Raw genomic sequence first — 55,747 nt, forward strand, 5'->3', positions numbered from 1 at the left:
CGATGCCGCGCGTGTCCATGCTCACCGCCACCGGAGCGAGCGGTACGCCGGCCCCGTCGACAGGCACGACGGCCTCGCCGAGCACGCTGAAGCCGATCGCCTGCACCGCGTCGCCGAGTTGCTCTGCCTCCGCCGCCGCTGCGCGCACCACGCTCTCGGCGGCGACGATGATCTCCTCGGCATCGAGCTCGACGCGCCCGCGACCGTCGCGCCGCAGCATCAGCGGTGCCGACGCCCCACCGAGCGTCCGTCCGTCTGCGGCGAAGGCGACGGCCCGCACGCCACTGGTTCCGAGATCGAGGCCGATGACGCTCATTTGATCGCTCCCGACAGGCCGTTCACCAGGTACTTCTGGATGAAGACGAACAGCAGCACGACCGGGATGGAGATCAGCACCAGGATCGCGAACAGTGCCCCCGGCTGTGACAAGTACATGCCGCGGTAGGCGAGCGGCACGAGGGTGAGCGGCTTGAGCTCGTTGTCGCCGAGCGTGACGAGCGGCAGCAGGAAGTCGTTCCAGCTCATCATCGTCTGCCACACCGCGACCACGGCGAGGGCGGGCTTGCCGAGCGGCAGGTAGATGCGCCAGAAGATCTGCCAGCTGTTCGCCCCGTCGAGTCGTGCGGCCTCGTAGGTCTCGAGCGGGATCGCGAGGTAGGAGGTGCGGATGATGATGACCGCGAACGGCAGGCCGAGTGCGCTGTACACCAGGACGAGCCCGAGGAGGTTGTTGTACAGCTGCATCGACTGCAGGATGCGGAACGTCGCGACCACGATGCTCGACATCGGCAGGATCAGCGCGAGGATCAGCACCCCGAAGATCAGGGCCTTCAGCGGAACCCGCAGCCGGGCCAGGGCGAAGGCGGTCATCGATCCGAGCAGACAGACCAGCAGCACCGAAGGCACCGTGATGAGGAGGCTGTTGAGCAGGTGCAACAGGATCGGGTTCTGGTCCCAGATCGTGAGGTAGTTCTTGACGCTGAATTCCGCGGGGAACAGCCCGAAGAACTGCGTGCCGGGGTTGTTCGGCGGCATCATCGAGAGCCCGACGACCATGATGATCGGTACGAGCCAGAGCACGGCGAGCGGCACGAGCACGAAGTGCAGCCAGCCGACGCGGCGTCCGGGAGCACCGTGGCGGTGACGGCCGACGGTGTCCTTCGGGACGATCAGGGTGCGGGTCTCGCTCGTCGCGGTCATTTCTCGTCTCCTGTGATGAATCCGGCGCCGAACACCCGCACCATCGAGAGCGAGCTCACGACGGCGACGACGAGCAGCACGACGCTGATGGCCGAGGCGTACCCGACGTTCTGCAGCTGGAACGCCTCCAGGAACGCGAAGGTGGGCAGCATCTCCGACGCGTGGTTGGGTCCGCCCTGCGTGAGCACGTAGACGAGCTCGAAGGTCTTGAGCGAACCGATGATCCCGAGGAGCACGAGCGACAGTGTGGTGGTCTTCAGCAGGGGGAACGTGATCCGCACCATGGTCTGGAAACCGTTGGCGCCGTCGATGCGCGCCGCCTCCACGAGGCTGGGATCGATCAGCTGCAGCCCCGCGAGGTAGAACAGCATCGAGAACCCGGTCCACATCCAGACGTTCACGAAGATCACCGCGAAGATCGCCGTCTGCGGATCTGCCAGGTAGTTGCCGCCGAGGAAGGTGAGCCCTGTGGCCTTGCCGATGGCGGTGAGCACGCCGTTGAAAGGGTCGAGGATGCGCTGCCACACGATCCCGACCACGACCGGCGAGAGGATCGCGGGGATGAAGAAGATCGCCCGGTAGATCGTGCTGCCGCGGAGCCCCTGGTTGAGGGCGACGGCGAGGAGGAAGCCGATCACGCCCTGGGGCACGATCGTCAGCACGATCCAGAACGCCGAGTTGCGCAGCGTGATGAGGAACGTCGGATCCTGGAACAGCTCCAGGTAGTTGCCGATGCCGACTGCCGTGCCGACGTTGACACCGTCCCAGTCGAGCGTGCTCGCCTGCACGTTGTACACGATCGGGTACACGACGAATACGGCGAACAGGATGAGGGTCGGTGCCAGGAAGGCGAGGCCGACCAGCCGCTCTCTCGTCAGGATCTTCATGCGCGCTCCTCTCGGCGCAGGGTCCGGGGAAGAGGTCCCGGACCCTGCACGAACTCCACTGCTGCCACAGGTTCCCGAGCTACAGGGTGTCCTGGACGGCCTGGACGGATTCCGCTGCCTCCTGCGGAGTGGCGTCACCGGTCGCGATGGCGGCGAGCGCGTCGGCCACGGCCTGGTCGAGCTTGGGCGACTCGAAGTAGCGCGAGTACTTCACCTGCGGGAGCCACTCGTCGACGAACAGGTTCCAGATCTGCTCCTGCTTCTCGCTCGTGAACTTCTCCGGAGCGAGACCGGTGACGGCGGGGATATCGTTCATGGTGTTGACGAGCTTCTGCGCGGCGGAGCCGGCGATGAAGTCGGTGAGCACCTTGCAGGCGAGGTCGGGGTTGGCCGTGTTCTTCGAGATGCCCAGGCTCACGTCGATGCCGCCGACGAACTGCGGCTCGGCGGCACCGCCGGGGATGGTCGGGAACAGGAACGGCTCGTACCCGGACATGCCCTCCGACAGCGGCGGGATGTCGGACTTGGTCGGGTCGGACTGCTGGATCCACCAGGCACCGAGGGGGATCATGGCGGCGTTGCCCGCCTCGAACTGGTTCACCGCCGACGGGTAGGCGTCGAGGCCGATCGCACCGTCCTGGGCGATGCCGTCGGAGAACAGCTTGCCCCAGTACTCGAACGCCTTCACGATGGCCGGGTCTGTCCATTGCACGGAACCGGCCTCTGCCTCATAGACGGTTCCGGGCGAGACGTTATTGGCGATCTGCAGGAAGACGACGTTGCGCAGCCAGGAGTCCTTCGCGGGCAGGAGGAACGGGGCGGCGTCGCCACCGCTCAGGTCCTTCGTGGTCTGCACGAGCTCGTCCCAGGTCTTCGGCACACTCAGACCGGCGTCGTCGAAGATCTCGGAGTTGGCCCAGAGGTTGACCGTCTGGGTGAGGATGGGGAGCGAGTAGAAGTTGTCGTCGCCCTCGGGGTTGCCCATTCGGGCCTGTTCGATGCCGATCGGGTAGAACTTGCTCTGCCAGTCGTCACCCCAGGTCTCGGCGGCGCAGTCCTGCAGAGGCATCAGGTTCTCGCGGTACTGCTGGGTGAGCGCTCCGGGCTGCAGGCCGAGCACGTCGGGCATCGTATTCGAGCTGGCACGGCTCTGCAGGTCGACGAGGTACTCCGGGTAGTTGAAGATCGTCGCGTCGATCTTCGATCCGTCGTTCTCCGCTTGGAAGGCCTCGATCATCTGACGGGTCGTCTGCTCGATCGGGCTCCACGAGCGGAACGTGATGGTGTCGCTGGAGGCGTTTCCCGACGCGTCCGGCGCTGCGCCGCCGGCGCAGGCGGTGACTCCGAGGGCGGTGATGACCGTGGCCACTCCCGCCAGGCTCCTCTTGAGCTTCATCTGCAATCCCCTTACTTCGCTGTAAAAGTCCTCGGCGAGATGCCGAATGCGCTCAGTTTAGGTTTATTTGCGTATTTGACGCCAGGAATACGGGGAACCTCAGTGAAAGTCTTTTCTTTTTTGTGTTTTCGCATACCTTTGTCGTCGAAAACGAAAGCGGAGGTGCGCGTGGAGGCCGCAACGACGCGGAATGCGGGTTTCCCTTCCGCAACACACCCCGCACAGACGACGGATGCCGCGACCCCTCGGGCCGCGGCATCCGTCGTGATGCGGAGGTTCTTCAGCTCAGCCAGGCCGGTGCGCGTCCCCGCAGGAACGCACCGTCCAGGGAGAAACGCCCGGCGCCTGTGAGCGCGAGGGCGAGAGCTGCCGCACCGAGGACGGCGACGAACTCGTAGCCGCCCTCGCCGACCCAGAGGCCCGCGGGAAGGTGCACGGCGATGAGCGCGACGATCATGTCGATGGCCAGCAGGATACCGACAGGACGGGTGAAGAGGCCGAGGATCAACAGGATGCCGCCGATGAGCTCGACGAAGGCGACGACAGGGCCGGCGATCTCCGGGAGCGGAATCCCCATGCCTGCGAAGCTGCCGATCGTTCCGGGGAGCGTGAACTCGAAGATCTTCTGCGCGCCGTGTGCGGCGAAGATCGCGCCGACGACCACGCGGAGGACCAGGAGTCCCAGCGAGGGTGCGGCGGAGGGGGCTGTGGTGTTCGTCATGAGGAGTTCTTCCTTCGTGGCAGGACACCCGCGCGCCAGGCGCGGAGCAGGGTCGTTCCCTGGTTCCACGCTAGGAAGACGACATTTCCATCTCCTGTGACCGTGTCACCTGTGACGTGTCACCGGTGCGCGGCCACCACCTCGGCGACGGCGGTGCGCTCGGCGGCACTCGGCTCGGCGATCGCCATGCGGCAGTGCGTGTCGACCACGTCGAGCACGCGGTACGCCTCCTTCATGCGGGCCATGTCGCCACCGATGAGCGCGACCACATCGTCGACCGCGGCCTGCGCAGCGACGATGGCCGCCGCGTCCCCGGACCGCGCGGCGTCGGCGAGGGCGCGGAACGGCTTCGGCGTGACGGACGATACCCCGGACACGACGCCCTGCGCCCCCACCTCGACGGCCGCGATCAGGTCGCGGTCGGCGCCGGTGTAGAGGTCGAAGTCGGCGGGCACGACGGCACGGTAGGCGGCGATGTCGTCGAGGGAGAGTTCGCTGATCTTGGCGCCCACGACGTTGGGCAGTCGTGCGAGACGCGCGAGGAGCTCCGGCGACACCGGGTTGCCGCTGCGGGCCGGGTAGATGTACACGTACAGCCGCCCGTCCCCGACGGCCTCCGACACCGCGCGGTAGTACTCGAAGATCGCGTCGTCCGTGGCCTGCAGGTAGTACGGCGTCAGCGCGGCGAACTCGGTCGCGCCCAGTCGGCGGGCGATACGGGTCAGCCGCACGGCCTCGAAGGTGCTGGGGCGACCGACGTGCACGACCACGCGCATGCGCTCCTGCAGCTCGGCCAACGCCGCTTCCACGATGGCCGCGAACTCGTCGGCGTCCACGGCGGGGAACTCGCCCGTCGTGCCGAGCACGAAAGCTCCCTCGTTCCCCGAGTCGGCGACGAACCGGAAGATCGCACGCGAGCCCTCGATGTCGAGGGTGCCGTCGCGGTGGAACGCGGTGGGCACGGCGGTCAGGATGTCATAGCGGGTCACTTCTCGGTCTCCTCGGAGTTCTTGCGGGTCTTGCGGGCACGACGCCCTGAGGTGTCGATGTTGCGGACGGTGGAGGTGAGCAGATCGGGCTGGGCTGCGAGCTCGTCGTGTGCCTTCTCGATCTGCTGGATGCTGTCGTCGTGCAGGATCGAGTCCGCGAGCGAGGCGCGCTCGGCACGGGGCCTCCGGGCGGCGCGGATGGCCGGCATCACGATCGAGAGCACGGCCAGGGCGAGCAGCACGAGCGCGATGGGGCTGACCACCTCGAAGAACGGACGCGTGGGGAGGATCGCCAGCGTGCGGGCGAGGTTCTCCTCGGCGAGCGGTCCGAGCAGGAGGCCGAGCACGACCGGACCGGCCGGCACCTGCATGCGCTTGAGCAGCACGCCGATCACACCGAAGACGAGCATCGTCACGACCGTCGACAGACTGTTCGAGGTGGCGTAGGTGCCGATGATGCAGAAGATCAGGATGCCGCTCCACAGATACGGCTGTGGCACGTCGAGCAGCTTCACCATGCCCTTCATGCGCACCAGGCTGAGCGCGAGAGAGAGGATCGTCGCGATCAGCATGATGCCCACGATCGAGACGACCAGGTCGGGGCGGTTCGTGAAGAGCGTCGGACCGGGGGTGATGCCCCAGATGATCATCGAGCCGATCATCACGGCCATCACCGAGTCACCGGGGATGCCGAGGGCCATGGTCGTCGTGAGGGAGCCGCCGAGGGTGGCGCTGGAGGCGGTGTCGGAGGCGGCGACACCCTCGATCGATCCCTTGCCGAACATCTCGGGGTGCTTCGACGCCTTGCGTGCCCGCTCCCATCCGATGAGTCCGGCGATGTCCCCACCGGCCGCGGGGATGAGCCCGACACCGAGTCCGACGGCGCCGCCGACCGCGGTCGCGCGCCCGCTCTGCTTCAGTTCGGCGCGGTTCGGCCACCAGCGGCCGAGACTCGAGATCGGGCGCACGGCCGACTTCCGATGCGTGAGCAGCTGGTCGAACAGCTCGGCGATGCCGAAGAGTCCGATGATCACGGCGATGAAGTTGACGCCCTCGACGAGTTCGAGCACCCCGAAGGTGAAGCGCTGGTCGGCGGTGGCCGCGTACGTGCCGACGCTGCCGAGCATGAGGCCGAAGAGTCCGGCGAGAATGCCCTTGAGCATCGACTTCGACGAGATGCCGATCATGATCGCGATGCCGAAGACCACGAGCGCGAACAGCTCGGGCGACTTGAAGTAGTCGCGGGCGAAGCTGGCGATCGGCACGGCGGCGACCGCGAAGAGCACGAGTGAGGCGAGGATGCCGACCGCCGAGACGATCGCCGAGACGGTGAGCGCGAGCCCCGCCCTTCCCTGCTTCGCCATCGGATACCCGTCGAGGGTGGTGGCGATGGACGCGGGCGTGCCCGGGGTGTTGATCAGGATGGACGGCACCCGGTCGCCGAAGTTCGCCGCGACGTAGATCGTCAGCAGCACGGCGAGACCCTGCACGGGCTCGAGGGTCATCGTGAAGCCGGCGGCGAGGGCGACGGCCATGGTCGCGGTGATGCCGGGGAACGCTCCGACCATGAACCCGAGCACGAGGCCGACGAGCATGTAGAGCAGGATCGAGATGTCGAGGAGCGAGTTCAGCCCCTCCATGAGCGCGTTCACAGGGGGATCCTCAGGAGCATCCCGAACACGACGTAGACGAACGCCGTGACGGAGGCGGAGTAGATGACGAGGCTCAGCCAGCGGCGGTGGCCGTAGAGGAGCATGAGGGCGGCCATCAGCAGAGCGGCGGCGATCGGGAAGACCTCGATGCGGTAGCCGAACAGGATGACCGAACCCAGCGACCACAGCGCGATGAAGGTGCCGGTGATCGCGAGGGTGGCGATCACGCGCAGGTAGCCTCCTGGCTGGATGCGCTCGAGGTCTTCACGGGTGGGGGCCGGACGGGTGATCGCGACCGCGAGCAGCGCGATGGCGATGACGACGCCGGTGACCCCGATGACGAGGGGCCAGAAGCGGGCGTCGATCTGCCCGGGGGCGGCCTCGCGGCGCAGCGGGATCTGCGTTGCGAGGAAGAGGTAGCCGGCGGTGAACCCGAGGGCGACGACCGCGAACACGATCTCGAGGGGACGCGAGGCGGAGGCGCCCTGGTACCCGTCGTCCGTGGCGGCGACGGAGACGTGCGTTGCAGACCCGTCCGATGCGGAGGTCGACATGGTGCTCCTTTCCTGATCCGAGAAGTGAGGGTGGGTGCTGCGGAGCCGGTGATGAGCCCGGCCCCGCAGCATCGGCGACCCGGTCTTCTCAGCCCAGGAGGTCCTTGAAGAGGTCGAACTGCTCGTCGACGAAGGTGGTCCACTCGGCGGAGTCGCGGTACACGACCAGGTTTCCGGCATCGGCCTGGAACTTCTGGTAGCTGTCGGACTCGACGGCTTCCTTCACGGCGGCTTCGAGCGTGGTCTTGACGTCGTCAGGGAGACCCTTGGGTGCGTAGATGCCGCCCCAGCCACCGAAGATCACGTCTTCGCCGATGGCCTCTTCGACCGTCTCGACGTCTTCCGCGTCGGGGTGGCGCACGTCGTTCATGACAGCCAGGATGCGCACGGCCTCACCCTGCGCCAGGGCTTCGCCGAGGCCGGAGACGGCGGCGACGGTCTCACCCGATGCCGCTGCTGCGACGGCTGTCGCTCCTCCGTCGTACGGCACCGGGGTGAAGTCGGCGTCCGTCGCGTCGCCGAGCCCGATGGTGGCGGCCTCCCAGATGGAGCCGGCGCCGGAGTTGGCGACCGTCACGGCACCCGCCTTCGCCTGAGAGACGAGGTCTTCCAGCGTCTCGATACCGCTGTTCGCGCCGACCGTGACCACGCCGGGGGCGAGCATGATCTGGCCGAGCAGGTCGAAGTCGTCCGGCAGCACGTTCGCACTCTGCGTGGTGTTGAGCATCGCGATCTCGACCGGCGCGAATCCGATGACATACCCGTCGGGATCCTGCGCGCCCACGTACTCCATGGCCAGCGCTCCGGCGGCACCGGGCATGTTTTCCGGGATGACGCTGACGCCGAGGATCTTCTCCAGCTCGGTGGCCAGCGCGCGCGACGAGAGGTCGGACCCTCCGCCGGGGTTGGCCTGGATGATGAGTCGGATGTCGTTCTCGGGGAACGCCGATCCGGCTTCCTCGCCCTCCTCGACCTTGGTGCAGGCCGAGACGATGAGAGCGGTGGCTGCGAGGGCGGCGATCGCGGCGGCCGCCCGGGTGATGCGCTTGCGGGGCATCTTTGCTCCTCTACGTGGGTCGACCCTGTTGTCGACTCCCCGACCGTAGCAGTGTTGACTGTTAACAGTCAACACTGGCAGATGCGCGAATGGCGTCCCGCCGGCGATGCGTTCCTTCTAGGATGGCCGAAGGCGACCGTAGGAGGGGCGGAGCACATGTTCGACGAGCGACGGCGACAGGCAGCGCTCGAGGAACTGGGGATCCTTGACACACCACCGGACGAGCGCGTGGACCGGGTGGCACGGCTGGCGAAGGAGATGTTCGGCGTGCCGATGGTCAGCGTCTCGCTGATCGACCGTGATCGGCAATGGCGCAAGGCGCAGATCGGGCTGGGCGGGAACGAAGCCCCCCGGCAGGACTCCTTCTGCGACTACACGGTGTCGCAGGACGCGACCGTGGTGGTCGAAGATGCCCTCATCACCGATGTCTTCGCCGACAACCCGTTCGTCACCGGGGACCCGCACCTGCGTTTCTATGCCGGCCACCCGCTGCACGCGCCCGGCGGCGAGCCCGTCGGCACCCTGTGCGTGCTCGACACCGAGCCCCACACCTTCACCGAAGCGCAGCGCGACCTGCTGCGCGACCTGGCGTTCTGGGTGCAGACCGAGCTCGCCCAGGACCAGGACATCGACCACGCGGCTGTTCTCCAGCGCGCGCTGCGACCACGCTCGAACCCCGAGCTCGATGGTTACACGATCGCTGCGGGTGCCGCCCCGCGCGGCATGCTCGCGGGCGACTACTACGACTTCTCGACGCACGGAGGGGCGCTGCGCATCACGGTGGCCGACGCGATGGGCAAGGGCACCGGCCCCGCACTCGTCGCCGCGACCGTGCGAGCGTCGTTGCGGACGGCGCCCGAGCGCTCGCTCGCCGTCTCCGTGGCCGACGTCGATCGTCTGCTCGAAGAGGACCTCGCCGACACGGCGATGTTCGTCACCGCCATGGTCGCCGAGCTGCGACCCGAGAGCGGGGATCTGGACGTGATCGACGCCGGGCACAACCTCGCCTTCGTGATCCGGGCCGACGGTTCCTGGACGCACCTGCGCTCCAAGAACCTCCCGCTCGGGATGGGCATGGGCGTCGTCGATGCCCGCGTCCCGATGACCACGAGGCTCGAACCCGGCGACACGTTCATCTGCTGCAGCGACGGACTGCTGGATGTGCTCGACGCCGACGATCCCTTCGCCCATGTGCAGCGCGTGCTCCGAGCGCTCGGCCCGGAGGGTGCGGTGCGCGAGGCGCTGCGACTCGCCGCCGACGATCGTGCGACGGACGACATCACCGTCGTGGTGGTGCGGAGGGACGCATGACCGCCCGGTTCGCGGCGATCCGCATCCTCGCCCTGCTCTCCGTGCTGCTGGGTGTCAACTACGTGGCATGGCGCTGGCTCGAATCGGTCAACTGGTCGGCGTGGTGGATCGCCGTGCCCCTCGTGATCGCCGAGACCTACAGCCTGATCGACACGTTCCTGTTCTGCCTCACGATGTGGCGCGCACGCGAGCGGCCGGCCCCCGTCTCGCCGCCGCAGGGGACAGTCGACGTGTTCATCACGACGTACGACGAACCGGTGGCTCTGGTGATGACCACCGCCCGCGCGGCGAAGAACATCGCCTACCCCCACTCGACCTGGATCCTCGACGACGGCTCGCGCCCCGAGTTGGAGGCCGAAGCCCGAGCGGCGGGGGTCGGCTACCTCACGCGCTCGGAGGAGTGGACGGGAAAGCCGCGGCATGCCAAGGCCGGCAACCTGAACAGCGCACTGTTCCAGACCGACGGCGAGTTCCTCCTCATCCTCGACGCCGATCAGGTTCCCGATCCACTGATCCTCCATCGCACGCTCGGATACCTCGCGGACGACGAGGAGGTCGCCCTCGTGCAGACGCCGCAGTGGTTCGTGAACGTCGATGACGCCGATCCGCTGGGCAGCCAGGCGCCGCTGTTCTACGGTCCGATCCAGCAGGGCAAGGACGGATGGAACGCCGCCTTCTTCTGCGGCTCGAACGCCGTGCTGCGACGCGAAGCCCTGATGCGACTCGGGATCGTGGGGTATGTGCGCGACGTCACCGACTCGGCCTCCCGGGCACTCAAGGCCGCCGAGACCCTGATCGCGCGGGAGGCGCAGACCGCAGCGGATTCCGCCCTGGCGACGGAGCTGTCGGCGCTGCGCATCGCGATCAGCCGCGGACGGAAGGAACTCGCGGCCGGAGAATCGGTCGCCGATGTCGCCGCGCGGGTGCGCGAGTCGGTCGACCATGCCTCACGCATCCTCATCGCGCACGATATGGACGGCATCAGGGCTGACCTGGCGGAGATCGGCGCCCTTCCGCTGCAGCAGGACGCCGAGCTGGGCGCGGTGATCGTCGACGAGGCCGGCCTCGATGCCCTCGCCGCCTCCGACCTCTCCCCGGTCACCGCCGTCGCCGCTGTGCGGGGTCTGCTGGACGCGTTGCGGTTGGACCGTGGCGACGAGGCACAGCCCATCCTCCCCCTCGCGACGATCTCGGTTACCGAGGACATGGCCACGGCCATGCAGCTGCACGCCCTCGGCTGGAAGAGCGTGTACCACCACGAGATCCTGGCGCACGGTCTCGCTCCCGAAGACCTGCGCACGATGCTGACGCAGCGACTGCGCTGGGCGCAGGGCACTCTGCAGGTGATGCTGCGGGACAACCCGCTCGTCAAACGGGGCCTCTCGGCCGGACAGCGGCTGATGTACTTCTCCACGATGTGGACGTACCTGTCGGGATTCGCCGCGATCGTCTATCTCGTGGCCCCGGTCGTCTACCTGGTGTGGGGTGTGCTTCCGGTCACCGCCTGGTCGTTGGATTTCTTCGCCCGCTTCCTGCCGTACTTCCTCGTGAATCAGGCGCTGTTCCTCGTGGTCGCGAAGGGCGTGCGCACCTGGAGGGGGCAGCAGTACTCGCTCGCACTGTTCCCGGTATGGATCCGTGCCTGCTGGACGGCATTCGCCAACGTCGCACTCGGCCGCCCGCTTTCCTTCGCCGTCACGCGGAAGGACGGCCGCGACCCCCGCGGCATCCCCTGGGGGCAGATCTGGCCCCAGCTCACCGCGATGGCGATGCTCGCGATCGCCCTCATCATCGGCATCACCCGCGTGATCATCGGAACCGCCGACGGCACCGGCACGATCGTGAACACGGCTTGGGTGCTGTACGACCTGGTCGTGCTCAGCGTCATCATCCAGGCCGCCCGCTACCGCGGACCGGCCGCCCGCGCCCTCGAGAAGGAGTCGAATGAACGTCAGCACTGAGAACAGGGACGGCTATGCCGTGATCGCGATCACGGGGCGGCTGACCGCTTCGGGCGCGCCGCTGCTGCGAAACGCGGTGAGCGACCTCGTCACCGCAGGACAGCCCCGCATCGCGATCGATCTGCGTGGCACGGAATTCGTCGATTCCTCCGGACTCGGCGCCCTCGTCGGAGGCCTCAAGAGCGCCCGGGTCGCGGGCGGAGACCTGCGGATCGCCGCCGTGCCCGACGCGGTGAAGACGGTCCTGCACCTCACCAACCTCGATCGCGTGCTTCGCGACTACCCCACGCCGGAATCGGCGTTCGATGGCAGCTGAACCGCCGGGCTTCCACATCGACGGGCGGGCAGAACTCGCCCTCGTCGACCGCGTCCTGGATGAGCTCGACCGGCTCTGGATACGCGCGCCCGGCGTCCCCGCCGAAGACCGCACCCTCTTCACGCTCGCGCTCAGCGAAGTCGCGACCAACATCGCACAGCACAGCCGGGGCATCGACGTGACGATGAGCGTGGATGTGCGCGCTTCCGACGGTGCGCTGCACGCTGAGGTCGTCGACTCGGCGGAACCGGCGACGATCGACTGGGACGGCGTCGTGATGCCCGAGCAGGCGAGCGAGAACGGACGCGGTCTTGCTCTGGCGCAGGCCGCTCTCGACGAGTTCAGCCATTCGGCGACAGCCCGCGGCAACACCTGGGGGCTGGTGCGTCGGCTGCAGGCGCATCCGAACGATCCGTCGATCTGACGGTCAGCGGCCGCCCACCTCGTGCAGCATGCGCTCGCGTGCACCGTCGAGGTGGGCGCTCAACACCTCGGCAGCAGCTTCCTGGGTACCGGTGCGCATGACCTCGAGCAGCTTCACATGATCGTCTGACGACTCATGGAGATCCTCGTCATGGTTGATCGTGACCTCGAGCAGCGCCGTGAACGTCGGCAGGTACTGGTTCCACGCCCCCTCCAGGCGCGGGTGATCGGCGAGCGCGTAGATCTGCGAGTGGAACTCGAGGTCGGCGGTGACGAACGCCGCGTGGTCTCCGGCATCGGCGGCTTCGGCCATCCGCGCGACGGCGGCGGAGATGGCCTCCCAGCGCTCGTCGTCGTCGACGCGCATCGCTCGAGAGAGGGCGAGCTGTTCGAGAGCGCCCCGCAGGCTGTACAGCTGATCGACGTCGTCGCGGGTGAGTCCGACGATGTAGACCCCACGCGGACGTTGCACCTCGACGAGCTTCTCGAAGCTCAGCTGCGTCAGGGCATCGCGCACCGGTCCCCGACTGACCGAGAACTCCTCGGCGAGCGCTTCTTCGGTGATGCGTGCGCCCGGGGCGAGTTCGCCGCGCACGATGCGCTGGCGGAGCACCCGCGCCACCTGGGCGCCGAGGGATTCTCCGCGCGTGACGGTCTGCGTCATGGTGACCTCCTGTTAACTGTTGACAGGATACACACCACCCATCGCCAGTGACCTAGGCGCTCCCGCGCGGGTCCCAGAGCACGACCTCGGTCGAGCGCCGAAGGCGGCGACCGGTCGGCATGGGCACGACGCCCGCGGACCCGGCGGCGAACACGCGCACGCCCGGACGGCTCTCGCGCTCGGTGCGCAGCGCGCTCTCGAGCACGGTGATGCGATTACGCAGCGCCCTGTTCTCGTCTTCCAGGTCGAGCAGACGAGCGATCGCGGGAAGGCTCACCCCTTCGGAGGAGAGCTGAGCGACCTCGCGCAACTGCTCGATGTTGCGTGTCGAGTAGCGGCGCGAGCCCCCCGAGGTGCGCCCGGGGACGACGAGGCCGATGCGGTCGTACTGCCGCAGGGTCTGCGGATGGAGGCCGGAGAGTTCGGCGGCGGCGGCGATCGCGAACACCGGGGTGTCGGCATTCATCATGAACGCCTCCGCCCCCGGTGTCCGCTTCGACGACCGGTCATCGCCGCGCCTTCGCCATCAGCTCGGCCCGCGGGTTCTCCGTGGGCTCGAGTTCCTGGAACTTCTCCAGCGCTTCGCGTGCGGCCTCATCGAGGTGCGTGGGCACCGCGACCTGAAGCTCGGCGAGCAGGTCGCCCGTGCCCTTCGAGGTGGTGACACCGCGGCCCTTGACCCGCAGCACCCGCCCGGAGGGGGTGCCGGGTGCGACGCGGAGTTTCACCACGTCGCCGCCGAGGGTGGGCACCTCGATGGTCGCCCCGAGAGTGGCCTCGGTGAACGTCACCGGGACGACGACTCGCAGGTTGAGACCGTCGCGGGTGAAGACCGGATGCGGGCGCACCGCGATCTGCACCACGATGTCGCCGCTCTCTCCGCCATCGGGCGAGGGACGACCGCGCCCGCGCAGACGGATCTTCTGGCCGTCGGCGACACCCGCAGGGATCTTCACCTTGAACGGCTTGCCGTCTTCGCCCTGCAGCGAGATAGTCTCGCCCTGCACGGCGGTGATGAAGTCGAGCGTGGTGCGGGCCGTGACGTCGGCACCGCGCTGCGGACCACCGAAGCCGCGGTAACCGCCACTCGGCTGACCGAAGCGACCGTTGCCGAAGCTCGCGCCCTGCCCCTGGTTGAACATCGCGAAGATGTCCTCGAAGTCGGCGGTCTGCCCGCGGCCCTGCTGTCCGAAACGGCTGAACACGTCTTCGAAGCCGCCTGCGCCCTGGCCGCCCGCCGTGAAGCGAGCGCCGGAGCCCATGGCGCGGATCTCGTCGTATTCCTTGCGCTGTTCGGCGTCGGAGAGCACCGAGTAGGCCTCGCTGATCTCCTTGAACTTCGCCTCGGCCTTGGCATCACCCTGATTGGAGTCCGGGTGATACTTGCGCGCGAGCTTGCGATACGTCTTCTTCAGGTCCGCATCGCTGACGTCCTTGGAGACCCCGAGGGTCTTGTAGAAGTCCTTGTCGAACCAATCCTGGCTGGCCATCGATCACCTACCCTTCCGGGACGGCGACGACGACCTTCGCGGGGCGCAGCTCGACATCACCGAGGCGGTAGCCCACCTCGACGACCTCCAGCACGGTGGTCTTCTCGGCGCCGGGAGTCGGCTGCTGGAAGATGGCCTCGTGACGCTGGGGGTCGAATTCCTCGCCCTTCTCGCCGTACGCGACCACTCCGAGACGCTCCACGACCAGCCGCACCTTGTCGGCGATCACGGCGAAGGGAGTCCCCTCCACGAGATCGCCGTGCTGGGCGGCGCGGTCGAGGTCGTCGAGCACGGGGATGAGACCCTTGGCGGCCTCGCCCTTCGCGCGCTCGCTCTCGACCTGGCGTTGCTCCTCGGTGCGGCGACGATAGTTGGCGTACTCGGCCTGGAGGCGCTTGAGGTCGTTCAGCAGTGTGGATTCGAGGTCGGCGAGCACGGCGTCTTCCGCCGCGGCCTCGCCGGTCTGCGTGGCGCCGAGGATGTCGTCGACCGTGAGGTCGTCCGGCGCACCGTCGACGGGGGTCTCGTCCGACCCCTCGGCGGCTGCCGCTTCACGGGAGTCCTGGTGGTGCGGCGCGGGGCCGGATGCCTGAGCATCCGACCCCTCGCTGCGACCTTCGGCGGACTCAGGAAACTGGTTCTCGTCGAAGTTCTTGTCCGTCATGATTACTTCTTCTCGTCCTCGTCGTCGACGACCTCGGCATCGATGACGTCCTCATCAGAGGAGGGAGCGTCACCGGCCGGGGCCTCGCCGTCAGCCGAAGCGCCGGCAGCGGCATCCGCCTGCGAGGAGGCGTAGATGGCCTCGCCGAGCTTGGACTGCGACTGGTTGAGCTTGTCGAACGCGGTCTTCACAGCCTCGTCGTCTTCGCCGGCCAGCGCCGTCTTGAGCGCGTCGACGTCGGCCTTGACCTCGGTCTTCACGTCTTCGGGCAGCTTGTCGTCGTTCTCGGTGATCAGCTTGTCGATCGAGTACGCGAGGGTCTCGGCCTGGTTGCGGACCTCGGCGGCCTCACGGCGCGCCTTGTCCTCCGCCGCGTGCTCCTCAGCCTCGCGCACCATGCGCTCGATGTCTTCCTTCGACAGCGACGAGCCGCCGGAGATGACGATCGACTTCTCGGTACCCGTGCCCTTGTCCTTAGCGGACACGTGCACGATGCCGTTGGCGTCGATGTCGAAGGTGACCTCGATCTGCGGGATGCCACGGGGCGCCGGTGCGATACCCGTCAGCTCGAACGTGCCGAGCGGCTTGTTGTCGCGCGTGAAGTCACGCTCTCCCTGGAAGACCTGGATCGCGACGGACGGCTGGTTGTCGTCTGCCGTGGTGAAGGTCTCGCTGCGCTTGGTCGGGATGGCCGTGTTGCGCTCGATGAGCTTGGTCATCATGCCGCCCTTGGTCTCGATGCCGAGGCTCAGCGGGGTGACGTCGATGAGGAGAACGTCCTTGCGCTCACCCTTGAGGACACCGGCCTGGAGAGCCGCGCCGACGGCGACGACCTCGTCCGGGTTGACGCCCTTGTTCGCGTCCTTGCCGGTCTCGCGCTTGACGAGCTCGGCGACCGCAGGCATACGCGTCGATCCACCCACGAGCACGATGTGGTCGATCTCGGACACCTTGATGCCGGCTTCGCGGATGACGTCCTCGAACGGCTTCTTGGTGCGGTCGAGCAGGTCCTTCGTGAGGTCCTCGAACTTCGCGCGGGTGATGGTCTCGGACAGCGACACCGGGCCGGAGTCGGTCAGCGACAGGTACGGCAGGTTGATGCTGGTCGACGTGGAGGAGGAGAGTTCCTTCTTCGCCTGCTCCGCGGCCTCCTTGAGGCGCTGCAGGGCGATCTTGTCACCCGAGACGTCGACGCCCGTGGTCTCCTTGAACTGCTTGATCAGGTAGTCGACGAGACGCTGGTCCCAGTCGTCTCCACCGAGGCGGTTGTCGCCGGCGGTGGCGCGCACCTGGATCGTGGAGAAGTCGTCGTCCTTGCCCACTTCGAGCAGCGAGACGTCGAACGTTCCGCCACCCAGGTCGAAGACCAGGATGAGCTCGTCTTCCTTGCCCTTGTCGAGGCCGTAGGCCAGCGCGGCCGCGGTCGGCTCGTTGATGATGCGCAGGACGTTGAGGCCCGAGATCTCGCCGGCCTCCTTGGTGGCCTGACGCTCGGCGTCGTTGAAGTACGCGGGGACGGTGATGACCGCGTCGGTCACCGTGTCGCCCAGGTACGCCTCGGCGTCGCGCTTGAGCTTCATGAGGATGCGCGCGGAGATCTCCTGCGGCGTCCACTTCTTGCCGTCGACGTCGAAGCTCCAGTCGGTGCCCATGTGGCGCTTGACGGAAGCGATCGTCCGGTCGACGTTGGTGACGGCCTGGCGCTTCGCGGTCTCACCGACGAGCACCTCCCCGTCCTTGGTGAAGGCCACGACCGAGGGGGTCGTGCGGAAGCCCTCGGCGTTGGCGATGACCTTGGGCTCGCCACCCTCGAGGACGCTGACGACGGAGTTGGTGGTTCCGAGGTCGATACCGACAGCACGTGCCATGTGTTCTCTCCTTTGTTGGAAGTTCGTTGTGGTCCGGAAATCTGCGGCGATCAGGAAACCTGAGTCGCGATGACTCAAGTGTAACGAGAGGTCGCTCGAGTGTCAAATGAACTTGATATGAACGGGCTCAAGTTTTAACCGAGACCCTCCCGTGCACGTTCCCGCCGGCGGCACCCCTCGCTCAGAACGGGGGCACGACCGGGTCGTCGACGAAGGTGACCGTGTTCTGCGGCGGTGGCCGGTCGATGTAGACCTTGCCGGTCGGGCTCGTCCAGGCATAGAGCCCCGCCCCCAGAGACTCGACCGCCCACGGCGAGTGATGTTTGAGCACGTGGTGGCGTCGGCACAGGTGGCCGAGGTTCGACTCGTCGGTGGAGCCCCCGAGCGCGGCGTCGCGATGGTGGTCGATGTCGCAATCGGCGGATGCGTGCCCGCACGCGGGGAATCGGCATCGCTGGTCCCTGGCGCTCAGATGTCGCCTCAGCTCCGCACCGGGACGATAGCGGTCGACTGCGAGGAGCGCTCCGGAGATCGGGTGCGTGAGGATCCGGTCCCACCCGGATGCCGCACCGGCGAGACGGCGGGCGGTCGCGGGATCGATCGGGGTGCGGCCGTTGAGCTCGGCCGGCGTCGCATCGTCTCCGATCAGCGTCGTGACGGGAACGGTGACCGACACCGTTCCGCGGATCGCCGCGAGAAGCCCCTCGTGCGCGTCGTGGCCGGCCGGAGCGCCCGTGAGGAGCAGGTCGAGGGCGAGATCGGCGCGGCGTTGCGCGATGGAGCGCCGGTCCGGCTCCGGAGACTCGGGCTCGTGAGCGTCGACCTCCGGGGGTTCGAGCTCGCGAACGGGTGTGGCCATCTGCGTCAGCCGCTGGAAGACGCCGTGGACCAGCGCGGAGGGACCGAGCAGGCCGAGCTGCGTCATCCCATCCCCGACATCTTTCACCCACACGGACCTCTTCTCCCGCGCGTCGAGATGCCGCTCGTCGATCGATCGCGCCTGAAACCGCTCGGCCACACGCCGAGCCATCCGACCGACACGGCCAGGAGACTCGCTCTCCGCGAAGGCGATCATCTGGGTCGCGTACGCGTCGCGGCTCGCCGCCTCGTCGAGGTGCTCGCCCGCCTCGCACACGGCCCGGGCGTGCGCAGCACTGATGCGCCCGGCGCCCTGCGCTTCCCAGACCAGCGGGAAGCGCTCCACGACCCACGCCGCATCCGCCATCCGGCGCTGGACGGTCCGATCGCTCACACGCAGCGCCGCGGCGAACTCCGCGGCCACGGTGCGCGCCGTCATCTCCCCATGATCGGGATGCTCCGCCTGCGCGGCGACGTCGAGCGCGAGCCGCGAGCCTACTGCGAGGATGCCGTCGCGCGCGGCCTGCAGACTGCTGATCGTGCGCTCGACCTCGACGAGCATCTCGGTGAGCGCGGCGAGCGCCCCCACCTGCTCGAGAGTCGCATCCGCCAGTGCCGTCATACCGTCAGTGAACCAGGAGCCACCGACATTCAAAGGCCCAGATCAGCGGCTGAAAACGATATATCGGAATGCGGTCCGGAGCCGGAGAATGCGGCGTCAGGAGAGACCGCATCCGCGCCCGCCCCTCCCCTGACGCGATACTTGACCCTGACACAGTGGCAGACGGGAGAACTGAGACATGTTGTCCATCGGAGCGTTCGCGCAGGTCGGCCAGGTGACCCATCGGATGCTCCGGCATTGGGACACCGCCGGCCTGCTCGTGCCCGCCCATGTGGACGAGTTCAGCGGCTACCGCTCCTACGATCCCTCGCAGCTGGAACGGCTGCATCGGATCGTCGCCCTGCGCCAGCTGGGTTTCGGGCTCGACGACATCTCGACGATCCTCGAACGGGGTGTCGATGCCGAGCGCATCGCCGCCCTGCTGCGGATCCGTCGCGCAGAGGTCGAGCAGGAGCATCGGATCGCCGCGGAGAGACTCGTCGACGTGGAGAGGCGCCTCCACCTCATCGAAAGAGAGAATCACATGTCTCAGATCGAGATCGTCGACAAGCCCCTCCCCGCCGTCCGCCTCGCGGCCATCCGCACGATCGTCGCCGATCAGCCGGCGGTCGCGGCGGTGGTCGGACCCGCGTTCGACGCGGTGGCGGAGATCATCGGCGACCAGCACTCCCTGTCCACTCCGATCGCCGAGTACGAGACGCTCGACGACGGCCTGCAGGTCATCGCCGGATACGCCTACACCGGCCCCGCACAGGCTGGGTTCGAGATCATCGAGCTCCCGGCGGCGGCGGCGGCCGTGTGCGGCATCCACCTCGGCTCGATGGATCGCATCGCCGAGAGCTGGCAGGCGATCCACACCGAGATCTTCGCCCGCGGTCTGGTCCACGACGGCCCCTGCCGCGAGCTCTACGTGCGCGCCGTCTCGGAAGACCAGTCCGACTGGGTCACCGAACTGCAGCAGCCCGTGCGGCGCGGGTAGGTCGGGCCGGAGGGCACCGACCCGGTCAGCCGAACAGTGGCAGGATGAAAGTAAGGCGCGCCTTACCGGCCGCCCGGCGGCGTCGCCTCGGCAGACGCCGAGCGATGGATCCGCCCCTTTCTCGGAAGGACCACGCGGATGACATCACTCACACCGAGAGCGGACGAGCCCGCCGACTACGACGTGCTCGTCGTGGGTGGCGGACCCGCCGGCCTCTCCGCTGCGCTCAACCTCGGCCGCGCCCTCGCGCGCGTGCTCGTGATCGACGCCGATCGTCCCCGCAACGCGGCCACGCTGCGATCGCACGGATTCCTGACCCGCGACGGCATCCCGCCTCAAGAACTGCGTCGCCTCGCCAGGGCAGAGCTCGCGGCCTACCCGAACGTCGAGGTGAGATCACGGACCCGCGTGGCCGCTCTCCGCCCCGCGGCCGGCGGGTTCGCGGCGGACATCGGACGGCGCGAGACCGAGGCGACCGTGACCGCCCGCACGACGCTGCTGGCCACCGGTCTGCGCGAGACGCTCCCGGATGTCCCGAACCTGCGCGGCTACTACGGCATGAGTCTGTTCAGCTGCGCCGCCTGCGATGCGTGGGAGCTGCAGGGACGCCGACTCGCCCTCATCGGCGAGACCGCGGACCTCGCGGATCGCGCGCGACTCATCGGCCGTTGGACCGAGAACCTCGCCGTCTTCACCCACGGCGCAGACTCTGTGACACCGGACGAGGAGGCTGCCCTCGCAGCCGTCGGGATCTCCGTGCATCGGGCTCCCATCGCCGAGCTCGTGGGCGACCGAGGCCAGCTCGAAGCCATCCGCCTCGCCGACGGCACCGCGGTCGGCGTCGACGGCGGTTTCGTGCGCCCCGAGTGGGACACCACGCTGGCTTTCCTCGACGGGATCACCCCGGCGACGGACGATGCCGGGCACCTGCTCACCGACCGCTCCGGTCGCACCGACGTGCCGGGACTCTATGCCGCAGGGGATGCCGCGGCACCGGGTCCGCAGCAGCTGATCGTGGCGGCAGGGGCCGGCGCTCGGGTCGCCGCGGTGATCGTGCACGACTCGATCGGCATCGCCACCGCCCACTGAGCAGGAGTCGAGGACGGCACGGGAGTCGAGGACGGGGCGCGGGGCGCGGGGCTAGGCTGGCCCGCATGACGCGCACCTCCTCCATCCCCCTGCGCCTGGCCGCCACCGCGATCGCTGTCACGGGAGTGCTCTCGCTGAGCGGATGCCTGTACGCGCAGATCCCCGCGACATCGCCGTCCGACGCCACCTCGCCGAGCACGGAGACCGATGCACCCGTCGACGAGGCGCCCGGTTCGACCCTGACCTTCGCCGAAGGCCTCGATCTCGCCGACGACACCTACATCGAATGGGGCGACGGGCTCATGGCCGACGACGGGTGGAAGACGGTCTCACCCGACGACGGCAACGGCGGCTGGACCTACGGCACGGTCGACGGCACCTGCACAGCACGGTTCTGGCAGGGGTACACGACCGACGTGCCCGTGGTCGCCGGGGACGACAGCGCGTCGTCCGATGCGATCCTCGGTGTGCTGCTGCAGACTCCGACCAGCGAGGTCACCGCGCTCGCGACCACCGGCGAGTTCAGCTATATGGCCGGCGGGAGCGGGGGCGTCGAGATGCGCCAGGTGGTGGGCGTGGACGGCAGCCGCACCTGGCTCATGGCCGCGCGCGCATTCACTCAGACCGGAGTCGGCTTGTCGGTGATCGTGGACTGCACCGCCGCGGATGCGGAGGCGACGATGGCCGCGATCAACGAGGAGAACGCGGTCGTCGTCACTCCCTGAGCGCAGCGGCGGCGCGACCGCATGGACTCACTTGCCGCCCGGAGGGCCGATCAGCAACAGGATGACGTACAGCGCGACGATGCCGACGACCAGCAACAGCGCGAGCACCCATGGCCGCTGCAGGAACCAGCGCATCAGTCGGTCGTACCAGCGGCGATCCCGCGGGTCGTCCGTCGCATCGAGGCGCCAGTCGCCGGTGAGTCGACCGGTGCGATGCAGCCAGATCTCCATCGGGATCGTCGCGTAGGGGACGATGGCACTGGCCACGGCGAGCACGCCGACGCCGACGTGCCAGCGCTGGTTCAATGCGACCAGGATCGCCGTCGCCGCGTACGACAGGAACACGAACCCGTGGATGCCACCGCCCACGGTCACCACGATCCCCGGAGCGCCGACGGCGCGGGCGATGATCGCGGCGATCAGGATCGTCCAGGTGATCGCCTCCGCGATCGCGAGAACTCGGAACAGACGGTCGGGTGTGCGGAACACGGTACTCCTCGGGTGGGGTCCCTCCACCGTATCCGCCGGACATCTCGTTCGAATCAATCGAACGGTTGACCCCGCCGGCAGTGGAATAGCTCACCGCCTCGCGATGTTGCCGAAGGCATGGTGACAGTGGATGCGGACGCGCTCTCGAACGTGCTCGGCGCCGTCGACCTCCGCGTCGGCATCGGCCGGCGCACCTCTCTCGCTGCGGGAGCGCTGCTGCCGATCCCTGCCGGTGCCATCACGCTGGTCTACGTCGTGGAGGGCGGAGTCCTGGGGCACCCTCCGCTCGGCGACGGCTGCCGACTCGACGTCGACCCGGACTCGAAGGCGCGCCCCTCCACCCCGGAGAACCGGCATGACGTGCTGGTCGCGGGCGACGCCTTCCTGACCATCGGCCGCTCAGCGTTCGTCCTCGAGGCCGCGAGCACCACGAGCCTCATGATCGCCGATATCGAACTCGCGGATGCGGCGTCGCCGCTGCCCGCACTGCTGCCGCCCTTCCTCACCGTCACCGGGTTCGACACCGTGGAGCCGGCCGCCGCGGCCCTCGCCCTGAACATGGGCGTGATCGACCACACCCTGAAGCCCGCCCGCCAGGGCGATCCCATCATCTGCCGCATGATGGCGACGACGGTGCTGCTGTCGGTCATCCGCGCCTGGGCTGCGAACGGCTGCGCTCCCTCGGGCTGGCCGTCGCTGTCGAACGACCCCTTCCTCGACCGGGTCGTCGACGCCATCCGCGAGGAGCCCGGCCGCGACTGGACGGTCGAGCGCCTCGCCGGCATCGGAGCCATGTCGCGCTCCACGTTCGCCGAGCGGTTCCGCAGCGCCGTCGGTCGCTCGCCCGCCGACTACGTGACCGAAGTTCGCGTCGACGCGGCCAAGCGGATGCTCGACGCCGGACGGAGCGTCTCGGATGTCTCCCGCGAACTCGGCTACGCCTCGGATGAAGGGTTCAGTCGGGCGTTCCGACGCCGCACCGGACAGACCCCCTCCGCCTGGCGGCTCGCGAACCGCACTCCTGTCCCCGCCTGAAAGATCCCGCCGGAAAGATTCCGAACCCTCTCAGCCCCTGCTGCTGACGCGGTTCGAGGCGCCGAAGAGCACCGCGCCCGCGAGCAGCGAGATGGCGCCGATCACGTAGACCAGTTCGACGTTCAGCGTGTCGACGAGCAGTCCGCCGATGCCGGCCGCGAGCGTGATCGCCCCCTGGAAGCCCACCACGACGAGGCTGCCGCCGGCTTCGAGCCGATCGGGCATGCGGTGCCCGACCCAGGTGTTGGCGACGATCAGCCAGGACGAGAAGAAGAAGCCCCACACCAGCACGACGATGCCGACGCCGATGATCGACCCCGAGAACAGGATCATCGAGATGACGGACACCGCGATCACCAGCGGCGCGAACACCGCGAAGAAGGCGAACGTGCGGTCGATGACGAGGCCGATCGTGATGTTGCCGAGCAGGCCGCCGACGCCGAACAGCGCGAGCAGCACGACGATGGTCGAGGCGTCGACCTCCGGGATGCGCTCCAGCGCGAGACGCACGTACGTGTAGGCGAGGAAGTGTCCGAGCACGACGAGCACGTGCCCGACCATGCCGAGACCGATGCCGGGACGGCGCAGGGTGTCGACGAGCAGACGCAGGCTCGATGCCCGTTCCGCCGGCACCGACGGCAGCGCGAACCGCAGGACGACCGCGAGCACGACCATCAGCACACCCGCGATGGCGAAGACCATCCGCCAGTCGACGAGCTCGCTCAGCATGACGCCCAGCGGTACGCCGGCCACGGTCGCCAGCGAGACGCCGGCCGAGGTGAACATCACACCGCGGCCGAGGTTCGCCGGTCCCGCGAGACGTGCGGCGACCGTGATCGACATCGCCCAGAACGCGCTGATCGCCGCCCCGAGCAGGAAGCGCGCCAGCAACACGATGATCAGATTCGGCGAGATCGCCACGATGAGGTTCGACACCGCGGCGGCGAGCGCCATCCACACCAGCAGCGACCGGCGGTCGAGGCGCGGGAAGATGAGTCCGACCGTCGGCGCGACCACGAGTCCGACCAGCGCGGTCACGGTCACGGTCTGTCCGGCTTGACCCGGGGTGACCCCGAGCCCGTCGGCCATCTCGGTGAGCACGCCGTTGGGCAGGAACTCGGCGGTGACCAGCAGGAAGCCCATCAGCATCAGCACGATCAACCCGCCGTAGCGGATGCGGGACGCTGCGGAGGACGGCAGGGTGGGAACGGGGGCGGTCGTGGTCATGGTTCCACGTTCGCAGGATCGGGACGGCGTCGCCCGACCGGTCGTCCGCGGCACCCGACCATTCGTCCGGGCGCGTCGGGCCGAACCCTCGACGGAACTACCGACGGGGCGAACGTCCGCGGGTCTGGACAAGCCCGCCGCGAACGCCCTAGGCTCGACGACGCACCGGGACGAGCCCGGGAAGCCCGAGCGGAAGGAGCCGAGGACATGAACACCGTCTTTGTCGCGCTCTCCGCCGACCATCTTCCCTTCGAGGCCGCCCGCTCCTGATCGTGGTGTGGCCTCCTGCTCCCGGAGCCACATCGTGTCTGATCTCTTCGCTTCCTCGGAAGCCGCGTCCTTCGACGCATCCCCGCTCGATTCCACCGCGTTCGATCCCGCCACGTTCGATCCCGCCGCCTTCGATTCCCTCGAAACCGAACTCTCCTTCGCCGACGTCGATCCTGGCGAGGGCCAGCGCTGGTCCACGTGGCCGGCGATCACCCCCTCCGAACGCGGCCCCGAGCCGTGGCCCGCGTGGGTCGTGACCTCGGCGGGCGCACTCGACACCGAGCGCGGCATCCTCAAGACCGGCAAGGAGGCCGACGTGTTCCTGCTCGAACGTGCGGTGCCGGGCGATCCCACGCGGCACACGCTGCTCGCGGCGAAGCGCTACCGCAGCGCGGAACACCGCAGCTTCCACCGGTCATCCGTCTACACCGAGGGCCGCAGCACACGGAACACCCGCGATACGCGGGCCCTCGCCAAGAAGTCCGACCACGGTCGCGAGGTGGCCGCCGCGCAGTGGTCGTTCGCCGAGTTCGAGGCGTTGTGCCGGATGTGGGAGCTCGGTGCCCCGGTGCCGTATCCCGTGCAGGTGAACGGCACCGAGGTACTGATGGAGTTCCTCGGCGACGCCGACGGGACCGCCGCGCCCCGCCTGGCCCAGGCCCGCGGAGACCGCGCCGAGCTGCAGGGCTACTACGCGCAGGTCGTCGACCTGATGCGGATCTTCGCCGCAGCCGGCTTCGCCCACGGCGACCTCTCGGCCTACAACCTGCTCGTGCACGACGGGCGGGTGCGGGTGATCGACCTGCCGCAGATCGTCGACATCATCGCGAACCCGCAGGGGCTCGACCTGCTGCACCGCGACTGCGTGAACCTCTGCGACTGGTTCACCCGCCGCCGGGTGGAGTGCGACCCCGAGGAGCTGTTCGCCGAGATGCTCGCCGCGTCGTACACGTGAGGTGTCGCCTCCGGGAGGTTCCGCATCCGGGAGGTTCCGCATCCGGGAGGTTCCGGTCGCAGTTGTTGCCGCCCGGCGGCGTGCGGCGCGGCAGGAACTGCGACCGGAACCAGCGGGACGCGTGCGGCGCGGCAGGAACTGCGACCGGAACCGGCGGGCCGCGTGCGGCGCGGCCGGAAACGGCGGGACGGATGCGAGCGGCAGGAGCTGCGACGTCAGGCGGCGAGGCGGGCGGCCAGCAGCGTCACGAGCTCGTAGACCACGTGGCTCGCGGCGATGCCGGTCATCTGCGCGTGATCGTAGGCGGGCGAGACCTCGACCACGTCCGCCCCGACGATGTTCTGCGATTTCAGAGCGCGCAGGATCCGCAGCAGCTCGCGACTGGTGAGCCCACCGGCCTCCGGGGTGCCGGTACCGGGTGCGTGAGCGGGGTCGAGCACGTCGATGTCGATCGACACGTACAGCGGCTTGTCGCCGATGCGCTGCAGGATGCGGGCGATGCCGGCCTCGACCCCGTGCTCCTCGATGTACTCGCTCGACACGATCGAGAAGCCCAGGCGCTCGTCGTCCTCGAGGTCCTGCTTCGAGTACAGGGGGCCGCGGGTACCCACGTGGCAGCTCGCGGTGAGGTCGATCAGACCCTCCTCGCTCGCCCGACGGAAGGGGGTGCCATGCGTGATGGGAGCCCCGAAGTAGGTGTCCCACGTATCGAGGTGGGCATCGAAATGCAGGACCGCGACCGGACCGTGCTTCGCGGCGACCGCCCTCAACAGCGGCAGCGCCACCGTGTGATCGCCGCCGATCGTGACGATGCGCTGCACCTGCTCGCCGAGGGCCAGCGCCGCACGCTCGACCTCGGTCACGGCCTCGGTCAGATCGAACGGGTTGACCGGGATGTCACCGGCATCCACGACCTGCGCGATGGCGAACGGCGACACATCCTGCGCGGGGTTGTACGGCCGCAGCAGGCGCGACGACTCGCGCACGTGCGAAGGACCGAACCGCGTGCCCGGCCGGTAGCTGACGCCGGAGTCGAAGGGGATGCCGACGACCGCGATGTCGGCACGGGGCACGTCTTCGATGCGCGGCAGGCGCGCGAAGGTCGCGATGCCGGAGTAGCGGGGGTTCACGGACGCGTCGATGGGGCCCACGTTCTCGGTCATTGCTCGTTCCTGTTCGTCGGGGTGATCTGGAGGGTCAGTGGGGCTCAGAGGGCATGCTGCGGGATGTGCACCAGCTGCACGCCCCCGGCGGTGATCGCGGCGCGGATGCTCGACGCGATGTCGTCGCGCCGTTTCACGCGGCGGCCGGTCGCTCCGAAGGCCGTCGCGAGCGCCGCCCAGTCGGGCTGCACCAGGTCGACGCCGATCGGGGCCATGCCGCGATCGACCTCGTTCTGCCGAATCTCGGCATACCCGCCGTTGTCGACGCACACGACCGTGACATCGAGGCGCTGCTCGACCGCGGTGACCAGCTCGTTCACGCAGAACATCAGGGCGCCGTCGCCGATCACGGTCACGACCGGGTGCTCGGTCTGCGCGACCCGTGCGCCGATCGCCGCGGGCAGGCCGTAGCCGAGGGTCGCGTAGGTGGGGGTGTAGAGCAGAGAGTGGGGATGGGCCGCCCGCAGCACGCTGCCCAGCGCCATGTAGACGATCTGGGACGAGTCGCCCGCGACGATCGCGTCGTCGGGCAGGGCGTCGGCGATGATCTCGGCGAGGGCGACCGTCTCGGGTGCGGTCTCCCGCATCTCGACGTCGATCGCCGCACGTTCGGCCGTGAGGTCGCGCGGCGGGCGGGTCTCGGCGGGGAGGGACGTCAGCAGCGCCTCCAGAACGGCGGCCGCATCGCCCGTGATCCCGACGGTCGCGGCGAGGTTCTTGTCGCGCTGCGCCGGTGAGATGTCGATGCGGATCACGGTTCCACGGGCTTCGAGTCGCGGTGCCCACAGCTCGGCCTCGCCGAGCTTCGAGCCGACCACGAGCAGCACGTCGGCGTCTTCCGCGACGACGCGGGCGGCCGCGAGACGAAGGTTCGAGCCGAGGGAGAGGGGGTGCCGTTCATCGACCACACCCTTGCCGTTCAGCGTGGTCAGCACCGGGGCACCGAGTCGCTCGGCGAGGGTTGTGACCTCGTGCGCGGCATCCACCGCTCCCCCACCGGCGACGATCACAGGCGTCTTCGCGTCGGCGAGCAGACGGGCCGCCTCGGCGAGCGCGGTCGGCTCCCCGGAGACCCGGGTCGGCACCGGGCGCGGTCGCCGCGCCTCGGCGGAGACGTCGGCCGGAGCCTCCAGCACGTCGAGCGGGATCTCGATGTGCACAGGACGGGGACGACCGGTGCGGAACAGCGCGAACGCATCATGGACGGCCTCGACGGCCTCGGGGGCGCTCGTCACGCGACGAGACCACTCGGCGATCGCGCCGACCATGGCCGTGGCGTCCTTCGTCTCGTGCAGGGTGCCCACGTCGGCGAACTCCGCACCGAGGGGCACCCCCGGTGAGAGGACGATGAGCGGCCGTGATTCGCAGAACGCCGTGCCGATCGCACTCATGGCGTTCTGCAGTCCGGGGCCCGAGGTCGTGATGACGACGCCGGGGAGGCCGGTCTGCTGCGCCCAACCGTCGGCCCCGTAGCCCGACCCCTGCTCGTGGCGGTTCGTGACCGCGCGGATGCCGAGGTCGGCGAGCGGCCGGTAGAGCTCGAGGTTGTGGGTGCCGGGGATGCCGAAGATCGCGGTCACGCCGTAGGCGCGGATCGTCTCCAGCACGGCTCGCCCTGCGGTGTCGGCGTACTGCCCTGCCGTCGTGGTGTCGGTGCTCATCGTGTCATCCTCACACTCGGTGACGACGCGTGCCGTCGACCCAGGTCTCGCGCACCGTGATCGCCGAGATCTCCTCGGCCGGCACGACCAGCGGGTCGCCGGAGAGCACCACGAAATCGGCGTACTTGCCGATTTCGAGCGAACCCAGGTCGTCTTCGCGCCCGATCGATACGGCACCCTCGATCGTGTGTGCGCGCAGGGCCGCGAGCGCGGAGACCCGCAGGTCGTCCGGCCCGAGCTTGTGTCCGCGGCGGGTGACGCGGGTGACGGCGGTCTGGATGGCTTCGAGCGGGATCGGCTCGGCGACCGGAGCATCCGACGAGATGGTGAACGGCACACCCGCCCGCTCGAACTCTCCCAGCGGGTTGAAGCGCTCGCCCGGGGTGCCGATGGCCTCTTCCACGCCCTCACCCCAGTTGAAGTAGTGCTGGGTCTGGTTGACCGGACGGATTCCGGAGAGGGCCATCCGCTCGATCTGCTCGGGCGTGGGCAGGCCGCAGTGCTCGATGCGGTGGCGGGCGTCGGCATCCGGATGCTCGGCGAGCGCGGCCTCGATCGCCGACACGACCATCTCGATCGCGGTAGGCGACTGGGCGTGCGTGGCGGTCTGCAGCCCCGCGGCGTGCGCTTTGCTGATGAGCCCCGCGTACTCGGCGGGCTCGTGGTAGAGCTGCCCGGTACGGCACGGGTCGCCGACGTAGCCGTCGGGGAAGTACGCGGTCCAGCCACCGAGCGTGCCGTCGGCATAGAACTTGATGCCGGCGAAGCTCAGGTGCGCGTTGCCGAACTGCCCGACGAGCCCCATCTCGAGCGCCTCGTCGAGCAGGTGCGAGAGCAGGTACATCGACACCCGCAGCTCCAGGCGCCCGGCCTCGGCGAGTCGCAGGTACATGTCGAACTCGCGGCGCGTGACCTGGGCGTCGCCGATCGAGGTGACCCCGCCGGCGAGGAACCGCTGGGTCGCGGCATCCAGCTGGCGCAGGTGCTCCTCGGGCTCGTCGGCGAGGTGGAAGTTCGGACCGTGGTGGCCGATCTTCACGCCGTGCACTCCGGTGAGGATGTTGCACGCGGCATCCGACAGCTCGCCGGTCAGCTCGCCCTCGGCATCGCGGAAGAACTCACCGCCGTCGGGGTTCGGGGTGTCGCGGTCGACGCCGTTGATCGTGAGGGTGTGCGAGTTCACGACCCCACCGTGGCCGGAGGCGTTCATGAGGTACACCTCGCGGTCGGCGGCGACCTCGTCGAGCTCGAAGCGGGTGGGATGCCGCTTCTCGGCGAGGTTGCGCTGCTCGTAGCCGTAGCCGCGCACCGGGCGCCCCGCGGGCAGGTCGGCAGCCGCGGCCTTCAGCAGGGCCACGATCTCGGGAATGCTGCCTGCCTTCTCGGGCCCGCAGTCGACCCAGCTCATCATCTGCCCGAACATGAGCGGATGCGCGTGGGCGTCGACGAAGCCGGGGACCACGACCCCGTCGCCGAGGTCGATGCGCTCCGGAGAGAGCCCACCCCGCTCGGCCGCGGCCTCGCAGTCGGCGAGGGTGCCGATCGCGAGGATCCGCCCGCGATCGGTCAGCATCGCCGTGGCGGTGGAGGCCGCGACATCCGCCGTGTGGATCGCGTGCGCGGTCAGCAGGACGGGTGCCGTCTGGGCCGAGCGGTCGAAGGGGGTGAGCTTTCTCATGGGGAACCTGTTCGCGGTCGTGGCGTGCGGGAGGGGACGTCGTCGGGGTCGGTGCGCCGTCAGGGCAGGCGGTTCGCCGTCGTGTCCGTGCGTGCGGTGAAGGACGCCGTCACGGGTGCCTCGTCGGAGTGCTGCGGCGCGAGCCGCGTGCAGATCCCGGCGATGAGCGCCATGCCGATGAACATCGCGATCACCGACCAGATGCTGCCGGTCCAGGCGATGAGCTGCGTCGCGAACCAGGGCGAGAAGCCGGCCCAGACAGCCGCGCCCACGCCGTACGACAGCGCGATCGAGGTGTAGCGGGCCTGCGGACGGAACATCTGCGAGAGCAGTGCGGCGATCGGCGCATAGGTCGCGCTCATCGCGATGCGCACCAACGAGGCGAACAGGAAGATGAGCGGCTCGATGCGTCCGGGCAGGATCAGCAGGAACGGCACGAACGTGAGCACCGAGGTGATCAGGCCGATGTACATGACGTTCTTGCGGCCCCACTTGTCGCCCAGCCAGGCGACGGGGAGGGTCACGACGAACTCCACGAAGGAGGCGATCGTCATGGCGTCGAGGATGACCTGTTCACTGATCGCGACCGTGTCGCCGGTGGCGTAGGCCGTGGCGAAGGTGGTGGCCAGGTAGTAGCCGCCGGTCGAGATCGGCAGGATGCCGATGCCGAGCAGGATCGGACGCCAGTTGGTGCGCAGGGCGAAGGCCAGCGGCATCGACTGCTTGCGTCCCTCGACCTTCGCCTCGAAGACCGGCGTCTCCTCGACGCGGTAGCGCACCCAGAAGCCGACGCCGACCAGCACGATCGACAGCAGGAACGGGATGCGCCAGCCTCCGTTGATGATGAAGTCGTCGCCCATGCGGGTCATGATCGCGAAGATGCCCGAGGCGAGAAGGGCACCGGCCGGGTTGCCGAGCTGCGTGAAGCCGCCGTAGAAGGTCTTGGACTTCTCGGGGGCGTGCTCGACGCTCATGAGCACCGCCCCGCCCCACTCGCCGCCGACGGCGAGGCCCTGCACCGCACGGAGCAGGATGAGGAGGATCGGGGCGAGGATGCCGATGTTCTCGTACGTGGGCAGGCAGCCCACGAGCACCGTGGCCGCGCCCATCATCAGCAGCGTGATCACGAGCGACGTGCGCCGGCCGAGCTTGTCGCCGATGTGCCCGAAGATGATGCCACCGAGCGGGCGGACGAGGAAGGCGACAGCGAAGGTCGCGAAGGCTGCTGCGGTCTCGGCCAGTCGGTCGCCGCTCGGGAAGAACAGCGGACCGAAGACGAGCGCCGCGGCGGTCGCGTAGACGTAGAAGTCGTACCACTCGATGGTGGTACCGACGAAGGCGGCGATGCCGGCGCGGCGCGCCCGGCTGTGGGTGCCGCTGGTGGAGGTAGTGGTCATGGGGGGTGCCCGCTCCTTTGCGGAAGATGTCGGATAGCGAAGGATGCTACGGACGTGCAGCGCTGCCAGCAAGGGCAGAACTCCAGCGATAACGGGGATTCACTGGATATATGATCGCGCATCCGCACAATGCACGCCTTCCCGATGGCAAGCCTGCCTCCTACACTGAACTTGCGCACGACGAAGCGTGCGATCGCGGGAAACTGACGAAATGAGCGGAACCATGGATTTCGACGCCGAACTCATCCGCGCACTGCAGGAAGACGGCCGCGCCAGCATCCTCTCGCTCGCGCAACGGCTCGGGCAGTCCCGGGCCGCGGTCGCCGCCCGGCTGCGCACGATGCTCGCCGACCGCACCGTGCGGGTCGTGGCCGCCGTCGACCCGGTCTTCCTCGGCCAGCACGTGCTCGCCCACGTGTCGATTCGCACCGACGGGTCGGTCGAACTCGTGGCCGAGCACCTGCGCGACATGAGCGAGACCGTGCTGGTGTCGGCGGTGGGCGGGGCGCACGACGTGGTCACCGAGGTGCGCGTCGGCTCGATGTCGGAGCTGCACGACCTGTTGGCCCTGATCCGCGCGATCGACGGCGTCCTCGATATCAGCACGATCATCTACTCGACCGTGATCAAGGGCTTCTTCGTCTCGGAGTACCACGGCGGGGTCACGCTCGACACGATCGACGAGGCGCTGATCGAGCAGCTGCAGGCCGATGGGCGCAAGAGCTTCCGCGCGCTGGGTGAGGAGGTGCGTCTCTCCCCCTCGGCCGTCGCGACGAGGGTGCAGCGGATGATCGACGCCGGGGTGATCAAGATCAGCGCGGTGGAGGCTCGCGGGCTCGCGCACCGGCAGCTGTCGATGGGCGTCGGCATGACGCTCGGCGACGACGACGAAGCCGTGATCGACGAGCTGCGACGCGGGCGCGGTGTGGATTTCGCCGCGCGCACCCTCGGCCGGTTCGACGCCGTGGCCACGCTCGTCGAGCCATCGGCCGGAGCCCTGTACGCCAGTCTGGAGCGTCTGCGCGCGCTGCCGGGAGTCACGCGCATCGAGGCCTGGCTGCACCTCGCCGTGCTCAAGGAGGACTACGCCCGCACCTTGCGCCCTCTCCGCACGGACTGAGTCGCATCCCCCACCGTCCCTCCGTTCCGGTGGCCGTTGCTGCCGCCTCCGGCGCATTCGCGCGGCGGGAGCTGCGACCGGAACGAGCGTGACCCCGAATATCAGTGCGGCGCGCCGTCACCGAGCGTTCACCGGGGGCCGCCAGACTTCGAGAATGAGCGAAACCGAGGGGCACGGCGCCGTGCCTGAACCCGTGGCGACCGCGAACAGCGGCGCCGTGGCCGTCGTCGGCCTCGACCTGCGCGGCGAGACGCCGGCACCGAAGAAGCAGGTCTACTCCTGGGCGCTGTGGGATTGGGCGACGCAGCCCTTCAACACCGTCATCCTGACGTTCATCTTCACAGCGCTGTACCTGACGACCGAGGCATTCCTCCCCGCCGACGTCGCCGCCCTCGACCCGAACAGTCGGGCGCACGAGGCGGCCATCGCCGATCTCACCTCAGGCCTGGGACTCGGCTCCACCATCGCGGCCTTCGCGATCCTGCTCCTCGCACCGGTGCTCGGTCAGCGCGCCGACGCGGCGGGACGGCAGAAGCTCTGGCTCGGCATCGGCACGGGCGCGCTCATCCTCTGCATGTTCGGGCTCTGGTTCGTCGAGCCCACCCCCACGCTCTTCTGGCTCGGCGTGGCACTGATCTCGGCAGGCTCGGTGTTCGGCGAGATCGCGGCGGTCAACTCGAATGCCATGCTGATCGGCATCGCGAACCCCAAGACCGTGGGGCGCATCTCGGGACTCGGCTGGGGGTTCGGCTACCTCGGCGGCATCATCGCCCTGGTCATCGTGATCGTCTTCTACATGATGGACTGGTTCGGCCTCCCCTCGGACGGCGGGCTGCCGTTCCGCATCATCGCGGTCGGCTGCGCGGTCTGGGCGATCGTGTTCAGCATCCCGATCTTCTTGAACGTGCCGGAGCCCTCGCTCGGCCGCCCCGAGCGCAAGGTCGGCTTCTTCGCCTCCTACGGCCTGCTGGTCAAGGACGTCATCGGCCTCTACCGCTCCCCCGAGACGCGGCCGACGTTCTGGTTCCTGCTCGCGAGCGCCGTGTTCCGCGATGGGTTGGGCGGCGTCTTCGCGTTCGGCGCCGTGATCGGGTCGACGGTCTTCCACTTCGCCTTCCTCGACATCGTGATCTTCGGCATCGCCGCCAACCTCATCGCGGGCATCTCCACGATCATCGCCGGACGCTTCGACGACCGGTTCGGCCCCAAGCGGATCATCCTGCTGTCGCTCGGCTCGATGGTGGTCGCCGGTCTCGGCGTGTTCTTCCTGCGCGACGGCGGGACCATCGTCTTCTGGATCGGCGGACTCATCCTCTGCGCCTTCGTCGGTCCCGCACAGGCCTCCGCCCGCTCCTTCCTCGCGAGGGTCACCCCGGCCGGACGCGAGGGTGAGATCTTCGGGCTGTACGCCACGACCGGTCGGGCCGCGAGCTGGATGGCCTCCGGCGCCTGGACGCTCCTGATCGTGCTCACCGCCCAGACGGCGTTCGGCATCCTCGGCATCGTGATCGTCCTGATCGCGGGCTTCCTGCTCCTGCTGCCGGTGAAGGCACCCCGCTGACGCCCGTGTCGCGCGGCGGGAGTAGCCTGACCGCGTGACCGTGTTCCTCGCCTTCCTCGCCAACATCCTCGTCGCGGTGGCGAAGACCGTCGCCGCGATCATCACCTCGTCGGCGTCGATGGTGGCCGAGGCCGCGCACTCGTGGGCGGATGCCGGGAACGAGGTGTTCCTCCTCATCGCCGACCGCCGTGGGGCGAAGGCGAAGGATGCGCGGCATCCGCTCGGCTACGGGCGCAACGCGTTCGTATGGTCGTTGATCGCCGCGTTCGGGATCTTCACGGCCGGGTCGATCGTGTCGATCATGCACGGCATCCAGGAGCTCTCCGACACCGGTCCGGTGGAGAGCCCGATGGTGGCCTACATCGTGCTGGGGATCTCCTTCGTGCTCGAGGGTGCGTCGTTCACCCAGGCGATGGTGAAGTCCCGCCGACTCGCGAAGGAGCGCGGTTCGTCGACCTGGGACTTCGTGTTGGAGACGAGCGACACCACGCTGCGAGCCGTGTTCTTCGAGGATTCGGCGGCGCTCATCGGCCTGGTCCTGGCAGGAGGCGCCATCCTCCTGCACCAGATCACCGGCGTCGCCGCCTGGGATGCCATCGGCTCGATCCTGGTCGGTGTGCTCCTCGGCGTGGTGGCGATCATCCTCATCCGCCGGAACATCGCGTTCCTCGTGGGCGCGACGGCCGCACCCGAGCTGAGGGCGCGTGTGGGGAAGGCGCTGCTCGGCCTGCCGCAGATCGAGCGGGTGACCTACCTGCACATCGAATACGTGGGGCCGAACCGCCTCTTCATCGTCGCCGAGGTCGACCTGGCCGGCGATGCGCGCGAGCATGATGTGGCGCGGCGACTGCGTGATCTGGAACAGCGGATCGAGGAGCACGAAGCCGTCGAGACCGCCGTGCTGTCACTGTCGGTCGACGACGAGCCGTCGGTGGAGTTCGCGTCGGCCTGAGCGGGCCCCGCAGAGGTTCCGGCCCCCGATCAGCGCTGCCAGTTGTCGGCGAGCTTGTTCAGCAGTCGGGCGAGCTCGATGCGCTCGTCGTCGGTGAACGAGGTGAGCGCGGTCGTCAGCATCTCGCGACGCTCCCCCCGCATGCCGCGAGCGAGGCGTCGGCCCTCGTCGGTCAGGGCGATGCGCGTGCGACGTGCGTCGTCGGGGTCGGCCTCGCGGCGCACGAACCCTCGCTCCACACCCTGCTGCACCAGGCGGGAAGCGCGCGGCTGGTCGACGCCGATCGCCGCACCGAGGTCGCTCACGCTCAGCGGGGCGGATGCCGCGGCCAGCGCCTCCAGCATGCGCATGCGGGCCGGGCCGCCGAGCCGACCGGACGGGTCGGCCATCCACGGAGGCATCCCCGGGTGGCCGCGGTGATGCGCGAAGTGGTCGTGGGGATCGTCGCCGTCGTGCCCACCGTCACGGTCACCGTGCGGGCCGCCGTGCCAGCCGTGGGGGCCGCCGTGACCGCGACCGCGGCCGTCCACTCCTCTTCCCCCGGGGCCCCGCTCGCCGGGTCGCCGACCACGCAGGCGGGACAACGCCTGCGCGATGGCTTCGGCGGGATCCGGTGCGGCGTCGTTCGATTCGGCGTCGTTCGATTCGGTGGTCACCGTTCGATTTTACATGCGACTTGACATGCATTGAGAGTTCATGTCACACTACATGTACATGCACTGTGACATGCACATGCACACTGACATCAAATCGACACCGACAAAAGGACTTCCCATGAACACCTCTGAATCACAGAACGGGCCCACCCAGGGCCCCGAGAACACCGACCGTCCCTTCGGCTACTGGCTGAAGGCCGCCGACCGCCTCATGGCGGCCGAGTTCGCCACCGCCTTCGACAGCGAGCATGCGAGTCGTCGCGACTGGCGCCTCCTCAACATCGTCGACGGCACCGTCGCATCCGACCGCCCGCTGAACAGCCACAAGCTGCACCGACTCGTCGAGCGCGGCTGGGTCTCCCCCGAGGGAGACGGCTGGACGCTCACCGACGACGGCCGCGCAGCGAAGGAACGCCTCGGCACCATCGTCGACGACATCCGCGCGAAGGTCAGCGATGCCGTCTCCCCCGAGGAGATGGCCACCACGCTGGCGTCGCTCGAGAAGATCGCCCGCGCATTCGGCTGGGACGAGGAGACCCCTCTCCCCCGCGGACGCCGGCACGGCTTCGGCGGCCCGCGCCACGGACGCGGTTTCCCGCACGGATTCGGGCGCCCGTTCGGGCGCGGATTCGGCCCCGGACACGGCTTCGGCGCGGATGCGGATGCGGATGCCGAGCACGGATGCCGCCACGGCGAGCCCGGCGCCGGCCACCGCGGTCGCGGACACGGACACCCGGGTCACGGCGACCACGGCGACCACGGACACCGCGGACACGGTCCGCACCGTGCGGAGCGCATCGCTCAGCACGCGTTCGAGCGCGGATTCGACGCGGGCTTCACCCGCGGTCGCGACGCCTGACCGCGAGAAGAACGTCCGCGAAGCGCCTCACCCGACCCATCGGGTGGGGCGTTTCGCGTCCTCAGAGCTCGAGCAGAGCGATGGCCGACTCGTCGGCACCCGCCGCGCGCAGCCGGGCACGCATCGCCGCGGCGGCGAGCGCATACGGTCGCGCGTCGTCCAACAGCAGTGAGCGCGAGTTGGCCTCTTCATTCAGGGCGACCAGCTCGAACGCGAGCACCTCGGGGGCGGCATCGACCTCGCCCGCGTCCGCCGCGTGACGCAGCTGCGCCTCGACATAGCCGTACCAGTCGACCAGCGCCGCGCGTACGGCATCGCTCACCGGTCCGGATTTCGAGTCGACGTCGGCGGCGGTCGCGGCGAAGAAGCACCCGCCGGTGAAGACACGGTCCTTCGAGTACGTCAGCGAGTTGCGCAGCAGCGCGGCGAGACGGTGCATCCCGCGGGGGTATGCGCGCGCCGGCTCGACGATCCGGGCCGTGAAGATCTCGCGGGCAGCGGCGACCGTCGCCAGCTGCAGTCCCTCTTTGCTCTGGAAGAGCGTGGCGATGCTGCTCTTGCTCGACCCCGAGGCTTCGGCGAGGCGGCCGATCGTCAGCCCGTCGAGGCCCTCGACCGACGCGAGGTCGGTCGCGCTCTGCAGCACGATGCGTCGCGACGCATCGCCGCGGGCTCTCCGCCCGTCCACGACCGCACTCTCCACCATCCGCCTAGTATACGAACGATCGTTCGCCTAATATACGTATGATCGTTCGTATTGTTCTGGCGAAGGAGCTCTCATGCCGTCCGTTCCCGCGCTGCTCGCCCGCAGCATCCATACCGCCGCCGCGGTCTCGCCCCGGATCGCGGGCGACATCGCCTACCGCCTGTTCTTCACGACGACTCCGCGGATGGCGGTGCGCGAGGCGGATGCCCCCACCCACGCCGACGCGCGCCGCGGAGGAATCACCGTGCGCGGCGTCGACGTCGCCACGTACGAATGGGGCGCCGGGCCACGAACCCTCCTGCTCCTGCACGGATGGCGCGGGCGGGCCTCGCAGTTCGCACCGCTCGTGCGAGAGCTCGTCGCCGAAGGGTTCCGTGTCATCGCGTTCGACGCCCCGGCCCACGGCGCCTCGCCCGGGCGGGGCACCGACATCCGGGACTGGATCGATGCCGCCGAGCAGCTGCAGACCGACCACGGACCGTTCGACGCGATCATCGGACACTCCTTCGGCGCATTGGCCGCACTGACCATCGCCCGGTCGACCGTTCCCACTCCGGCGGTCGTCGCGATCGCCGGAGCCGCGAGTCCCGACGCCTTCGTCGCCCGGTTCGCCGACGACCTCCGCCTCGACGACGCCACGACGGCACGCCTCTCGGAGCGGTTCCGTCGGAGGCTCGGCATGGATCGGTCCGAGGTGTCAGCGCGCTATGACGCCGCCCGTCATCCGCTCCCTGCCGGCACCGCACTCCTCGTCGTGCACGACCGTGACGACCGGCGCATGCCCGACCACGATTCCCTCCGGTTGCACGATGTCCACGGCGACCGCTCGCGCCTCGTCCGCACCGAGGGTCTCGGCCACACGCGGGTGCTGTCGGCGGATGCCACGCTCGATGCGGTCGTCGCCCTGGTCGCGGGCGCATACCCCCTGACCGCGTCGAAGGATTCCGAGGGCGACGTAGGCTGGATCGGTGGCGGATTCCCGGGGAAGAGTGTGGACCGGCGTTCTGCGCGTCGAACCGCACCGCGGTGACCACAGGGTGGCGCTGCGCGCCGCGGTCAGTGTGGCGGTCCCGCTGCTCGTGCTGTGGATGCTGGGACGCCTCGACCTGAGCATCTACGCGAGCTTCGGGGCCTTCGCCGCGCTCTACGGGCGCCACGACGTGTTCCGTGATCGCATTCGGATGCAGGCCAGCGCGGGTGGTGTGATCCTCGCCTCGATGCTCATCGGTACCGCGCTGTCGGTGCTCGCCGCTCCCGCCGCGGTCAGCATCGTCGTCGTCGCGGTCATCGCCTCCGCCGTCACCCTGCTCGCCTACACGATGCGGTGGCATCCGCCGGGGCCGCTGTTCCCGGTGTTCGCGGTCGGGGCCTGCGCCACGATCCCGGCCACCGCCGCCTCGTTCGGCGACGTGCTCGTGGTCGGCGGACCGAGCGTGCTGTTCGGGCTGGCCATCACCGCGCTGGTCGGCATCTTCACGCGCAGCACCGGGGATGTGGCGCCGAAAGTCCGGCAGCCTGTCGGTCCCATCGCCGGGGAGATGGCGGTGTCGGTCGGCATCGCGATCGCGGGTGCGGGCTTCGCCGGTCTGCTGATCATGGATTCGCACTGGTACTGGGCGGCCGTCGGCGCGGTCGCCGCGGTCAGCGGGCCGCAGCTGAATGCCCGGGTGATCCGCGGCATCCAGCGCCTCGTCGGCACCCTGCTCGGCGTCCTAGTCGCAGCAGGCATCCTCGCCATCGACCTGCCGCCGCTCGCCGTCATCGCCCTCGTGGTCGTGCTGCAGGCCGCCGCCGAACTGTTCGTCGGCCGCAACTACGGCATCGCGATGGTGTTCATCACCCCGCTCGCACTGCTCATGGTGCACCTCGCCGCGCCGACACCGGTCGACATGCTGCTGCAGGACCGCGCGATCGAGACCGTGATCGGAGTGGCTGTGGGCACTCTGGTCGCCGTGGCGTCGGCGGCCCTCCGGCGCCGCCAGCTGCCGAAGCGGGCCTGAGCCTCAGGCGACGCCTACGCGATCGACGCGAACGAGATCGATGCCGCGAGATCGACACCGGCGACGTCTGCGCCCGCGAATGGGAAGGTCGTGGTGTTCAGCAGGTATACGCCCACGATGATCGCGGCGACGAAGAGCAAGAACAGGAAGGCGAAGATCACGACAGTGAGCACGCGGTAGCCGCCCGATGTCGGAACCTCTGGCGCGACGGAGGGCAGCGCCCAGTCGTCGGCGACCGCGGCGGGCGGCTCCCCCTCGAGGATGGCGGGAGTCGGACGCGGACGGTCGGAACCACGACGCGTCGCGGGCGGAGGCGGCGGGATCACCGCGTCGGACGCGGATACGTCGGAGGGGATGTCCGCGGGTGGCGGGGTCAGCAGACCCTCCGGGATCGGGATCTCGGGTGGGGGCGGCGGGATGACGACGTCGGCGGGCGGGATCAGCGGCTCGTCCGGGAGGGCGCCCGGCTCGTCCGGGACGACCGGCTCTTCGGGCCGCGCGCCGCTGACATCGCTCATCTCAGCCTCCGACTGCTCCGACGTCGGTGGTGCCGACATCCGTCCGATGGAAGTTCTGGAACGACCGGGAGGCCGTCGGTCCGCGCTGACCCTGGTAGCGGTTGCCGTAGGGGCCGGATCCGTAGGGGTTCTCGGCGGGAGAGGTGAGCCGGAAGAAGCACAGCTGACCGATCTTCATGCCCGGCCACAGCTTGATCGGCAGAGTCGCGACGTTCGCGAGTTCGAGCGTGACGTGCCCTGTGAAGCCGGGATCGATGAAACCCGCGGTCGAGTGCGTGATGAGTCCGAGGCGTCCGAGCGACGACTTGCCCTCGAGACGTGCCGCGATGTCGTCGGGCAGCGTGACCTGCTCGAACGTCGCCCCGAGCGCGAACTCGCCGGGGTGCAGGATGAACGGCTCGTCGGGGTCGACCTCGATCAGGCGCGTGAGCTCCGGCTGGTCGACCGACGGATCGATGAACGGATACTTGTGGTTGTCGAACAGCCGGAAGTACCGGTCCAAGCGCACGTCGATGCTCGACGGCTGGATCATCCCGTCTTCGCGCGGTTCGAGGCCGATGCGGCCGGATGCGAGTTCTGCCTTGATGTCGCGGTCGCTGAGAAGCACGGGTTCAGCCTAGTTGCCGGGAGCTTCCGTCGTCGCGCCTGCTTTGGCCAACGGGCACCTGCCAGGTAGGCTGGCGTTCGCCCGCTCCTCGGATGCGGGTACGGGGCTGTAGTTCAATGGTAGAACTTCTGCTTCCCAAGCAGACAGCGCGGGTTCGATTCCCGTCAGCCCCTCCACCTGCCAGTTCGTCGTCGTGTGGTGGCCGGACTACGGCAACCTCCCCTGCCGGACATGCCGGAACCCATCGGGCCTTTCCGCAGCAACATGGCGGCCCTCGCCGTCCGCAACGGTATCCGCCAACAGCAGCGCCGCTCGGAGAAGAAGGCCCACGTCACCGTCATAAGTCCTGGACCGTGAGCAACATCGACGACATCGAACCGGAGGTCTTTCCAGAGGTCGCGCCCGATTCACCTCGACAAACGCTGCAGTCGCAGCGAACAACCTCCGCTACATCGGTGAGCACCAAGACAGCACCGGGGTCTACAAGCTCGGGGCGCGGTTCTATGACCCGGGCCAGGGCCGGTTCACCCAGATGGATCCCAGTGGCCAGGAACGAAGCCCGTACAGCTATGCCGCGTGCGACCCGGTGAACCTGTCCGACAGCACTGGCCTGGACGTCTCTGCAGACTGCTGGCGCCAAGCCGGAGCCCTCATCGGCCCGTGGATCGAGGCAATCGCGAACCCGCTTCCGTGGATGAAGGTGTACCACGTGGTCGAAGGCATCAACAACTTCAACGACGAGCCCAAGGAGGGTGCCTACTTCGTCTGCGACCAGTGAGCAGACGACAAAGAGAGGGCAGCTACGAGACTGTGGCTTCGGACCTGCACCGCTCCGCATTGGCCGATTCGACCGCGGTGCAGGTCCGAAGCCCGGGATAGGGTGAGCGAATGACGGACCGTCCGGAGAATCAGCGACAACGACCCGCCGGGGACGAGGCGCAGGATCCTCGCGCCCGGTTGAACGAAGTGACTGCTGAACTCGAGGACATCTCTCGGCGACGGCTGCGGCGTCTACCGAACTCGTGGACTCCCGCTATAGAACGGCGATCCGAGGAGCTTGAAGAAGAGGCTGACCAGCTCCGGAACAGCCTTGGCGAGCCGCCAGCCACTGGACGCCCGCCGAAGAGAGCCTGGGTCGGGTGGGTGATTCTCGTCGGGGCGGTCATCCTCATAGCCGCCGCCGTCGCTGCATTCAACGGACTCTTCTAGGCCGCCGGGCGGACAGTCGCCCATTCAGCCGCTGACCGTGCGCCCGCACCGCGCACAGCCGCCATATGGCAGCCATCGTTACCCATTCCACCGATAGCCCGGGCGACTGTGCACTCAGTCCCAGGCAGCTAAGCAGGACGCGCGGCTCCGTTCTCGAGCAGGGGCGAGATCCAGATCTCCAATCTGATCTGATATTTTCTCTTGAGTTTGTCCGAAGTGGCTATGGAATGCGCACCTCACCAACTCCTCGAGTTCGGCGGAAACATCAGTCCGGAGAACACGTCGAAAGAGCCCCAGTAGTCCGAAATAGCTTTAGAAGTGACATCCATGAAACCCCCGGACTCCCCGGGGGTTTTCTCGTTCCCAGCCGGCTACGGCTCCGTCGTCTCGGTGCGGGTGGAACGATCGAGGTCTTGAGCCCGGAGGATTCTCGATGCGCGAAGGACTTCGATACCGAGGAGATGACCCTTCGCGTCGAAATCGAGGATGATCTCGCCCTCTCCGCGAGGGTCACGGATGCCGGCGACCTGGGCGGCGGCTTCGCCTGGGAGGAGTTCGCGCCCGATCGAGATGTAGGCGGCGTCCGCCTCCGGGTCGTACCTGACGCTCATCAACCGCCTCCTGCCGTTCCGACGACATGCCGTCTTCCACCACCGCGCTGTCCTCCGACGCGAGCCTTCAGATCATCCCATCCGAATCACCATCGGTTCCGAACAACGGTCGATGGGCGATATTCGTGCGCCCTCCGCACCGTATGCACGACCGAGAGAAGGCCCGATGATCGAATCGACGACACCGCCACTCGCCGCGCTCGACGGCTACCGCAACGTCACCGACCTGCTCGTGGCGCGCGCCGCTTCGGCTCCGGATCACGTCGCCTTCGAGGTCGAGGACGCGCGCTCCGGGTCGTGGCGGCCGATCACGACGCGCGCCTTCGAAGCCGAGGTGCGCGCGCTGGCGAAGGGCTTCATGGCCCAGGGCATCCGGGCGGGCGACCCGATCGCGATCATGGCGCCGACGCGCTACGAATGGGCCGTCGCCGACCTCGCCGCCTGGTTCGCCGGCGCCGTCGTCGTGCCGATCTACGACACGTCGTCGCCATCGCAGGTGGATGCCATCGTCGCCGATGCCGGTGTGCGCCTGGCGATCGGCGGTACCGCCGAGCACGCGGCACTCCTGCAGGACGCACTGGCGGTGTCGGACTCCGACACGATCGGGGCCTGGACGATGGATGCCGGGACATCCGCCGCCCTCGCCGCGCTGGTCGCGAGCGGGAGCGGCGTCACCGATGAGGAGCTCGAGGCCCGCAGGACGACCGCCACTCAGGACGACCCCGCGACGATCGTCTACACCTCGGGCACCACGGGCGAGCCCAAGGGCGTGGTCCTCACCCATCGGAACTTCCTCGGTCAGGTGCTGAACATCGCCGCGGCGTACAGCGAGATCGTGAACGAAGACGGCAACACCGTCATCTTCCTCCCGCTCGCCCACGTGCTGGCACGCGGCCTCCAGCTGATCTGCCTGGCCAGCGGCATGCGCATCGCGCACCTCTCCGACCCCTCGACGGTCGTCGCCACCCTCGACACGCTGCGCCCGACGTTCCTGGTCGTCGTGCCGCGAGTGCTGCAGAAGATCCAGGCGGCCGCCGCGGGCCAGGCCGCCGACAAAGGACTGGCGGGAGTCTGGGCGAAGGCCGAGTCGACGTCGATCGCCTGGGGTCGCCGCGCCGAGCGGGTCGATGCCGGCAGACGCGTCGCGAGGGACCGCGGCCTCCACGTGCGTCACCGCCTCTTCGACGCCCTCTTCTATCGGCGTCTGCGTGCCGTGATGGGCGGGCGCGTCGGCTACATCCTCTCGGGCGGAGCAGCCCTCGACACCGACCTCTCGCTCTTCTTCCGCGGCATCGGGGTCCCCGTGATCGAGGGCTACGGGCTCACCGAGACCACTGCACCGCTCACCGGCAACCTGCCGGGACGTATCGCCTCGGGCAGCGTCGGCGCGCCCCTCCCCGGACTCACGGTGCGCATCAGCGACGAGGGCGAGGTGCTCGCTCGCGGCATCGGCGTGTTCGACGGCTACCGCAACCCGGCTCACGACGACGGCGCCTTCGTCGACGGCTTCTTCCGCACCGGCGACCTCGGTCGTCTCGATGCGCAGGGCCGGCTGATCCTCGAAGGGCGACTCAAAGACGTGATCGTGACCTCGAACGGCAAGACGATCGTGCCGACCCGCTGGGAGAGCGCGGTGGAGGCTCATCCACTCGTCTCGCATGCGGTGATGGTCGGCGAGGGGAAGCCGTACCTCTCGGCGCTGCTCGTGCTCGACCCGGAACAGGCCGCGGAATGGGCCGATTCCGAGGGGGTCAGCGTCAGCTCGAGGACGCCATCCGACATCCGCACGGTGGACGACCCGACGCTGCGCGCTCACCTGCAGCGCGCCGTCGACGCCGCCAACGCACTCGTGGCGCGCAGCGAGCAGGTCCGCCGGTTCAGCGTGGTCTTCGCCGACCTCGACGACCGCGGGCTCGTCACACCCACCATGAAGCTCAAGCGGAGCGTCGTGCTGGATCGCGCGGCCGTCACCGTCGAAGACCTGTACCTCTGAGAAACAGAAAGCACACCATGTCCTCCCCCACGCCCTCCGACGCCAAGTCATCCCGCTCCTCGGTCATCGCGATCCTCGCGGCCCTCGTGATCGGCGCGCTCGTCGCGGTCGCCGGCAGCCAGAACGGCGCGACGATCGGCGGCATCCCGCTGTTCGCCCTGGCCGTCGCGGCCGCGTTCGCGATCCAAGTCATCGCGTTCATCCCGGCGATGCTCCTGCAGACCGAGCGATTCTTCGACCTCACCGGCAGCCTCACCTTCTTCGCGATCTCTGCGGCGCTGGTCCTGCTGACGCCACAGCCCGACGCGCGCAGCTGGATCCTCGCGGGGATGGTGATGCTGTGGGCGGTGCGCCTCGGATCCTTCCTGGCCCTGCGCGTGCACAAGGCCGGCTCGGACGGACGCTTCGACCAGATCAAGGGCTCCCCATTGCGGTTCCTGCAGGTGTGGATCATCCAGGGCGCGTGGGTGTCGCTGACCGCGGCCGCGGCATGGATCGCGATCAGTGCGGACTCCGCCACCCGCGCACCCATCGGATGGCTGACCGTCGTCGGGATCGTCGTGTGGGTTCTCGGCATGGTGGTCGAGATCGTCGCCGACGCGCAGAAGTCGGCATTCCGTGCAGACCCGCGCAACCGGGACGAGTTCATCCGCACGGGACTGTGGTCGCGGTCGCGCCACCCGAACTACTTCGGCGAGATCGTGATCTGGGTGGGTGTGTTCGTCACCGCCGCCCCCGTGCTCGTCGGATGGCAGTGGATCGCGTTGCTCTCGCCGCTGTTCGTGATCCTGCTGCTCACCCGGGTCAGCGGCATCCCGCTGCTGGAAGCGCGCGCCGAGAAGAAGTGGGGCGATCGCGCCGACTACATCGCCTACCGCGAGAACACGCCGGTGTTGATCCCGAAGCTCACGCGGGGCGCGGTGCAGGAGACGGCGGCGTAGACCGGATCGCGCGACGGGTGAGGAGCGCGACGGGGATGTGACCGGCAGCGAGGACGACCGCGGCGAGCGCGATCCATGGATTACTCAGCCACCCCGCAGCGCAGAGGAACACGACCACCGGCATGACCGCCATCGGCACCGGAACGCGCCAGAGCGAGGCGTAGAGCAGAGTCTGCTCGCGGCCCTCGACGAGGTACCGACACCACAGCACGTCGTAGGTCGCCAGCGCGACAGCGGCAGGAAGAACCCACCACCAGATGATCGCGCCGGGGACCGTGATCGCCGGCACGACGAAGCACAGCGCCTGCCCCGCCCGTTCGACGCCTTCGAGGGGTCGCGGCGCGCGCACGAGCACGTTCCGCCCGCGCAGAGGGAACCACAGCAGCAGGAGATTGGGAGCGAGCACGACGATGCTCACGATCAGCCCGAGCGGTGAGAATCCCACGCTCGAAGGCTATCGACTTCGTCTCCCCGCACACATCGGGCCCCGACACTCGGTGCCCGCGGACATGACTTCGCCCGCCCGGCACGAGAGTGTGGAGACGAACCGGCGTTCTGCTTGAGAGCACCCGCCGCGAGAGCACGCCCGAACAAAGGAGTCTCCATGTCCAGCGAAACCCTGGTCGTGCCGCTCGTCGACCAGCTCGACGCATTCTTCGGTCAGTACACGGCTGCGGGTCAGTCGCCGGGGCTCGTGTACGGACTCGTCGGCACCGACGGACTGGAGCACACCCGGGGGTTCGGGACCGCCGACGACGACGGCACCGCCCCTGACGCCGACACGGTCTTCCCGATCGCCTCGATGACCAAGAGCTTCGTCGCACTCGGCGCCCTGCTCGCCCGAGACCGCGGGCTCCTCGACCTGGAAGCCCCCATCACCGACTTCTATCCGGAGTGGCACGGCACGGTGGGTGACGAACCGGCTGCCGCCCCGACGCTGCGGCAGCTGCTCAGCATGGGCGGCGGACTCACCGAGGACAACTCGTGGGTCGACCCGTTCCTGGGCCTCTCCGAGGCGGAGCTGGTCGAACGGATCAGACCCGGCTTCAACTACAGCACCCATCCGGGAAGCTCCTTCGAGTACTCGAACATCGGCTTCACGATGGCCGGTCTCGCCGTAGGCAAAGCCGTGAGCCGACGCGTGGAGGACTGGGTCACCGACGAGATCCTGCATCCGCTCGGGATGAACAGCACATGGTTCGACAACCGCGCACCGGAAGAGGGATTCCGCCGAGCGGTCGGCTACTCGCTGAACACCGACGGCGACTGGGTGGGGTTCCCTCCCGCCGTGTCCGATGCCATGGCCGCCGCCGGCGGCATGCAGTCGACGATCAACGACCTCAGCATCTGGGTGCGCTTCCTCGCCGCCGCCACACAGCCCGCGTCGACACCCGCGAGCAGTGACGATGCCGTCGTCAGCCGGGCGTCACGGCGCGAACTGCAGCGCATCCATCAGGTCGACATCCCGTCGCTCCAGGCACGCCCCGAAGGCACCTGGAAGTTCGTCACCGGGGGCTACGCGCTCGGACTCTTCGTGCGCGAAGACCTGCACCGCGGACGCATCGTCACGCACAGCGGCGGACTTCCGGGATTCATCCTGAACATGGTGTGGCACGCAGGATCCGGGAAGGGCGTCGTCGTGTTCACCAACAGCCACCGGAGCAACCCGGTCGCCCTGTCGGAGGACGCCCTGTTCCGCGCCCTCGCCTTCCACGACACCCCCGCCCGCACCGTGCAGCCGTGGCCGGAGACGCATCGGCTGATGTCCGCCGCCGACGAGCTGATCCGCTCCTGGGACGACGGTACGGCCGCCGCGATCTTCGCCGACAACATCGACTTCGACCGCCCGCTCCCCCAGCGCCGAGCTGCGATCGACGAGCTCATCGCCCAGGTGGGCCCGCTGCTCCGCGACCGCGGCGCGCCCGAGGTCGTCTCCGCGGCGACCCCGGCAGACATCACCTGGTCGATCCCCGCCGAACGCGGCGAGCTGATCTGCATGATCCACCTCACCCCGGTGCGCCCCGCACAGATCCAGGAGTTCGAGGTGATCGCCGTGGAGCGGAGCGTTCCGCGTGCCGCACGACCGACCGACATCTCCGCCCGGCGCCGCGCCTACGCCCGACCGACCGTGAGCTCGATGCCGAACACGCGCGTGCTCTGAGCCGCGGCCGCGTTCCCGACGTCGCGTCAGCCTCGCGGATCGAATCGGCGCACCGGGTGTGTCGCCGCGACGAGCGCGCGCAGCCCCTCCAGGTCGGCAGCAGCGGCACCCAGCGCACGCGCCTGCACGAGCACGTTGCCGAGCGCGGTCGCCTCGACGGGGCCGGCCAGCACCGGCAGGGCCGAACGATCGGCGATGGCCTGGCAGAGGAGCGCGTTCAGGGATCCGCCGCCGACGAGGTGGATCACGTCGACCTCACGCCCGGAGAGGTCGGACGCCGCGCGCACGGTCTCGGCGAACGCCGCGGCGATACTCTCCACGATGCTGCGCGCGAACACGGCTCGCTCCGTCGGAGCGGATGCTCCTGACGCCTCGACCAGCGTCGCGATGCGGCTGGGCATGTCGCCGGGCGCGCTGAGCGAAGGATCGTTCGCATCGAACAGCGGCACCCCATCCGAGACCGCGGCTGCCGCAGCGAGCAGCTCCGCCAGATCGATCGATGCGCCGTCCTCCCCCTCCCACGCCCGCACGCTCTCGCTCAGCAGCCACAGACCGGTGACGTTGTGCAGAAAACGGTATCGACCATCGACGCCGAGCTCGTGGGTGAAGTTCGCCTCGCGCGCGGCATCCGTCAGCACGGGTTCGGTCAGCTCCAGTCCGACGAGACCCCACGTGCCGCACGAGATGTACGCGGCGGAAGGCGACGTCATCGGCACGGCGACCACTGCCGAGGCGGTGTCGTGCGAACCGACCGCGATCACCGGGAGGTCGGCGCCGATCCGGGCGGCGAGATCCGGACGCAGCGACCCGATCACCGCGCCGGGGTCGATGAGCGGAGGGAGGATGCGCGACGGGATGCCGATGCGCGATGCGAGATCGCTGTCCCACTCGCCGTCGTCCACTCCGAGCAACCCCGTCGTGGAGGCATTCGTCCGCTCCGCCGCGCTGACGCCCGTGAGCAGGAACGCGATCAGGTCGGGGATGAGCAGCGCCACGTCCGCGTCCGCGATCCGCTCGTCGACCCGGTACTGGTACAGGGTGTTGAAAGGCAGGAACTGCAGTCCGTCGCGGGCGTAGAGATCGGCGAACGGAACGATGTCGTGCACCTCTGCGACGCCCCGGGCGGTGCGGGAATCGCGGTAGTGGAACGGCTCGGCGAGAAGAGCGCCGTCCGCGAGCAGCCCGTAGTCGACGGCCCAGGAATCGATCCCGATGCTCTCGATCGCCGGCTCGCGCCGTACCGCCTCAGCCAGCCCCGCCACGACGTGCTCGTACAGGGCCGAGAAGTCCCAGTGCAGACCGTCGTCACGCTCGACAGGGCCGTTCGGGAAGCGCGACACGAGCTCGAGCTCGAGCCTCCCCTCCCCGATCCGCCCGATCATCACACGGCCGCTGGTCGCCCCGAGATCGACGGCCGCGACCGCGCGCACGCTCATCGCAGGAACGCCGCGGCGACGCCGGAGTCGACGGGGATGTGCAGACCCGTGGTGCGGCTGAGCTCGGGACCGGTCAGCACGTAGACCGCGTCCGCGACGTTCTCGGGCACGACCTCGCGCTTGAGGATCGTGCGGTTCGCGTAGTACTGACCGAGGTCTTCTTCGGCGACGCCGTAGGTCGCGGCACGGTTCGCGCCCCAGCCCGAGGCGAAGATGCCGGAGCCGCGGACCACGCCGTCGGGGTTGATGCCGTTCACACGGATACCGTACTCGCCGAGCTCGACCGCGAGCAGCCGCACCTGGTGCGCCTGGTCGGCCTTGGTGGCGGAGTAGGCGATGTTGTTGGGGCCGGCGAAGACCGAGTTCTTGGACGAGATGTAGATGATGTCACCCCCGAGCTTCTGGTCGATGAGAACGCGGGCGGCGGCCTTGGACACGAGGAACGATCCCTTGGCCATCACGTCGTGCTGCAGATCCCAGTCCTTCTCGGTGGTCTCGAGCAGCGGCTTCGAGAGCGAGAGCCCGGCGTTGTTGACCACGAGGTCGACACCGCCGAACGCGAGCACCGCCTCGTTCAGGGCGGCCTGCACGGCCTCGGCGTCGGCGACGTTTGCCGCGATGCCGATCGCGACATCGGTGTTGCCGAGCTCGGCGGCAGCGGCCTGCGCCTTCGAGGCGTCGAGGTCGGCGACGACGACACAGGCGCCCTCGGCCGCGAGGCGGGTCGCGATGGCCTTGCCGATGCCGGATGCGGCGCCGGTGACGAAGGCGATACGGCCCTGGTGCGACTTCGGCTTCGGCATGCGCTGCAGCTTGGCCTCCTCCAGCGCCCAGTACTCGATGTCGAACTTCTCGGCGTCGGAGATCGGCGAATAGGTCGACAGGGCCTCGGCGCCGCGCATCACGTTGATCGCGTTGACGTAGAACTCGCCGGCGACGCGGGCGGTCTGCTTGTTCGCACCGTAGGAGAACATGCCGACACCGGGGATCAGCACGATGAGCGGGTCGGCGCCGCGGATGGCAGGAGACGTGGCCGTCGCGTGCGCGTCGTAGTACGCCTGATAGTCGGTGCGGTACTGCTCGTGCAGCTCGTGCAGGCGCGCGATCTGCTCCTCGGCAGACGCCGTGGCCGGCAGGTCGAGGATCAGCGGCTTCACCTTGGTGCGCAGGAAGTGGTCGGGGCAGCTGGTGCCGAGCGCGGCGAGGGCGGGCGCCTGTTCCGACGCCAGGAAGTCGAGGACGACGTCGGCGTCGGTGAAGTGTCCGACCATCGGCTTGTCGGTCGAGGCGATGCCCCGGATGGTGCCGGCGAGGGCCGCAGCGCGCTCACGGCGCTCGGACGCGGGGAGGGCCTCGAAGCCCGAGCGGACGCCGCCGAACGGGTCGGCCTTGCCGTGCTCGGCGATGTAGGCGGCCGCGGTGTCGATGATCCAGAGAGAGTTCGCCTCGGCCTCCTCCGACGTGTCGGCCCACGCGGTGATGCCGTGTCCACCGAGGATGCAGCCGATCGCCTGAGGGTGCTGCTTCTTGATCTCGGCGATGTCGAGTCCGAGCTGGAAGCCGGGACGACGCCACGGCACCCAGACGACCTTTTCCCCGAAGATCTTCGTGGTCAGCGCTTCGCCGTCTGCCGCGGTGGCGATCGCGATGCCCGAATCGGGATGCAGGTGGTCGACGTGCGCGGCGTCGACCAGGCCGTGCATGGCGGTGTCGATCGACGGGGCGGCACCCCCCTTGCCGTGCAGGCAGTAGTCGAAGGCGGCGACCATCTCGTCTTCGCGGTCGAGTCCGGGGTACACGTCGACGAGCGCGCGCATGCGGTCGAGGCGCAGCACGGCGAGACCGCTCTCGGTCAGGGTGCCGAGGTCGCCGCCAGAGCCCTTGACCCACATCAGCTCGACCGGCTGGCCCGTGACGGGATCGGTCTCGGTGCCCTTGGCCGAGGTGTTTCCTCCGGCGTAGTTGGTGTTCTTCGGGTCGGCGCCGAGGCGGTTCGACCGGGCGATCAGAGCGGCGGCGGTGGCGTTGGTCATGACTCTCCAAGACAGGGGCGATGCACACGACCGTGTGCATTCGTGCTGTTACTTCTTGTGAAAGATAACACGAACTGACGCCCTGGAGAAAGGGTGTCTGGCGAGGGCGTCTGGGAGATTCAGAGGATGTCGGCGATGTCCCGGAAGGCATCCAACCGCTCGTCGCCGGGATCGAGCTCGGTGATCAGCACCGAGATCTCGTCGCGCTCGAGCGCGCGGGCCACCGACCGGCGCCCGAGCTTGCTGGAGTCGATGCACACCACCGTGGTGCCGGCATTCGAGGCCATCGCCTGCTTCAGCTCGGCTTCGTCCACCGAGACCTCGGACGTGCCGTCGGCGCCGTCGAGCGCGTCGGCCGAGGAGAAGAAGGTGTCGAAGTAGACCGAACGCATGCTCCGGCGGGCGATCGGGCCGACGAGACTGCCCGTGGTGGGCTCCGCGGTGCCACCGGAGATCACCGCCGTCACGCCGTCGAGCGGATGCAGCACCTGGAACGACTCGAAGGAGTTCGTGTACGCCGTGAGCCCGGCGCGCGGACCGATCGCCGAGGCGAGCATGTTGACGGTCGACGACGCGTCGAGCGCGATGCTGCCATGAGACGGGACGAGTCGCAGCGCCTTCTCGGCGATCGCCTTCTTCGCGCTCGCCCTGATGGCCCGGCGCGCATCGAACGGGCGCGCTCTGGGGGCGGCGGTCGCCCCACCTCGCACCCGACGCACTCGGCCCTCCGCCTCCAGCTCGAGCAGGTCGCGTCGGATCGTCATCGACGACACCGCGAACAGTTCGGCAGCGGCCTCGATCATCACGCCCTGCGGGCCGTTCGCGAGTTCGACGAGTTCGTCTCGACGTCGTTGCGCCTCGAGATTGCCGGAAAGAGCCATGGGAGGAATCTATCCGGTGTGCGCGCCGGGGCCGATCCCCCGATCATCGAACCTCACTCTGTGCGCTCATATGAGCGGCTGGTGTCGCGAGGTGAGCGCCGCCGCTAGGCTCTGCTCATGCTCGGAAACACCACGGAACCTCTTCTCGGCCGCATCGCCGTCGTCACGGGCGGGGCGCGGGGCCTCGGGTACGCCATGGCCGAGGCGCTGGCGACCGCCGGCGCCGATGTCGCCCTCCTCGACCGCCTCGACACCGTCGCCGATGCCGCCGACGCCCTGCAGTCCGAGACGGGGCGGCGTGGCATCGGCGTCAGCGTCGACGTCACCTCCGACGCCTCCGTCGCGGCTGCCTTCGACGCCGTCGCCGCGCAGTTGGGCGTGGCCGACGTGCTCGTCAACAGCGCGGGCATCACGCTGGGCACGCCCCTCCTCGACACCACGCCAGCGGACTGGCGGCGGGTGCTCGACGTCAACGTCACCGGCACCTTCGTCACGAGCCGTGAGTTCGCGCGCCGGCACGTCGAGGCCGCACGAGGAAACCCGGCCAGCGTGGTCAACGTGTCGTCGATGTCGGCGTTCGCGGTGAACATCCCGCAGACCCAAGCGGTCTACAACACGTCGAAAGCCGCGGTGTCGATGTTCACCAAGAGCGCGGCGATCGAGTGGTGGCCGCACGGCATCCGCGTCAACGCGATCGCCCCGGGGTACTTCGCCAGCGACATGACCAGGGACTTCGTGGCGGAGAACCCCGAGATGGCCGACGAGTGGGTGCGGCGCATCCCCGCCGGGCGGATGGGGGAGCCCGAAGAGCTCGGCGACCTCCTGGTCTACCTCGCGAGCGAGCGGTCGAGCTACGTCATCGGGCAGAGCATCCTCATCGACGGTGGTTACACCAGCGTGTGAGAGGCCGCCGGACGGGAAGCCCGGACCCTAGGCTGAGGGACATGCCCGAACTGCCCCTCGGCTCGGCGACCTTCCGAGCTGCCGCCGTCGACCTCGGAGGGTCCAGCGGTCGCGTCGTGAGCGCGACCGTCGACGGGGATCGGCTGCGGATCGACGGGGTGCACCGGTTCCGCAACCGCGCGTTCACGGACGAGCTCGGACTGCGGTGGGATGCCCAGCGGCTGTACCGCGACGCGGTCGCCGGTCTCACGGCGCTTCGCCGCGAGGGACCCGCCTTCGCCAGTGTCGGCGTGGACGCCTGGTCGGGAGACTACGGGCTGCTCGCCTACGACGGCCTGCTCGATGCCCCCTTCCACCAGCGCGATGCCCGCACCGACCGCAGCTTCCCCCTCGTCGACGCGATCCTCCCCGCCGCCGATGCCTTTCGAGACACCGGGGTCACCGCCCTCCCGATCATGACGATCTACCAGCTGATGGCCGACCGGGAGGCCGGGCGTCTCGACACCGTGCAGCGGATGCTGCTGATGCCCGATCTGCTCGCGCACTGGCTCGGCGCCGAAGAGGTCGCCGAGGCGACGAACGTCTCCAGCACCGGCCTGGCCCTCCCCCACGGTGCCGGCTGGGATGCCGGCCGGATCGATGCGCTGGGCCTGCCGGCGCGGATCTTCCCCGAGATCGTCGCGCCCGGCACCGTGACCGGGCGTGTGGCTGGCGGCATCCTGGCGCCCGGGGATGCCACCGACATCACCGCCGTCGCCTCGCACGACACCGCCAGCGCCGTGATCGCCGTCCCCGCGCGCGACGAGGACTTCGCCTTCGTGTCGTGCGGCACGTGGATCCTCACGGGTGTCGAGGTCGATCGCCTCATCACGAGCGACCGGGCCCGCGAGGCGGGTTTCACGAACGAGCTCGGCCTCGACGGCACCGTGCGGTTCCTCCGGATCGCCGCCGGGCTCTGGATCATCAACGAGTGCATGCGGGAATGGGGGCTCGACGGCTGGGGAGCACGCAGCACCGCCGCCCGTCGCGAGCTGCTGGCCCGCGCCGACGCCGCCCCGGGCACCGGGGTGCCGATCGACACCGGAGACCCTCGCCTGCTGCGCCCCGGGCAGATGACCGCGCGCATCGCGGAACTCGTCGCGGAGGCCGGCGGACGCATGCCCACCGACCGCGCCGCCGTGGTGCGGCTGGTGCTGGAGAGTCTCGGGGCGTTCGTGGCCCGACAGGTCGACGAAGCAGCGGCGCTCTCGGGTGTGGACGTGCGGGTGATCCACCTGGTCGGCGGCGGCTCCGAGTCGTCGATCCTGGCGCAGGCCGTCGCCGACCGCTCGGGGCGCGCCGTGGTCGCGGGGCCGTCGGAGGCCACGTCGATGGGCAACATCCTGGTGCAGGCCCGCGCGCACGGCGCGGTGCTCGGAAGTCTCGGCGATCTGCGCCGCGTGGTGCGCGCCTCCACCGAGCTGCGGCGCTACGAGCCCGTCCGCCGCTGAGCGGGCAGGTCGGTCCTGCTCAGACCGCGGTCTCGAGCAGGCGCCGGGCGAGAGCGGCATCGGTCACCAGGGAGTCGACGATCCCTGACCGCAGGGCGGCAGCGACGGCACCCGTCTTCGAGGTGCCGCCCGCGACCGCGATCACCTCGGGGATACGGCGCAGCTGCTCGGTGGATACCGCGAGAGACCGCTCGGCCACCGACCCCACGACGGCACCGTTCTCGTCGATGAGCGTCGCGCAGATCTCGGCCTTCACCCCCGCCGCGAGCAGCTCGTCGAGCGCGCCCGCGCGCCCGGCATTGTCGTACAGCTGCGAGTCGGGCGGGCTCCAGGAACCGATCGCGACGACGGCCTTGGTCACCGAGTCGAAGCGGCGGAAGGTCTCCATGATGCCGGGCTCGCGACGCAGGGCCGAGGCGGTGGCGGCGGTCTCGACCAGCAACGGGGCGAAGATCGCGCGGGAGCGTCCCCCCGAGATGCGGCTCACCTGGCGGATCACCTCGACGCCGTTCTCGGGCGTGGGGGCGGCGACGCCGGCGAGCTGCACCACCTCGCACGTCGCCAAGGTGCGCAGGTGTCCGGCCATCGCGGTCAGGGTGCGTCCGGCTGTGAGCCCCAGCACGTCGCCCTCGGTGACGATCTCGCTGAGCAGGTCGGCAGCTGCGCGCCCGAGCCGATCCTGAATGAGGTCGGGCGTGGTGCCGGGAGTGATCACCGCGAGAGCGCGCGTCAGCCCGAAGCGGGCGCGCAGCTGCATGGACAGGTCGAGATCGAGGGAGTCCGGTGCCTCGATCGTGATCTTCACCAGCCCCTGCTCGAGCGCATCCTCCAGCATCCGCGCGATCTTGAAACGGGAGAGGCCGAGTTCGTCGGCGATCTCGATCTTCGTCCGCCCGTCCAGGTAGTGCCGGCGCGCGACGTGCGAGATCCGCACCAGTTCATCGGGTCCCATGTCGCCTCTTCGTCTCGCATCGTGTCAGGTCGGTTCAGCATATCCCGATCTCTCCTTCTGCGCTCATATGAGCGGCCAGTTGTCTCATTCGTCGAGCATGGCTAATGTCGGTCGAGCAATCACGACCCCACGATTGCACCCGCACCACGAGGAGCCCGATGAAGCGCACTGAACTGCCCACGACCATGCGTGCGAGCGTGCTGGTGCGCGCCGGCGAGCTCACGGTGGCGACCCGCCCCGTGCCGATCCCGTCCGCCGATCAGGTGATCGTGCGGGTGAACGCGGTCGGCATCTGCGGCTCCGACGTCCACTACTTCCACGAGGGGCGCATCGGCGACTTCGTCGTGGAGGAGCCGCTCGTCCTCGGCCACGAAGCCGGCGGCACGATCGTCGCGGTCGGGGCCGACATCGACGACGCCCGCGTCGGCGAGCGCGTCTCGATCGAACCGCAGCACCCCTGCCGGGTGTGCGAGTTCTGCCGCAGCGGGCGCTACAACCTCTGCCCACGGATCGAGTTCTACGCCACCCCGCCGATCGACGGCGCCTTCGCGGAGTACGTCGCGATCCAGGGCGACTTCGCCTACACCGTTCCCGATTCCGTGAGCGACGACGCCGCAGCGCTGATGGAGCCGCTGTCCGTCGCCATCGCGGCCGTGCAGAAGGCCGGTGTGCGACCCGGGAGCCGCGTGCTCATCACCGGGGCGGGGCCCATCGGCATCGTCACCTCGCAGACCGCACGCGCATTCGGTGCCACCGAGATCGTGATCAGCGACCCGATGGCCGAGCGTCGCGAGGTCGCCCTCCGGTTCGGCGCGACCGCCGCCGTCGACCCGGCGGCCGGACCGCTCGGCTCGGGA

53 protein-coding genes and 1 tRNA gene (2 of these 54 running past the window's edge) are annotated in these 55,747 nt (G+C 68.9%); 23 read left to right on the forward strand and 31 right to left on the reverse strand.

Annotated elements, in window-relative coordinates; genetic code table 11:
- The 9 genes from GZ64_RS0100635 to GZ64_RS0100675 all read right to left on the reverse strand — a co-directional run.
- Positions 1-316, reverse strand: the beginning of a protein-coding gene (locus GZ64_RS0100635; RefSeq protein WP_029264772.1) for an FGGY-family carbohydrate kinase. 1,196 nt of this gene lie to the left of the window's left edge; only the first 316 of its 1,512 coding nucleotides appear in the window; it begins with the start codon at positions 314-316; the stop codon falls past the left edge of the window.
- Entirely contained in the window at positions 313-1,200 is an 888-nt protein-coding gene (locus GZ64_RS0100640; protein WP_021201703.1) for a carbohydrate ABC transporter permease, read from the reverse strand. Before GZ64_RS0100640 ends, GZ64_RS0100635 begins: the two co-directional genes overlap by 4 nt.
- A complete protein-coding gene (locus GZ64_RS0100645) occupies positions 1,197-2,087 on the reverse strand; it encodes a carbohydrate ABC transporter permease (protein WP_021201702.1) in 891 nt (296 codons plus the stop codon). The genes GZ64_RS0100640 and GZ64_RS0100645 overlap by 4 nt, the downstream gene beginning before the upstream one ends.
- Before the next feature lie 79 nt (positions 2,088-2,166).
- Positions 2,167-3,483: an ABC transporter substrate-binding protein gene (locus tag GZ64_RS0100650; protein WP_051667788.1), complete on the reverse strand. Its 1,317-nt coding sequence runs from the start codon at positions 3,481-3,483 to the stop codon at positions 2,167-2,169.
- Positions 3,484-3,763: 280 nt separating this feature from the next.
- Entirely contained in the window at positions 3,764-4,204 is a 441-nt protein-coding gene (locus tag GZ64_RS0100655; RefSeq protein ID WP_021201700.1) for a DoxX family protein, read from the reverse strand.
- Positions 4,205-4,323: 119 nt separating this feature from the next.
- The gene (locus tag GZ64_RS0100660) at positions 4,324-5,193 is read right to left on the reverse strand and encodes a dihydrodipicolinate synthase family protein (RefSeq protein ID WP_029264774.1); all 870 of its coding nucleotides are present in this window, start codon (positions 5,191-5,193) and stop codon (positions 4,324-4,326) included.
- Positions 5,190-6,845, reverse strand: a complete 1,656-nt coding sequence (locus GZ64_RS0100665; RefSeq protein WP_029259346.1) for a tripartite tricarboxylate transporter permease — start codon at positions 6,843-6,845, stop codon at positions 5,190-5,192. The genes GZ64_RS0100660 and GZ64_RS0100665 overlap by 4 nt, the downstream gene beginning before the upstream one ends.
- Entirely contained in the window at positions 6,842-7,399 is a 558-nt protein-coding gene (locus GZ64_RS0100670; RefSeq protein ID WP_029264776.1) for a tripartite tricarboxylate transporter TctB family protein, read from the reverse strand. Before GZ64_RS0100670 ends, GZ64_RS0100665 begins: the two co-directional genes overlap by 4 nt.
- Before the next feature lie 88 nt (positions 7,400-7,487).
- Positions 7,488-8,456 (reverse strand): tripartite tricarboxylate transporter substrate binding protein, encoded by a 969-nt coding sequence (locus GZ64_RS0100675; protein WP_021201696.1) that lies wholly within the window; start codon positions 8,454-8,456, stop codon positions 7,488-7,490.
- Between the two features lie 156 nt (positions 8,457-8,612).
- Here GZ64_RS0100675 and GZ64_RS0100680 point away from each other — a divergent pair, with 156 nt between their 5' ends.
- Genes GZ64_RS0100680 through GZ64_RS18850 form a run of 4 tightly spaced genes read left to right on the forward strand, consistent with a single transcriptional unit; the run spans position 8,613 to position 12,468 of the window.
- Positions 8,613-9,767 carry a PP2C family protein-serine/threonine phosphatase gene (locus GZ64_RS0100680; RefSeq protein WP_021201695.1) on the forward strand — a complete coding sequence of 385 codons (1,155 nt, stop codon included), beginning with the start codon at positions 8,613-8,615 and terminating at the stop codon, positions 9,765-9,767.
- On the forward strand, positions 9,764-11,728 hold the full coding sequence (locus GZ64_RS0100685; RefSeq protein WP_029264777.1) for a glycosyltransferase family 2 protein: 1,965 nt from the start codon (positions 9,764-9,766) through the stop codon (positions 11,726-11,728). Before GZ64_RS0100680 ends, GZ64_RS0100685 begins: the two co-directional genes overlap by 4 nt.
- Positions 11,712-12,044, forward strand: coding sequence for an STAS domain-containing protein (locus tag GZ64_RS0100690; protein WP_021201693.1), 333 nt, complete (start codon positions 11,712-11,714; stop codon positions 12,042-12,044). The genes GZ64_RS0100685 and GZ64_RS0100690 overlap by 17 nt, the downstream gene beginning before the upstream one ends.
- On the forward strand, positions 12,034-12,468 hold the full coding sequence (locus tag GZ64_RS18850; RefSeq protein WP_051667789.1) for an ATP-binding protein: 435 nt from the start codon (positions 12,034-12,036) through the stop codon (positions 12,466-12,468). Before GZ64_RS0100690 ends, GZ64_RS18850 begins: the two co-directional genes overlap by 11 nt.
- A 3-nt stretch (positions 12,469-12,471) precedes the next feature.
- Here GZ64_RS18850 and GZ64_RS0100700 read toward each other — a convergent pair whose 3' ends face one another.
- The 6 genes from GZ64_RS0100700 to GZ64_RS0100725 form a co-directional block, all read right to left on the reverse strand.
- The gene (locus GZ64_RS0100700; protein WP_021201691.1) at positions 12,472-13,131 is read right to left on the reverse strand and encodes a GntR family transcriptional regulator; all 660 of its coding nucleotides are present in this window, start codon (positions 13,129-13,131) and stop codon (positions 12,472-12,474) included.
- 52 nt (positions 13,132-13,183) lie between these two features.
- Complete coding sequence (locus GZ64_RS0100705) at positions 13,184-13,597, reverse strand: heat shock protein transcriptional repressor HspR (RefSeq protein WP_167256169.1); 414 nt, start codon at positions 13,595-13,597, stop codon at positions 13,184-13,186.
- Between the two features lie 40 nt (positions 13,598-13,637).
- Positions 13,638-14,621 carry a DnaJ C-terminal domain-containing protein gene (locus GZ64_RS0100710; protein ID WP_021201689.1) on the reverse strand — a complete coding sequence of 328 codons (984 nt, stop codon included), beginning with the start codon at positions 14,619-14,621 and terminating at the stop codon, positions 13,638-13,640.
- 7 nt (positions 14,622-14,628) lie between these two features.
- Entirely contained in the window at positions 14,629-15,285 is a 657-nt protein-coding gene (locus GZ64_RS0100715) for a nucleotide exchange factor GrpE (RefSeq protein WP_021201688.1), read from the reverse strand.
- A gap of 2 nt (positions 15,286-15,287) precedes the next feature.
- Positions 15,288-17,153, reverse strand: coding sequence for a molecular chaperone DnaK (dnaK, locus tag GZ64_RS0100720; RefSeq protein WP_029259352.1), 1,866 nt, complete (start codon positions 17,151-17,153; stop codon positions 15,288-15,290).
- Between the two features lie 181 nt (positions 17,154-17,334).
- Positions 17,335-18,633 carry an HNH endonuclease signature motif containing protein gene (locus tag GZ64_RS0100725; RefSeq protein WP_051667790.1) on the reverse strand — a complete coding sequence of 433 codons (1,299 nt, stop codon included), beginning with the start codon at positions 18,631-18,633 and terminating at the stop codon, positions 17,335-17,337.
- Between the two features lie 178 nt (positions 18,634-18,811).
- Here GZ64_RS0100725 and GZ64_RS0100730 point away from each other — a divergent pair, with 178 nt between their 5' ends.
- The 3 genes from GZ64_RS0100730 (at position 18,812) to GZ64_RS0100740 (ending at position 21,426) form a co-directional block, all read left to right on the forward strand.
- Complete coding sequence (locus GZ64_RS0100730) at positions 18,812-19,612, forward strand: MerR family transcriptional regulator (protein ID WP_029264780.1); 801 nt, start codon at positions 18,812-18,814, stop codon at positions 19,610-19,612.
- A gap of 138 nt (positions 19,613-19,750) precedes the next feature.
- Positions 19,751-20,701 carry an NAD(P)/FAD-dependent oxidoreductase gene (locus GZ64_RS0100735; protein ID WP_029264782.1) on the forward strand — a complete coding sequence of 317 codons (951 nt, stop codon included), beginning with the start codon at positions 19,751-19,753 and terminating at the stop codon, positions 20,699-20,701.
- 65 nt (positions 20,702-20,766) lie between these two features.
- A complete protein-coding gene (locus GZ64_RS0100740; RefSeq protein WP_029259356.1) occupies positions 20,767-21,426 on the forward strand; it encodes a hypothetical protein in 660 nt (219 codons plus the stop codon).
- A gap of 27 nt (positions 21,427-21,453) precedes the next feature.
- On the opposite strand, the gene GZ64_RS0100745 is transcribed toward GZ64_RS0100740, so the two are convergent.
- Positions 21,454-21,915: a DUF3817 domain-containing protein gene (locus GZ64_RS0100745; protein ID WP_021201682.1), complete on the reverse strand. Its 462-nt coding sequence runs from the start codon at positions 21,913-21,915 to the stop codon at positions 21,454-21,456.
- Between the two features lie 117 nt (positions 21,916-22,032).
- Between GZ64_RS0100745 and GZ64_RS19345 the strand changes: the two genes are divergently transcribed.
- The gene (locus tag GZ64_RS19345) at positions 22,033-22,950 is read left to right on the forward strand and encodes a helix-turn-helix domain-containing protein (protein ID WP_029264783.1); all 918 of its coding nucleotides are present in this window, start codon (positions 22,033-22,035) and stop codon (positions 22,948-22,950) included.
- A 30-nt stretch (positions 22,951-22,980) separates the two neighbouring features.
- Here the strand turns inward: GZ64_RS19345 and GZ64_RS0100755 are convergent, their stop codons facing one another.
- Positions 22,981-24,177 carry an MFS transporter gene (locus tag GZ64_RS0100755; RefSeq protein ID WP_029264784.1) on the reverse strand — a complete coding sequence of 399 codons (1,197 nt, stop codon included), beginning with the start codon at positions 24,175-24,177 and terminating at the stop codon, positions 22,981-22,983.
- 304 nt (positions 24,178-24,481) lie between these two features.
- Between GZ64_RS0100755 and GZ64_RS0100760 the strand changes: the two genes are divergently transcribed.
- Positions 24,482-25,402 carry a serine protein kinase RIO gene (locus tag GZ64_RS0100760; RefSeq protein ID WP_029264786.1) on the forward strand — a complete coding sequence of 307 codons (921 nt, stop codon included), beginning with the start codon at positions 24,482-24,484 and terminating at the stop codon, positions 25,400-25,402.
- Between the two features lie 215 nt (positions 25,403-25,617).
- Here GZ64_RS0100760 and speB read toward each other — a convergent pair whose 3' ends face one another.
- Genes speB through GZ64_RS0100780 form a run of 4 tightly spaced genes read right to left on the reverse strand, consistent with a single transcriptional unit; the run spans position 25,618 to position 31,301 of the window.
- Positions 25,618-26,565 carry an agmatinase gene (speB, locus tag GZ64_RS0100765; RefSeq protein ID WP_021201678.1) on the reverse strand — a complete coding sequence of 316 codons (948 nt, stop codon included), beginning with the start codon at positions 26,563-26,565 and terminating at the stop codon, positions 25,618-25,620.
- A gap of 44 nt (positions 26,566-26,609) precedes the next feature.
- Positions 26,610-28,226, reverse strand: coding sequence for a thiamine pyrophosphate-binding protein (locus tag GZ64_RS0100770; RefSeq protein ID WP_029264787.1), 1,617 nt, complete (start codon positions 28,224-28,226; stop codon positions 26,610-26,612).
- 10 nt (positions 28,227-28,236) lie between these two features.
- Positions 28,237-29,904 (reverse strand): amidohydrolase, encoded by a 1,668-nt coding sequence (locus GZ64_RS0100775; RefSeq protein WP_021201676.1) that lies wholly within the window; start codon positions 29,902-29,904, stop codon positions 28,237-28,239.
- Positions 29,905-29,963: 59 nt separating this feature from the next.
- Entirely contained in the window at positions 29,964-31,301 is a 1,338-nt protein-coding gene (locus tag GZ64_RS0100780) for an MFS transporter (protein WP_029264788.1), read from the reverse strand.
- Positions 31,302-31,512: 211 nt separating this feature from the next.
- Here GZ64_RS0100780 and GZ64_RS0100785 point away from each other — a divergent pair, with 211 nt between their 5' ends.
- The 3 genes from GZ64_RS0100785 (at position 31,513) to GZ64_RS0100795 (ending at position 34,934) form a co-directional block, all read left to right on the forward strand.
- On the forward strand, positions 31,513-32,421 hold the full coding sequence (locus GZ64_RS0100785) for an Lrp/AsnC family transcriptional regulator (protein WP_231479798.1): 909 nt from the start codon (positions 31,513-31,515) through the stop codon (positions 32,419-32,421).
- Positions 32,422-32,575: 154 nt separating this feature from the next.
- Positions 32,576-33,982, forward strand: coding sequence for an MFS transporter (locus tag GZ64_RS0100790; protein ID WP_029259364.1), 1,407 nt, complete (start codon positions 32,576-32,578; stop codon positions 33,980-33,982).
- Between the two features lie 34 nt (positions 33,983-34,016).
- On the forward strand, positions 34,017-34,934 hold the full coding sequence (locus GZ64_RS0100795; protein WP_029264789.1) for a cation diffusion facilitator family transporter: 918 nt from the start codon (positions 34,017-34,019) through the stop codon (positions 34,932-34,934).
- A 29-nt stretch (positions 34,935-34,963) separates the two neighbouring features.
- On the opposite strand, the gene GZ64_RS20125 is transcribed toward GZ64_RS0100795, so the two are convergent.
- Positions 34,964-35,590 carry a MarR family winged helix-turn-helix transcriptional regulator gene (locus GZ64_RS20125; RefSeq protein ID WP_231479799.1) on the reverse strand — a complete coding sequence of 209 codons (627 nt, stop codon included), beginning with the start codon at positions 35,588-35,590 and terminating at the stop codon, positions 34,964-34,966.
- A 118-nt stretch (positions 35,591-35,708) separates the two neighbouring features.
- Between GZ64_RS20125 and GZ64_RS0100805 the strand changes: the two genes are divergently transcribed.
- Positions 35,709-36,449 carry a MarR family winged helix-turn-helix transcriptional regulator gene (locus GZ64_RS0100805; protein ID WP_029264790.1) on the forward strand — a complete coding sequence of 247 codons (741 nt, stop codon included), beginning with the start codon at positions 35,709-35,711 and terminating at the stop codon, positions 36,447-36,449.
- A 61-nt stretch (positions 36,450-36,510) separates the two neighbouring features.
- On the opposite strand, the gene GZ64_RS0100810 is transcribed toward GZ64_RS0100805, so the two are convergent.
- Positions 36,511-37,155 (reverse strand): TetR/AcrR family transcriptional regulator, encoded by a 645-nt coding sequence (locus GZ64_RS0100810; protein WP_029264791.1) that lies wholly within the window; start codon positions 37,153-37,155, stop codon positions 36,511-36,513.
- A gap of 73 nt (positions 37,156-37,228) precedes the next feature.
- Between GZ64_RS0100810 and GZ64_RS0100815 the strand changes: the two genes are divergently transcribed.
- Together GZ64_RS0100815 and GZ64_RS0100820 are read left to right on the forward strand one after the other, a co-directional pair.
- Positions 37,229-38,185 carry an alpha/beta fold hydrolase gene (locus GZ64_RS0100815; protein WP_081859624.1) on the forward strand — a complete coding sequence of 319 codons (957 nt, stop codon included), beginning with the start codon at positions 37,229-37,231 and terminating at the stop codon, positions 38,183-38,185.
- The gene (locus tag GZ64_RS0100820; protein ID WP_029264793.1) at positions 38,124-39,155 is read left to right on the forward strand and encodes an FUSC family protein; all 1,032 of its coding nucleotides are present in this window, start codon (positions 38,124-38,126) and stop codon (positions 39,153-39,155) included. Before GZ64_RS0100815 ends, GZ64_RS0100820 begins: the two co-directional genes overlap by 62 nt.
- A gap of 14 nt (positions 39,156-39,169) precedes the next feature.
- On the opposite strand, the gene GZ64_RS18860 is transcribed toward GZ64_RS0100820, so the two are convergent.
- Positions 39,170-39,673, reverse strand: coding sequence for a hypothetical protein (locus tag GZ64_RS18860; protein WP_036330891.1), 504 nt, complete (start codon positions 39,671-39,673; stop codon positions 39,170-39,172).
- Position 39,674: 1 nt separating this feature from the next.
- A complete protein-coding gene (gene dcd, locus GZ64_RS0100830) occupies positions 39,675-40,280 on the reverse strand; it encodes a dCTP deaminase (RefSeq protein ID WP_029264795.1) in 606 nt (201 codons plus the stop codon).
- A 102-nt stretch (positions 40,281-40,382) separates the two neighbouring features.
- Between dcd and GZ64_RS0100835 the strand changes: the two genes are divergently transcribed.
- Together GZ64_RS0100835 and GZ64_RS19595 are read left to right on the forward strand one after the other, a co-directional pair.
- A tRNA-Gly gene (locus GZ64_RS0100835) sits at positions 40,383-40,456 on the forward strand.
- Between the two features lie 170 nt (positions 40,457-40,626).
- Complete coding sequence (locus GZ64_RS19595) at positions 40,627-41,058, forward strand: RHS repeat-associated core domain-containing protein (protein ID WP_081859626.1); 432 nt, start codon at positions 40,627-40,629, stop codon at positions 41,056-41,058.
- An 802-nt stretch (positions 41,059-41,860) separates the two neighbouring features.
- Here the strand turns inward: GZ64_RS19595 and GZ64_RS0100845 are convergent.
- Positions 41,861-42,100, reverse strand: a complete 240-nt coding sequence (locus GZ64_RS0100845) for a DUF2283 domain-containing protein (protein WP_029264797.1) — start codon at positions 42,098-42,100, stop codon at positions 41,861-41,863.
- 166 nt (positions 42,101-42,266) lie between these two features.
- On the opposite strand from GZ64_RS0100845, the gene GZ64_RS0100850 reads away from it, so the two are divergent.
- A complete protein-coding gene (locus tag GZ64_RS0100850) occupies positions 42,267-44,093 on the forward strand; it encodes an AMP-dependent synthetase/ligase (RefSeq protein WP_029264798.1) in 1,827 nt (608 codons plus the stop codon).
- Positions 44,094-44,110: 17 nt separating this feature from the next.
- A complete protein-coding gene (locus GZ64_RS0100855) occupies positions 44,111-45,034 on the forward strand; it encodes a DUF1295 domain-containing protein (RefSeq protein WP_029264799.1) in 924 nt (307 codons plus the stop codon).
- Here GZ64_RS0100855 and GZ64_RS0100860 read toward each other — a convergent pair.
- On the reverse strand, positions 45,000-45,479 hold the full coding sequence (locus GZ64_RS0100860) for a hypothetical protein (RefSeq protein ID WP_029264800.1): 480 nt from the start codon (positions 45,477-45,479) through the stop codon (positions 45,000-45,002). The two genes, GZ64_RS0100855 and GZ64_RS0100860, sit on opposite strands and share 35 nt — an antisense overlap.
- A gap of 159 nt (positions 45,480-45,638) precedes the next feature.
- Here GZ64_RS0100860 and GZ64_RS0100865 point away from each other — a divergent pair, with 159 nt between their 5' ends.
- On the forward strand, positions 45,639-47,195 hold the full coding sequence (locus GZ64_RS0100865; protein WP_029264801.1) for a serine hydrolase domain-containing protein: 1,557 nt from the start codon (positions 45,639-45,641) through the stop codon (positions 47,193-47,195).
- A gap of 26 nt (positions 47,196-47,221) precedes the next feature.
- On the opposite strand, the gene GZ64_RS0100870 is transcribed toward GZ64_RS0100865, so the two are convergent.
- The 3 genes from GZ64_RS0100870 to GZ64_RS0100880 form a co-directional block, all read right to left on the reverse strand.
- A complete protein-coding gene (locus GZ64_RS0100870) occupies positions 47,222-48,631 on the reverse strand; it encodes a rhamnulokinase (protein ID WP_029264802.1) in 1,410 nt (469 codons plus the stop codon).
- Positions 48,628-50,664: a bifunctional rhamnulose-1-phosphate aldolase/short-chain dehydrogenase gene (locus GZ64_RS0100875; RefSeq protein WP_029264803.1), complete on the reverse strand. Its 2,037-nt coding sequence runs from the start codon at positions 50,662-50,664 to the stop codon at positions 48,628-48,630. The genes GZ64_RS0100870 and GZ64_RS0100875 overlap by 4 nt, the downstream gene beginning before the upstream one ends.
- A gap of 119 nt (positions 50,665-50,783) precedes the next feature.
- Positions 50,784-51,545: a DeoR/GlpR family DNA-binding transcription regulator gene (locus tag GZ64_RS0100880; RefSeq protein WP_021201652.1), complete on the reverse strand. Its 762-nt coding sequence runs from the start codon at positions 51,543-51,545 to the stop codon at positions 50,784-50,786.
- A 117-nt stretch (positions 51,546-51,662) separates the two neighbouring features.
- Here GZ64_RS0100880 and GZ64_RS0100885 point away from each other — a divergent pair, with 117 nt between their 5' ends.
- Together GZ64_RS0100885 and GZ64_RS0100890 are read left to right on the forward strand one after the other, a co-directional pair.
- Positions 51,663-52,448: an SDR family NAD(P)-dependent oxidoreductase gene (locus GZ64_RS0100885; protein ID WP_021201651.1), complete on the forward strand. Its 786-nt coding sequence runs from the start codon at positions 51,663-51,665 to the stop codon at positions 52,446-52,448.
- A gap of 41 nt (positions 52,449-52,489) precedes the next feature.
- On the forward strand, positions 52,490-53,938 hold the full coding sequence (locus GZ64_RS0100890; protein ID WP_029264805.1) for a rhamnulokinase: 1,449 nt from the start codon (positions 52,490-52,492) through the stop codon (positions 53,936-53,938).
- Positions 53,939-53,957: 19 nt separating this feature from the next.
- On the opposite strand, the gene GZ64_RS0100895 is transcribed toward GZ64_RS0100890, so the two are convergent.
- Positions 53,958-54,890: a sugar-binding transcriptional regulator gene (locus tag GZ64_RS0100895; RefSeq protein WP_029264806.1), complete on the reverse strand. Its 933-nt coding sequence runs from the start codon at positions 54,888-54,890 to the stop codon at positions 53,958-53,960.
- A 158-nt stretch (positions 54,891-55,048) separates the two neighbouring features.
- Between GZ64_RS0100895 and GZ64_RS0100900 the strand changes: the two genes are divergently transcribed.
- Positions 55,049-55,747 carry the 5' portion of an NAD(P)-dependent alcohol dehydrogenase gene (locus tag GZ64_RS0100900; protein ID WP_029264807.1) on the forward strand. The gene runs 348 nt beyond the window's last position, so 699 of the gene's 1,047 nt are visible here — the first part of the coding sequence; the start codon lies at positions 55,049-55,051; its stop codon lies beyond the right edge, outside the window.

The sequence above is a fragment of the Microbacterium sp. Cr-K32 genome (assembly GCF_000708345.1).
GTDB lineage: Bacteria > Actinomycetota > Actinomycetes > Actinomycetales > Microbacteriaceae > Microbacterium > Microbacterium maritypicum_A.

What these genes read in the sequence shown, in the direction of transcription:
- GZ64_RS0100875 (WP_029264803.1), bottom strand. Translation starts at nt 50,664, where the DNA reads ATGACCAACGCCACCGCCGCCGCTCTGATCGCCCGGTCGAACCGCCTC.
- GZ64_RS0100650 (WP_051667788.1), bottom strand. Translation starts at nt 3,483, where the DNA reads ATGAAGCTCAAGAGGAGCCTGGCGGGAGTGGCCACGGTCATCACCGCC.
- GZ64_RS0100690 (WP_021201693.1), top strand. Translation starts at nt 11,712, where the DNA reads ATGAACGTCAGCACTGAGAACAGGGACGGCTATGCCGTGATCGCGATC.
- GZ64_RS0100785 (WP_231479798.1), top strand. Translation starts at nt 31,513, where the DNA reads ATGAGCGGAACCATGGATTTCGACGCCGAACTCATCCGCGCACTGCAG.
- GZ64_RS18860 (WP_036330891.1), bottom strand. Translation starts at nt 39,673, where the DNA reads ATGAGCGATGTCAGCGGCGCGCGGCCCGAAGAGCCGGTCGTCCCGGAC.
- GZ64_RS0100810 (WP_029264791.1), bottom strand. Translation starts at nt 37,155, where the DNA reads ATGGTGGAGAGTGCGGTCGTGGACGGGCGGAGAGCCCGCGGCGATGCG.
- GZ64_RS0100680 (WP_021201695.1), top strand. Translation starts at nt 8,613, where the DNA reads ATGTTCGACGAGCGACGGCGACAGGCAGCGCTCGAGGAACTGGGGATC.
- GZ64_RS0100740 (WP_029259356.1), top strand. Translation starts at nt 20,767, where the DNA reads ATGACGCGCACCTCCTCCATCCCCCTGCGCCTGGCCGCCACCGCGATC.
- GZ64_RS0100855 (WP_029264799.1), top strand. Translation starts at nt 44,111, where the DNA reads ATGTCCTCCCCCACGCCCTCCGACGCCAAGTCATCCCGCTCCTCGGTC.
- GZ64_RS0100775 (WP_021201676.1), bottom strand. Translation starts at nt 29,904, where the DNA reads ATGAGAAAGCTCACCCCCTTCGACCGCTCGGCCCAGACGGCACCCGTC.
- GZ64_RS0100645 (WP_021201702.1), bottom strand. Translation starts at nt 2,087, where the DNA reads ATGAAGATCCTGACGAGAGAGCGGCTGGTCGGCCTCGCCTTCCTGGCA.
- GZ64_RS0100725 (WP_051667790.1), bottom strand. Translation starts at nt 18,633, where the DNA reads ATGACGGCACTGGCGGATGCGACTCTCGAGCAGGTGGGGGCGCTCGCC.
- GZ64_RS0100675 (WP_021201696.1), bottom strand. Translation starts at nt 8,456, where the DNA reads ATGCCCCGCAAGCGCATCACCCGGGCGGCCGCCGCGATCGCCGCCCTC.
- GZ64_RS0100845 (WP_029264797.1), bottom strand. Translation starts at nt 42,100, where the DNA reads ATGAGCGTCAGGTACGACCCGGAGGCGGACGCCGCCTACATCTCGATC.
- GZ64_RS0100865 (WP_029264801.1), top strand. Translation starts at nt 45,639, where the DNA reads ATGTCCAGCGAAACCCTGGTCGTGCCGCTCGTCGACCAGCTCGACGCA.
- GZ64_RS0100790 (WP_029259364.1), top strand. Translation starts at nt 32,576, where the DNA reads ATGAGCGAAACCGAGGGGCACGGCGCCGTGCCTGAACCCGTGGCGACC.
- speB (WP_021201678.1), bottom strand. Translation starts at nt 26,565, where the DNA reads ATGACCGAGAACGTGGGCCCCATCGACGCGTCCGTGAACCCCCGCTAC.
- GZ64_RS0100780 (WP_029264788.1), bottom strand. Translation starts at nt 31,301, where the DNA reads ATGACCACTACCTCCACCAGCGGCACCCACAGCCGGGCGCGCCGCGCC.
- GZ64_RS0100685 (WP_029264777.1), top strand. Translation starts at nt 9,764, where the DNA reads ATGACCGCCCGGTTCGCGGCGATCCGCATCCTCGCCCTGCTCTCCGTG.
- GZ64_RS0100805 (WP_029264790.1), top strand. Translation starts at nt 35,709, where the DNA reads ATGAACACCTCTGAATCACAGAACGGGCCCACCCAGGGCCCCGAGAAC.
- GZ64_RS0100885 (WP_021201651.1), top strand. Translation starts at nt 51,663, where the DNA reads ATGCTCGGAAACACCACGGAACCTCTTCTCGGCCGCATCGCCGTCGTC.
- dnaK (WP_029259352.1), bottom strand. Translation starts at nt 17,153, where the DNA reads ATGGCACGTGCTGTCGGTATCGACCTCGGAACCACCAACTCCGTCGTC.
- GZ64_RS0100735 (WP_029264782.1), top strand. Translation starts at nt 19,751, where the DNA reads ATGACATCACTCACACCGAGAGCGGACGAGCCCGCCGACTACGACGTG.
- GZ64_RS19345 (WP_029264783.1), top strand. Translation starts at nt 22,033, where the DNA reads ATGGTGACAGTGGATGCGGACGCGCTCTCGAACGTGCTCGGCGCCGTC.
- GZ64_RS0100890 (WP_029264805.1), top strand. Translation starts at nt 52,490, where the DNA reads ATGCCCGAACTGCCCCTCGGCTCGGCGACCTTCCGAGCTGCCGCCGTC.
- GZ64_RS18850 (WP_051667789.1), top strand. Translation starts at nt 12,034, where the DNA reads ATGGCAGCTGAACCGCCGGGCTTCCACATCGACGGGCGGGCAGAACTC.
- GZ64_RS0100670 (WP_029264776.1), bottom strand. Translation starts at nt 7,399, where the DNA reads ATGTCGACCTCCGCATCGGACGGGTCTGCAACGCACGTCTCCGTCGCC.
- GZ64_RS0100815 (WP_081859624.1), top strand. Translation starts at nt 37,229, where the DNA reads ATGCCGTCCGTTCCCGCGCTGCTCGCCCGCAGCATCCATACCGCCGCC.
- GZ64_RS0100755 (WP_029264784.1), bottom strand. Translation starts at nt 24,177, where the DNA reads ATGACCACGACCGCCCCCGTTCCCACCCTGCCGTCCTCCGCAGCGTCC.
- GZ64_RS0100895 (WP_029264806.1), bottom strand. Translation starts at nt 54,890, where the DNA reads ATGGGACCCGATGAACTGGTGCGGATCTCGCACGTCGCGCGCCGGCAC.
- GZ64_RS0100640 (WP_021201703.1), bottom strand. Translation starts at nt 1,200, where the DNA reads ATGACCGCGACGAGCGAGACCCGCACCCTGATCGTCCCGAAGGACACC.
- GZ64_RS0100715 (WP_021201688.1), bottom strand. Translation starts at nt 15,285, where the DNA reads ATGACGGACAAGAACTTCGACGAGAACCAGTTTCCTGAGTCCGCCGAA.
- GZ64_RS0100770 (WP_029264787.1), bottom strand. Translation starts at nt 28,226, where the DNA reads ATGAGCACCGACACCACGACGGCAGGGCAGTACGCCGACACCGCAGGG.
- GZ64_RS0100710 (WP_021201689.1), bottom strand. Translation starts at nt 14,621, where the DNA reads ATGGCCAGCCAGGATTGGTTCGACAAGGACTTCTACAAGACCCTCGGG.
- GZ64_RS0100850 (WP_029264798.1), top strand. Translation starts at nt 42,267, where the DNA reads ATGATCGAATCGACGACACCGCCACTCGCCGCGCTCGACGGCTACCGC.
- GZ64_RS0100870 (WP_029264802.1), bottom strand. Translation starts at nt 48,631, where the DNA reads ATGAGCGTGCGCGCGGTCGCGGCCGTCGATCTCGGGGCGACCAGCGGC.
- GZ64_RS0100655 (WP_021201700.1), bottom strand. Translation starts at nt 4,204, where the DNA reads ATGACGAACACCACAGCCCCCTCCGCCGCACCCTCGCTGGGACTCCTG.
- GZ64_RS0100705 (WP_167256169.1), bottom strand. Translation starts at nt 13,597, where the DNA reads ATGAATGCCGACACCCCGGTGTTCGCGATCGCCGCCGCCGCCGAACTC.
- GZ64_RS0100700 (WP_021201691.1), bottom strand. Translation starts at nt 13,131, where the DNA reads ATGACGCAGACCGTCACGCGCGGAGAATCCCTCGGCGCCCAGGTGGCG.
- GZ64_RS0100880 (WP_021201652.1), bottom strand. Translation starts at nt 51,545, where the DNA reads ATGGCTCTTTCCGGCAATCTCGAGGCGCAACGACGTCGAGACGAACTC.
- GZ64_RS0100730 (WP_029264780.1), top strand. Translation starts at nt 18,812, where the DNA reads ATGTTGTCCATCGGAGCGTTCGCGCAGGTCGGCCAGGTGACCCATCGG.